Genomic DNA, 57671 nt, shown 5'->3' with positions numbered 1-57671 from the left:
TTTGCAGTCGGTAGAGCGGTTTAAACAAGTAGCCAACATCATAGCCACAGCCGTAGCCCGGCCTTCAGTTATTGTGATTAGTGCCATGGGCAAAACCACCAATGCACTGGAAAAAGTAGCAGCGGCTTTTTTTGAACAGCGCAATGCCGATGCCCTGCAATTGTTTGATCAGGTAAAGCAACAACACCTTACCACAGCCAAGTATTTGCTGGTGCTGCACTACCATGAATGTGTAGCACAGCTCAACGATTTTTTTACCGAAGCAGAATGGCTGCTACACGATAAGCCAGTGCGGGAATTTGATTACTACTACGATCAGCTGGTGTGTATTGGCGAACTGCTGAGCAGCACATTGGTTTCATTTTATCTGAAAGAAAAAAAGATTGCCAATACCTGGATGGATGTGCGGGATGTGTTTCGCACCGACAACAACTTTCGGGAAGCCACACTGGACTGGGATGCCAGCCTGCTGCAAGTACAGCATCAGGTGCAACCCTTATTAAAGAGTAACGGACTTGTAGTGACGCAGGGCTTTATTGGCTGCACTATTGATAATGAGAGCACCACTTTTGGCCGCGAAGGCAGCGATTTTTCTGCTGCCATTTTTGCCCACATGCTCGATGCCGAAAGCCAAACCATTTGGAAAGATGTGCCTTCGGTAATGAACGCCGACCCCAAACAATTTCCGAATGCCATGCCCATACATGAGCTGAGCTATGAAGAAGTGATTGAGATGGCGTACTATGGTGCACAGGTCATTCACCCCAAAACCATTAAGCCGCTGTACGAAAAGAAAATACCGCTACAGGTAAAATGCTTTTTAGATGCCAGCCTGCCCGGCACAGTTATCACCCGCAAAAGAGCCCACGATTTGCCGCCGATTATTGTGAAGAAAACACAGCAGGTATTGCTGGAGTTTATGTCGAGGGATTACTCTTTTATTGGTGAACATTCTGTGGGCCAGTTGTACCAGTTGTTTGAAGAAGAAAAAATAAAACCCAACCTGACGCAAAACGGCGCCATTCGTTTTCTGGCCATTTTCGATCAGAACGACGAAAAACTGCAACGCATAGCTGCAAAGGCTGAGGCATGGCTGAATGTGATGCTGCAAAAAGATTTGACACTGACCACCATTCGTCATTACAACGACAGCATTATTGCCGGTATACTTGGCGAACACCAACCCATACTCATGCAGCAAACCAAAGAAACGGTGCAGTTTGTGTTGTAAAAAAGAAGAATTATTTGCTGCATCAATACCAAACAGTGACTGAAAGAAGAAAATAGTTCAACGCTGGAACTCTGGATCTTGTGAACTCTGGAACTTGTGAACTCTGGAACTTGTGAACACTAGAACCTACAAACCTTCCAACTTACTCTTCCTCTTCCTCTGCTTTCTCAGCAGCTTTGGGCTTGGCTTCTACCATAATGTTTTGTACCAGTTTCATGGGTACAGCCTTATCCTGCCGCAAGGCAGGCGACCATGCTGGCATGGCTTCAAAGCGGTCAATGATGAGGTTGTTCATTTCATTGTTGGCCCGGCTGCCGGGCTTTACATTCACCACGTTGCCCTTGGCATCCACCACAAAATCAACATCAATAAACAAGCGTTTGGCGCCTTCTTCGGGCATGAAGTCGGCCAGCTCAGCAGCCAGCTGATCAATGAACTTTTGAAAGGCCGGTAAGCCGCCTGGAAACTTCGGCTGCGTATTAACGTAGGGATAGAAATCGTTTTCGCCAAACGTAACGGTACGGGCAGCACTGCGGCGGGGTTCGGTGTTTTCTTTAAACTTTGGTGGTATTACTTTTTTCGGAATCGTAAACTCCTGCGCCATCATGTATTCGCCCTTGGCGTTAATCATTATGGTGGGCAGTTGCTTATGCGTGTTGAAGTAGTAATACACTTTTTCCATAATACCCGCCATGGGCTTGTATTCGGGCTGCGCCGCCAGTTGTTTTTCCAGCAGTTCTTTGCTTTTGTCTTTTTTAAAAAGCACCGGCATTACATGGATGGGAATGTAATCCTGCCCTTCATTTTTGGTGAACGCCGCCAGCACATACAACTCTTCAATCAATGCATCGGTGAGTGGAATGCAACCCACGGTTACACAGGAGCCATGCACATAAATATCGCCGCCGGGTTTCACCGGGTCGGCCAAAATGCGGTCGCTGGGGTTGGGATAGTTTACCCCCAATGCCAGGTGGTAGCTACTATTGGGGCGAAACTCATTGACGTAATAAAAACCCTCCGGCACCTGATAATCACCTTCGTAGCGTTTGGGCCCGAGGCCACCCGCCAAGGCGCAAACCTTATAGGTTTTAAACAGCCTGTACTTTTCTTTTTTATCGCCTTTTACCCATACTTCCAGTTGGCTATCGTACTTAAAAGAACGGATGTACATGTATTTGGCGGGCCAGGTCAATCCTTTGGCAGCAAACTCTTTGCGCAGCATTTCCTCTCTCGATTCGAAAGCCAGGCCTACCCGCTTAAACGATTTCTGAAAGCTAAGAAAATCTTTTTGCTGTGGCGGTTGGGCATACAGCAGCGTGACAACGGTGCACAACACTACAGCCATCCATCCCTTACGTCTGTTCAACATTCTTGCACCCTGCATGCGGTTTGCGTTTGACATACCAAAACGAAAATATCGGGGCAAAATTACAGGAATCGCCAACCGGGTAGCAGGCTTTTGCACCGCTTTGGCAACTCGGGGGAAAAATGATACAACCCCCTCTTCCGGCATGCTATCGTAACTTCATGCGATTGTAAAAGTGTTATTGGCATTTTCTCTTGTAAATGATTTTGTTATGCTTACCATCGACAATTACCTCGACAGTCATTATATCCACCGCAGCAATTGGTTGCGGGCAGCAGTGCTCGGCGCCAACGATGGCATCATTTCTATTTCCAGTTTGGCCATTGGTATAGCGGCAGCCAGCAATAGCCGGGAGCCAATTGTGCTGGCAGCTGTGGCCGGCTTGGTGGCGGGTGCTTTATCTATGGCGGCAGGTGAGTATGTATCGGTGAGTTCGCAAACCGACATAGAACACGCCGACATAGAACGGGAGAAAAAAGAACTGGAAGAAATGCCTGAAGAAGAACTACAGATACTGGCACAGATTTATGAAAGGCGGGGTTTGAAAAAAGAAACAGCTCTGCAGGTAGCCAAAGAGCTTACTGAAGCGGATGCTTTGGGGGCACATGTTCGGGATGAGTTGGGCATCAATGAAATCAGCCAGGCCAATCCGTTGCAGGCGGCCTTTGCTTCTGGCGCTGCATTTACAGTTGGTGGTGTAATGCCCATGCTGGTGGCATTGTTTGCCCCGGTAAAAGGCATGGAATACTGGTTGTACGGATTCACCATTGTATTTCTCTTTGTTTTGGGAAGTATAGCTGCCAAAACTGGTGGCTCCGGCATTTTCAAATCGGTATTACGCATTACCATCTGGGGTACCATTGCCATGGTACTGTCGGCCGTAGTGGGTTATTTGTTTGGGGTGAAAGTGTAATTGAAGTGGCGTTTCAAAGAATTGCATCAGCGGTATTCATTTTGCCGCATCGAAAAAAGAAGTAATGGCTTACTAAAAAAAACATCCAAAGTCTTCAACATAAAAAGGCGCCGAGGAATGCTCAGCGCCTTTTGCTTTTCAGTTACACAGGAGTATATTTTCTGGTACCATACCGCCTGATTTTTTCATTGAGGAGTATTTTTTCCATTCTCAATTTTGGCATCGTTCATCACCTGAAATGAATCCACCTTACCATTGTTGTCGGTTACAATTTGCTTGTACCACAATGATACATACTCGTCTTTTTTATCCTTTGAAATAACGGACTCCCAGTCATTCATCACAATTTGAACGGACTTAAACTGGGCTCTTCCGCCGGCGAAAAAGGCTTTTAAACTGTCTTTCCCCATCTTGGCATCTAACCCATCAAATTCGATCATCGCACTGTCGGCAAATTCGGCTACGCAGCCGTCGATATCGTTGTTTTCCCAAGCCTTCAGGCCTTTCATTACGGTCACCACATTGTTCAGATTGCCGGGTACCCAGTTGTCGGGGTGTTCAATGGCATAAGGAAAATCGGGCATGGCAGCAGGCGTAGGTGCGGTAGCCGTTTCGGAGCTGGTGGCTGGTTGCTTACAAGCAACCAATGCCAGCAGGGCCATCCCACAGATGGCAAGCATTTTTTTCTTGTTGTTGTTGGGTTGAGGGTTTAAAAAATGATGTCATGTTTGTACATCAGCAGTTAGATAGATGGTAAAATTGGATAATACAAGCCCTTCTTGTATCATTCGTAGATTAGGCTCGCATCGAATTATTCATGCAAGAAACATTTACCCAAAAGTTTATATTTGATACGTCAGGAGAACTTTTCATTTCATTCAAGTAGTAATACCAAAGTCTCATAAATGTCACCAGAAGAATTAAAAACCAAATACGCTGCACTCAGCACCAAGGAGCTGCTTGAAATAATTGACAATAAGTTTGACTATTCAGATTTAGCTGTCTCCATCGCTTTTCAAGAGCTTTCTTCAAGAAAAATTAGTGAAGAGGATATTAAAGGACATAAAGAAGATTTAGTTGACGAAGCTGTAGGCTACATTCAACGAAACATATCTGATGATTTAACCATTTTACAAAAACACCTTTTTTATTTTATCTGGATTCCATTGATCAATTTTCCTTTCAAACAAAACTTTAGAGATGATGGGTATGTATTAAAACTCCTGCAAGCCAACTATTATTCACTCATTGGTTTCATCGTATTTATGCTTTCAGGATTTGTTGTGCCATGTATGATTTTTCTACACTCTCTTCACTGATCTTTTGGATTATCGGTTTCGTTCCAGCCTATGCACTAGATGAAACTTACAATAGGAAATATCAAATCAGAAAATTGCTTCGTCGTAATAGAAATCCTGAAGAAGAGGAGGAAAAAAGCACCATCGAATAGTCTCACTTTTAATTCCTTTAAATGAAATTTCTGAAATTAATTCCCGTTCTGCTATTTCTAACTCAAAGCAGTACACAAGTTGCGGCTCAGCAGGCCCCGCTCCGCATCACATCCATCACCGGCGATTTTTATAGCTACACCACATACAACCTGTACGAAGGCAAATACATTCCGGCCAATGGCATGTATGTGGTAACCAATAAAGGCGTGGTGCTGCTCGATTCACCTTGGGACAGCACCCAGTGCCAGCCACTGCTGGACAGTATCATGGCCCGGCATCAGCAACCTGTGGTAATATGTATTGCTACGCACTGGCATAGCGATAAAACCGCCGGCCTTAATTACTTCAACAGCAAAGGCATAGCTACCTACACCACTGTGCAAACAGATGGCTGGAGCAGAAAAAACAACAAACCGCAGGCATCGCATCTCATGGCTGGCGATACAGTGTTTACGATTGGGCAACACCGCTTTGAAACCTACTACCCCGGCGAGGGCCACACACCAGATAATATTGTGGTATGGTTTAAAGATGCTCAATTATTGTACGGCGGCTGCCTCATCAAAGGACTCGACAATGAAACTCTGGGCTACATGGGTGATGCCAACGCAGCTGCCTACTACAGTACACTAAAAAATGTGCAGCGTAAATGCAAGGGCGTTCAGTACATTGTTATCACCCATAGCGATGGCACTACCACCCACAGCCTGAAGCATTCATTACGGATGGCAAAACAATTAACTCATTAGCAAATGAGCCAATTAGCTAATGAATACATCAACTAATTGGCTCACACTTTTTGTAAAGTTCATCCGTACAGGCTTACAAGTTCCCTCTCGCCTCTTGCTCTCTTTCAATCGCTTCAAACAAGGCTTTAAAATTGCCTTTGCCAAAGCTCTTGGCACCCTTGCGCTGAATGATTTCGAAGAATAAAGTGGGTCTGTCTTGTACGGGCTTGCTGAAGAGTTGCAACAGGTATCCTTCATCATCGCGGTCTACCAATATGCCGAGTTCCTTGAGTGGCTCGAGGTCTTCATCAATGTGCCCAACACGGCTGAGCAAGTCATCGTAATAGCTGGTGGGCACTTGCAAAAAATCTACCCCACGGCTGCGCAATTCCCGAACCGTAGCTACAATATCGTTGGTAGCGAGTGCCACATGCTGGCAGCCCTCACCATCATAAAATTCGAGGTACTCTTCTACCTGGCTTTTCTTTTTGCCCTCGGCCGGCTCGTTGATGGGAAACTTCACAAAGCCATTTCCGTTGCTCATAACCTTGCTCATCAAGGCAGAGTATTCGGTAGAAATATCGTTGTCATCGAAGCTGAGGATATTGCGAAAACCCATCACATTTTCGTAAAAGCCTACCCACTTGTTCATTTGGTTCCAGCCTACATTGCCCACACAGTGGTCTACGTACAACAGGCCAGTATCGGTGGGGGCAAAATGCGGATTGCTCCAAGCCCGGAAGCCCGGCATGAAAACACCGGCATAATTTTTTCGTTCCACAAATAGATGCACAGTATCGCCATAGGTATGAATGCCGCTGAGCACCACAGTACCCGCATCATCGGTGAGGGTTTGCGGCTCGAGGTAGCTTTGGGCACCGCGGCTGGTAGTTTGCAGCCAGGCATCGGCCGCATCATCTACCCGTAGCGCCAGGGTTTTCACGCCATCGCCGTGCTTGTCCACATGATCGGCAATGGGATTGCCAGCCCGCAATGGCGTGGTGAGCATGAAGGTGAGTTTGTGCTGGCGCACCACATAGCTAACTTTGTCCTTTACACCGGTTTCGGGGCCGGCATAGGCCAAGGCCTGAAAACCAAATGCACTCAAATAATAATGGGCGGCCTGCTTGGCATTGCCCACATAAAACTCAACATAATCGGTGCCCTGCAGGGGCAAAAAATCGTTGATGGCAGCATCCTGCAAACGGCTTTGTACAGCAGTTTCCATATCAATACAGTTTTGAATCAGTCAGTAAAAAAGAGAATACAATAAAACGGCCCACTTCAACGGGGCTGGCAATAGCAGGGTGCTATCGGGCATCCATGGCCAGTGTACTGATGAGGAAAATGTATTCGTGGGCAAGCATGTTGCAAAAATAAAAGCAGAAGAGATTAGCAAACAAGCCCTGTGGGAATTTATAGCGGTTTAGTAAACCACAGAGGCGGAGGAGTACAAACTGAGGAAAACGGAGGATTTTGAACCAAAAAGGCGCAATGGATACACAAAGAAGCACACAGCCTTTAGCTCTAAATGATTTCTTCATTCCGAATTCAACATTCAGCATTCATCATTCCCCCGACTTTCTTAATTCTTATTTTCTGTTTCTTATTCTTTATTTCCTCAATTCAGGCTCCTGAAATCCACCGGCACCAGCTTGCTTACGCCAGCTTCCTGCATGGTTACGCCATAAATCACGTCCACCGCACCCATGGTTTGCTTGTTGTGGGTGACGATGATGAACTGGCTGTTTTCGCTGAATTGGCGGATCATGTTGGTAAACTTACCTACGTTGGCATCGTCCAGCGGGGCGTCCACCTCATCGAGGATACAGAACGGCGCAGGCTTAATGAGGTAAATGGCGAAGAGCAATGCCGTAGCGGTCAGTGTTTTTTCACCACCACTCAGTTGGGTAATAGATGATGGTCGCTTGCCCTTGGGCTTCGCCAAAATGTCGATGCTGGTTTCGGCCAGGTTCTCCGGATTTTCCAGAATCATGTCGCAGGTGTCCTCTTCGGTAAAGAGGGCCTTAAATACCTTCTGGAAGTTTTCCCGCACTTTATTAAAGGTTTCCAGAAACTGCTGATTCGCTGTTGCCTCCACTTCCTGAATGGTTTGCAACAGGCTTTCCTTGGCATCTACCAGGTCGTTCTTCTGTTCCAGAATGAATTCGTAGCGCTTTTTCATTTCCTGGAAGGCTTCTATTGCCGTGGGGTTGACTTCACCCAGGTTCTCGAGGCGTTTCTTCATGCGGTCCACCTGTGCCTGCAGTTCTTCCTGAGGTGTTTCGCTGTTACGAGGCTGGTCTATCACCTCTTCAATGTTGATTTTAAACTCCACATCGAGGCGTTCTTTCATACCGGCTAATTGCAACTTCAGGTTGTTCAGTTGGTCTTTTATTTCGTTGAGCAGATGGTCGATGTGCTCACGGGCTTTGGTTTTGTGGCGCAGTTCACTCTCCCGCTCCTGCAAGTGGTTGCGGTGGTTGTAGTAAGCCTGGTCAGCTTCATTGAGGGCTTTTTCGTCCTCCTCTTTTTTCCGCATCAGCTCTACCAATTCGCCGTTCAGCACTTCGAGGTTGTCGCGGTTGCTTATCATTAGCTCCGCCGCCTGGCTCAGTTGGGCAGTGCTTTCGTCTATCTGCTTTTCGAGGTTGAATACCTGCTGCTGTTTAAAGTTGAGCTCCTGTTCCAGCGAGTTGATTTTGCTTTGCTGGCGGGTAAGGTTGAGGTTGCCCTCATTGTATTGCCCGGCAGCCTGCTGGTATTCGGCTTCAGCCAGTTTGTAAAAGTCTTCCCGTGTTTGAATGGTGGCCAGCAATTGCTGCAGGTCCGCATTCAATCCGGTGAGTTTTTCCCGCACATCGGCAATGGCATCCTGCTGATCAAGCAACTGCAATTGGAAGTTTTCGATACGTCCTGCAGCGCTGCTTTGAGAAGCCAGCAGGTTTTCCCGTTTGTTTTGCGCTGCAAACACCGCATTGGTCAGTTGCAATATTTCCTGCTCTGTCTGGCGGATGGCACTTTCTTTCAGCTGCTCATTAAAGCCCAATACTTCAGCATGTTTTTTGCTAATTCGCTGCTTCAGGTCGTCTACTATTACTGATTGACTTTCAATCTCTTTTTGCAGTTTTTCTAAATTCTTTGCCCGGCCAATTTTCTTTCCTTCAAACAAGCCTACGCTACCACCAGTGAGGGTGTATTTGCCCTTTACATATTTGCCCGATTTTTCGAGCACAATGTGGCCGCTGCTGTTTTCCAACACCGATTCATCTTCGGCAATGAACACATTGCCCAGCAAGTGCAGGGCCAGGTTGCGGTAGCGGGCATCCACTTCTATAACATCCATGGCTGGTATGGCCCCAGGTAAAAACAGGCCATGCGCCGTATTGGTATTGCGGCGGTCGCTTTCTACAAAGGCATTAATCTGGTCGAGCAAAAAGAAGTTGGCCTTTCCTTTCTGGTTGGCATCCAACAGATTAACCGCCTGCATACCTTCCTTCAAATCTCCTACCACATAGTAATTGAGGTAGGGCTCCAGCACATTTTCAACCGCAGCCCTGTACTGTTCCTTCACATAGATAATGTCGCTGAGGATGGGTGAATGGTGGTTCCAGTTGGCATTGTTGTGTAAAAACTTCACCGAATCGGGGTAGCCCTCCATGCTGTCAATCAGGCTTTTCAGCAGGTCGAACTCGTTCTTTTTCTGATCGAATTTGCGGTTTTCTTCAATCAGCTGGCTGCGGAGCTTCTCCATTTCGCCCTGTCCGGCCAAAATTTGCTCTTTGGTTTGCTCATGCTGCTGGCGGAGCTGCTCCAAAAACTGCTTCTTATCTCTTTCGTCGGCTTCCCGCTCTTCTTTTTCCCGTTCAACTTTTTGAATTTCAGACTTCCGCTGCTCTTGTTCATCCTGCAATTGCATGATGCTGCGCTGCAGGTTGGCAATAGAAGTATCGGCCACAGCCACCTGCTTTTCGGCGTCAAACTGCTGGCGCTGCAGGCCCTGGAGTGAGGATCGACTTTCATCGAGTTCGGCCCGGCGGGCATCGTACACCGACCGCTTTTCTTCCAGCACGGCTTTCAATTCATCCAGCTGCTGCTGAATGCCACCCAGCTTTTCCTTTTCGTCTGCCATTTGCTCCTGCGTGTGCAGTACGCCGTCCCGCAGGCTTTCGAGCTGACCTTCACTCCGCTGCAAAAAGTCTTTCAGACTCTCTTCTTTCTCCGACAAAAACTTGAGCTGCTGTTGTGCCAGGTTTTTATCGTTTTCCTTGAGGCGCAGGTTTTGGAGCATCTGGTTGAAAGCCTGCTGCATGCTTTGCAGGGCTTTTTCCTGTTCTATAAAGCCGAGCCGGTCGGCTTCAATTGCAGCTTCTTCGGTGGCAATGGTTGCCTCCAGCTCGGTTCGCTTGTCGGTTTCGGTTGCCTGTTGTTCGTTCAGTTCTTTGTACTGTACATGAAAACCTTCAAGCGCCGCCTTGGCCAGTTCTATGCTTACCTCCCGGTAATCCTTCTTGATTTCATAATACTTTTCTGCCTTTTTAGCCTGATTTTCAAGTGCTTTCAGCTGATTGTTAATTTCGAACAATAAGTCCTCGATGCGAGCCAGATCCTGTTCGGTGGCATCCAGCTTCAATTTGGCTTCCTTTTTACGTGTTTTGTAAATGGAGATACCAGCGGCCTGCTCCAGCATCTTGCGGCGGCTGTTGTCCTTGTCCTTGATGATGTCATCTACCATGCCCAACTCAATGATAGCGTAGCTGTCGGTAGAAACACCGGTATCCAAAAACAAGTTGTGGATGTCTTTGAGTCGACATTGTACATCGTTTAGGCGGTATTCGCTATCACCGTTTTTGTAGAAACGACGGGTGATAGTTACTGTATTAAACTCTGTTGGAAGCAGGTTGCGGGTGTTTTCAAAGGTCAGACTCACCTCTGCCAAACCGCTGGCACTCCGGCTTTTGGAGCCATTGAACACCAAGCTGTCGAGGTTTTCACTACGCAGGTTGCTGATTTTTTGCTCACCAATTACCCAGCGGATGCTGTCTACGATATTGCTTTTGCCACAACCATTGGGCCCGATAATGCCCGTAATCCCCTCATCGAAGTTGACAATGGTTTTATCAGCAAAACTTTTGAACCCTTTGATTTCCAAACTTTTAAGACGCACAGTAACTCCTTTTTTTGAATCAGTATTGTTGGGCAGCTGGCCGCCCAGGCTCCACAAGGGGCAAGTTGCCAAAAATACCCGTTGGCATTAATTTATGCAGGGAAATCTTCCCCCAAAATTTCGATTTTATTCACGACTTATACACAGTAGTTTACCCATGCTTCCAGCTACCTTTGCCCGGCAAAAAATAAAACAATGGCAGAGGATTTAACCATCATAAAAGGAAGCAAAGCCGAACAATACGAGGCGCTGATTCCTCAAATCAAAGGGTTGCTGGAAGGTGAAAACAATCTGGTCGCCAATTTGGCCAATGTAGCCGCCGCCCTCAAGGAGCAATTTGATTGGTGGTGGGTGGGCTTTTACACCGTTGATAGCGAACAGGAACTGGTACTCGGGCCGTTTCAAGGTCCGGTAGCCTGCACCCGCATCCGCAAAGGCCGTGGCGTATGTGGCAGCAGCTGGCAACAGGCCGTGACGCTGATTGTACCCGACGTAGAGCAATTTCCCGGACACATAGCCTGCAGCAGTGCCAGCAAAAGTGAGATTGTGGTGCCAGTCATTAAGCAGGGAGAAGTAGTAGCGGTGCTGGATGTTGACAGTGAATTGCTCAACCATTTTGACGAAACCGACAAACAATACCTGGAGGAAATTGTAACCTATATACCGTGGCCAGAAAATCAATCATCTGGTCTGGTTTCATAGCATCATTTTCATCTACCATCGAATTCGACATGCTTTTTAAAACAATGATTGTCAATAAGATGGATACTGTTTACACAAGTCATGGTTCAAGCATATAATTTTCTGGCTGCGTGGCAACTCTTTCCTGAAAAATGTGATTTCCAGTTTGGCATGGCCCCAAAAAGTGGCAACTACAAAATGGAAACCGACAACAAGCAGCACCAGCTGATTGTGACCACCAACTGGGTGGCGCAGGACAACGGCGCCTTCTATAGCGAATACCGTTTTACGCCGGATGGTGAGTGGCACCCTTTCGACAATCAGGATTTGGCCGACAGTGTACTGGGGCAATTCAAAAATGCCAGCTGTCTGGAAATACAGTTTCAGAAGGCGGAGCAAACTGTACTGACCGTTGTGAAGGAAATTATGCCCAATGGCTACCTGAAAATTACACAAACCGGCATCCAACCAGATGGCACTCCGTTTACCAACGTGGAGATGTACCACAAGCAAATGAGTGTGTTGCCCTATGCTTCCTCCGTGGGCAGTGTCGCCATTAAGCCCACCGAAGAAGGCGTTATCAAACACAAGGCCCTGCTGGCCATGGAGCAGCAAACCGACATGCAGCTGGATCAAATTCGGCAGCAGATTGAACTTTTGGCCAAACAGGCTCAGGAGTTGCGCAAACGCAAAGAACTCTCCCTGATGATTTACGATGCCAGATTGAGTTTTCAGCCGGTGATTGGCCAAACCTATTACATGTACGAAAAGAAGGACGGCAATCACTTGCTTAGTCTGGTCAGTCCGAAAGAATGGGGCGGCAGCGGTCCTTTCAAACAATTCATATCCGCCGTGAAGCTACTGGCTGACCATACCTGGGTGGAAGTGGAAATTTGATGTCAGATGTACGATGTCAGGTTTGGGATGTCTAATTCAACTTCTATTAATTGCAGATTCCAACTAGTGAACGCTGGAACTTGTGAACATTGGAACTTGTGAACTCGAAAACTTGTGGAACTTGTGAACCCAGGAACTTCCGAACTTCGGCCCCATGGAAAAAACGCTCAACGTTGGTATTGTAGGTTTTGGCATGTCGGCGCAGGTATTTCATGCCCCTTTTGTAACTACCCTTCCCGGTTTTCGGCTGCATGCGGTGGTAGAACGCCGGACTGATTTGGCCGCTGCCAAGTATCCCGGCATCATTACCTATCGCAATTTCTACGATTTACTGCAAGACCAAGCCGTGGATGTGGTGGTTGTGACAACGCCCAACGAAACGCATTTTCCCTACAGCTTGCAGGCACTGGCGGCTGGCAAGCATGTGGTGTTGGAAAAACCATTTACCAATACCAGCGATGAAGCCCGCCAGTTGGTAGAAGCGGCTCAACAGGCCGGCACCATACTGAGTGTGTACCACAACCGTCGCTATGTCAGCGATTTCCGCACCATTGTACAATTGCTGCAGCAGCAAACACTTGGGTCGGTGCATGAATACGAATGCCACTTCGACCGGTACCGCCCCGAGGCAAAAGCCAATGCCTGGCGGGAAGAGCCTAAACCCGGCAGCGGCATTCTGTACGACCTCGGCTCCCACCTCATCGATCAGGCGCTGTGCCTGTTTGGCTTGCCGAAAGAAATAACGGCTACTGTAAAAATGCAGCGCCCCCATGCCCGCATCGATGACTACTTCGATATCCGTCTCGATTATGATTTTACCCGTGTCATTCTGAAATCAGGCATGCTGGTTCGGGAAATGGGTCCCCGATATATGTTGCATGGCACCCTTGGCTCTTACATCAAAAGCGGCGACGACCCACAGGAAGCTTTGTTGAAAGAAGGTCATTTGCCTACCGGCGATGATTGGGGGCTTGAGCCTGCCGGCAACGAAGGCCTGCTACATACGGAGCAGAACGGAACAGTTATCCGGCAATTGCTGCCGAGCATGGCCGGCAATTTTGGCGACTATTACCGCAATTTGTACAACAGTATAGTGCATGGTGCCCCCTTACGGGAAAAACCGGCACATGGCTACAATACCATTCGCATCATTGAACTGGCCTTGCAAAGCAGTGCCGAAAAACGGACGCTACCAGTGAGTGGCTTGATGGATGAAACATATCCGTTCGGACTGTAGGAGCTTTTGCCTTCGGCAATTATTTCACACAACTTGTCCCGCAGCAGGCGGGAGAGTTAAGGAGGGCACGGAGAAATCTTTTGATATCTGCGAAAATCCGTTTCATCCTGCCTATCCGCGTCCCATCATTTCAACCCCATGCTGTGGGGAAATGCGGTAACTTACCCCAATGGAAATTTTGGTAACGGGTGCTAACGGCTACATTGCGCAGCGATTAATTCCGGTATTGCTGGAAGCCGGCCACAGCATACATGCCGTGGTAAGAAACGCCGCCCGTTTTGAAGAAGCGAATGCACACGACCGCATGCCTATTTATGAAGCCGACTTGTTGCAACCTGCTTCACTTGCACATTTACCCCACTCCATAGACGTCGCATTTTACCTGGTACACTCCATGAGTGCCAACGGCGATTTTTCGCAGAGCGAAAGTGCTGCTGCGCAACATTTTGTGGATTATATCAATACAACAACGTGTCAGCAAATCATTTACCTGAGCGGCATTGTCAATGAAACGCAGCTGAGTTCCCATCTCGAAAGCCGGCTACGGGTAGAAAAAATCTTGGGCAGCAGCCGTGTACCACTCACCACACTACGGGCAGGCATCATTGTGGGGTCGGGCAGTGCCAGCTTCGAAATCATCCGCGACCTGGTAGAAAAACTACCGGTGATGATTGCTCCCAAATGGCTCAACACGTTGTGCCAACCCATTGCTATTCGCAATGTCATTCATTTTTTGTGTGGCGTAATGTTGCAACCTGTATACTACCATCATCATTATGATATTGGCGGGCCCGACATACTCACCTACAAACAAATGCTGTTGCAATTTGCAGCTGTACGAAAGCTGCACCGAACCATCATTACTGTGCCCATCATGACACCAAGACTATCGAGCAACTGGCTGTATTTTGTGACTGCTACCAGTTACCCGCTGGCTAAAAATCTGGTGGATAGCATGAAGGTGAATGTGATTGCCAGCCCTAATAAACTGGCTGAAGAATTGCAGATTGAACTCATCCCCTATACAACAGCCGTTACCATGGCTTTTCAGCGTATTGAGCAACACATGGTGATTAGTAGTTGGATTGATTCCTTTAGTGCCAGCAATACTTCGCCGCAGCTAATGATGCAGGTGGAAGTGCCCAAGCACGGTTGTTTTCACGACATCAAATGGCGGAAAGTGGGTGATAAAGAAGCACAGGTACTCGACAATATCTGGAGTATTGGCGGCAAAAGGGGCTGGTATTATGGCAATGTGTTGTGGCGCATTCGTGGCTTTATGGATAAGTTGGCGGGTGGTGTGGGCCTTCGCCGGGGTCGCACCCATCCAAATGAAATTAACGCCGGCGATGCACTCGATTTTTGGCGGGTACTCATTGCCGACAAACAAGAAAAGCGGCTCTTGCTTTTTGCAGAAATGAAACTACCCGGCGAAGCATGGCTCGAATTCAAACTCATGAAAAAGAACAACCAGCTTTACCTGCGACAAACCGCCACGTTTCGTCCAAAGGGCGTGTGGGGCAGGTTGTATTGGTACAGCGTATTGCCTTTTCATGTGTTCATTTTTAATGGCATGGCCAACAATTTGATTTCGTTTAAACCATAGGCCCATTACTTTGCAGCATGCAGTACTACAATTCGAAAGACTGGTTGAAACCATTGTTTCAATTTCATAAGGCCGATACATTTCGCAAACTATTGCCCATGCTTATACTGCTGGCCTTGTACACCGGCGGTGTGGCCTGGCTGGAAATGCATTACCTGAAACTGGCGAATCAGGCATATGTAAAAAATATTCCCATCATGCACCAATTGCTGGGCTTTGCTATTTCCATGCTGCTGGTGTTTCGTACCAACAGCGCTTACGACCGTTGGTGGGAAGGCCGCAAACTGTGGGGCAGCTTGGTCAACAATTGTCGCAACCTTGCTATCAAACTGGATAGTATGCTACCTGCCGATGATTTCGACAACCGCAATTACTGCCGCAAAATGCTGGGACTTTTTCCGAAGGAACTGCAATTGCATTTGCAAAAAGACAGTACACGCTATGCGTTGGATGAAACAGAACATCCGGAGCTGGCGGCTTTCGACCGCAACAAGCACATGCCGCTGCAGTTTAGTTTGGCGTTGCAAAAAAGAATTCAGCAGTTGTATCAGCAACAGCGCATTACCGGTGAGCAACTGATAACAATCAATGCAGAGTTGCAATCACTCATGGTGGTTTGTGGTGCTTGCGAACGCATCAAAAACACACCCATACCCTACTCTTACAGCAGCTTTATTAAAAAGTTTATTGCAGTATATGTAGCTACGTTGCCATTGGGTTTTGCCTTTACCCTTGGTTGGATTGCCATACCAGTAGTAGTATTTATTTTTTATGTACTGGCTAGTTTGGAGTTGATTGCTGAAGAAATTGAAGACCCGTTTGGTACCGATACCAACGACCTGCCCATGGACAAGATGGCCGACAACATCCGAAACAATGTGTACGATGTAATTAGCCTGCCTTCAAGTAAATAACGGATTGGGATTGCTGCACAAAATCTGAGCGACATAGTAGCTATAAAAAATCATCCCCGACTATTGCCGGGGATGATGAGAACGATAGATTAGTTAAAATCATCTTCCGACAATTCTTCATTGTCATATAAGTTGCCGCCAAAGTTGAGCATACTGCCCATCAGGTCTTTGAATTCAATTTTGCCATCCAGTGTTTTTTTGCTGATGAGAGAATACGAGGCCAAACCGTGCAATACAAATTCCATGAGCAATGCCGTTTCCATTTCATCGCTTCGGTTAAACAATTTTGTCACCAATGCATGTAGTCCACTCACCTGATAGAGTTGATTCATCTTTTCGCGGTCGCTGGCATCCACTAACAAATCAATTTTATTGCCGGCATCAAACCAGTTCACAATAGCCTTGTACGGATTCTCTTCTTCTTTGCCTTGCTGCGAAGGCTTACCGGTGTTACGGCGTTTTTTTAACGCATCCGGATTGGGGAAGTATTGTACAAACACAGAACGCATAGCTTTTTCCAACAAGTTCACAGCCACCTGATAGGGCCCTTCCTGCTCTCCTTCGTACACCAATTCTATTTTACCGGTGATGGAAGGAATGATACCTACTAAATCGCTGATCCACACTTGTGTGGCAGGTTCATTGTGAATGATGGCCCTACGCTCTGCGGTGCTGTACGCATTTTCCAATGCAGAAATGGTCAAACGTGCAGATACACCACTCTTCTTGTCTACAAACTCGCTGCTGCGGGCTTCGAAAGAAATTTGCTCAATCAATCGTTTCACCAAATCACTCACGGCAACTTTCTCAGCTTGTTGTGGTAAGATGGCTGCTTCTTGTTCGGTAATGGACAAAGCAGTTTCGATACTGCGTGGATAGTGCGTCAGAATCTGGCTTTCGATACGGTCTTTGAGCGGTGTAACAATGCTGCCACGGTTGGTGTAATCTTCTGGGTTGGCGGTAAACACAAACAAAATATCCAGTGGCAACCGTAGTTTGAAACCACGAATCTGTATATCGCCTTCCTGCAAAATATTGAATAACGCTACCTGTATACGGGCTTGCAAATCGGGCAGCTCGTTAATCACGAAAATGCATCGGTTGCTACGTGGAATGATACCGTAGTGCAACACCCGTTCATCAGCAAAACTCAGCTTAAGGTTGGCGGCTTTAATGGGATCGATATCGCCAATCAAATCAGCCACACTTACATCAGGCGTGGCCAGCTTTTCGCCATAGCGTTGGCTGCGGTGAATCCATTCCACCGGTGTATCGTCGCCTTTTTCATAAATGAGGTCACGGGCGTATTTGCTCAGCGGATTCAACGGATCATCGTTGATATCGCTGCCGGCTACAACGGGAATGTATTCATCCAGCAGGTCAATCATTTGGCGTGCCATGCGGGTTTTGGCTTGGCCACGCAAACCGAGAAACAGTATGTTGTGGCGGCTCAGCAAGGCTCTTTCCGTATCCGGAATAACGCTGTCTTCATAGCCCAAAATGCCGGGAAATGTTTCTTGCTTGTTTTGTATTTTCTGAATCAGGTTATCCCTGATTTCTTGCTTGATGCTCTTCGGTTGATAACCGCTGGCTTTGAGTTGGCCAATGGTGGCTATGTTGGGATGGTTACTCATAATGATGTCTGATGTCTGATATACGATGTCTGATGTCTGATATATTCTATTGTTTGTTAATTCCTTTTTTGGTGATTCGTCTTCCTTGTTGCTTGCAAACTGCTAACTGCAAACTTTACTAGTAAAGCGTCTTCCTTCTGCCACTTTCAAAATCGCGGAAGATGAAAGCGCCAAGATTGTCGAGTGATGCAAAGAAGGCTTTGCCATTATTGGTTTCTGTAAACTCTGTTACAAAGCGCTGCAAATAAGGGTCGGTCGCAATCATAAATGTAGTGATCGGTATTTTCAACTTCTTGCATTGGGCGGCCAGATTGAGGCAACGACTGAAAATTTTACGGTCGATGCCGAAACTGTTTTTGTAATACCGCTTCCCGATTTTCAAACAGGTAGGCTTGCCATCGGTTATCATAAATATCTGCTTGTTCGGATTTTTTCTTTTGCGCAGCAGTTCCATGGCCAGCTCTATACCCGCCACCGTGTTGGTGTGGTATGGTCCTACTTGCAGGTAAGGCAGTTCTTTTATTTCTACCGTCCATGCATCGTTGCCAAACACTACAATATCCAATGTGTCTTTCGGATACTTGGTGGTGATGAGTTCACTCAATGCCATGGCTACTTTTTTGGCCGGGGTGATGCGGTCTTCGCCATACAAAATCATGGAGTGGCTGATATCAATCATCAGTACGGTAGATGTTTGCGTTTTAAAATCCGTTTCACGGATGTGCAAATCATCTTCATGCATTTGAAAACGTTCGATGCCGTGGTTGATTTGTGCGTTGCGAATGCTTTCGGTAAAATCGATTTGCTCCAGTGTGTCACCAAACTGGAAGGGTTTGGTTTCCGGATTTATTTCATCACCAACACCAGGCTTAAACGTTTGGTGGTTGCCCGACTTTGTTTTACGGAGCTTACCAAAAATTTCTTCAAGGCTGCGTTTGCGAATGCTTTGTTCTGTTTTTGGTGTAATGCTGATGTTGCCTTTTTCCGGGTCTTCGGAGATGTAGCCCCGTTCTTTCAGGTCATCTATAAAATCGCCCATGCCGTATTCGGAATCGGTGAGCTCAAACTTGCGGTCTATCTCATTCATCCAGTTCAATGCTTCACTCACATCACCATTGGTGTAGGTAAGCATTTGCATAAAAATATCCAGCAGTTGATCGAATTTACTTTTCCCATCTGCGCCTTCTTCAAACTTCAAAAACCGATGCCCCTTCATGGATGAACGCTTTTGCTCTAAATTACCTGAAAATAACACAGCAACGGCGCAATGGTTGTTGCGATAACCGAAAATTGACATGAAAATTAGTCTTCTTTCTACTGTACTCGTGTTGCTGCAATTTAGTTGTATTGGCATACTCATGTACACCGGCCCGCTTATTCCGGCCAATACTGCAGGCATCGTACTTTTTACATTGGCTATGGTTATAGCATTGGCAACAACTTATGCATTCCGCCAATCGAAACTCACCGTATTTCCGGAGCCAAGAAGAAATGCCACCCTCATCAGCAGCGGCATTTTTGCGTACATCCGTCATCCGTATTACAGTTCGGTGTTGCTGTACACAGCAGCTATACTTACCGCTCATTGCAGCTACTGGCGTTTGGCTGTTGCCATCACGTTGCTACTGGTTATTGTACGCAAAATGGTACACGAAGAAAAACTCTTGTGCCAGCATTTTCCTGACTATGCTGCATACAGACAACGAACAAAAAAACTGATACCTTTTGTGTGGTAAATGAAAAGCCCGCAGCTGATGGCTGCGGGCTTTTCATATTCAGTTTGTTCACTGCTTATTGAGCTGGTTGCGCATTGCTGTCGCCACCAATTTTTACAGGACCTTCTACCACGGGTGCCTTGCTACGCTTCAGCACTTCTTCCATTTGGTCGAGCATTTGCAGCATCATTTGCGATCGCTGAAACTCCAACTGCATTCTTTCCAAACGCTTATCGCCAATGGCAGCAAAGTAGGCCATTTCTTCGTTCAGTTCTTTGCGAACAGCATTGCCTATTTTTTGTGCCAATGCTTCATCGCCTGCACGGTAGGCCGCTTCCATGAGCATGAGGCTGGTTTGATTGTGCAGTGCATACCGGCTGATTAAACCATACGGCATGTTGGTGCTGTCCATCATTTTATCTACCCGCTGCAGCAGTTTTTGTGCACTATCCTTTTGACCCTTATTAGAAAGGCTAATGGCCACATCGGCATAAGCCTGACGCAGGTTATTGAGGTGGCGGCGGTTTTCTTCATCAAAATAAACACCCGGTGTTTCCGCATTGCCAAACTTAAATTCCTTCATCATTTTTTCGTAAGCCCACTCGGTATTCACTTCATCACCGGCAACAGGCACCAGGCGGTAGGTCATACCATCGCGGCGCAAATAGTTTTGGAAACCCAACTCATCAAACTTGCTGGTGAAGTAAATAGGACGCTTGAAATTATTAGAAGCAATAACGGCCAACACCGCCAAATCATTTTTAAACATGATTTGCTTGGGCACCTGAAACTGTACCGTATCTACCACCGCATCGGTTGCTTTTACAGTTCCGTTTTTCAATACCAGATTTATATCTACCGGCAGGTAAAAACTATTGGTTGGATAAATTGGCAATGGCTCACCTTGTTCGGTGTACATTTTTTGCATATCTGCTGTACCTACCCAATCTTTCAAAATGCTGTACAGGTTTTGCGGGCCTTCGTAGCCAGGACGTGGCTGGTACAATGCGTAGTTGAGTTTGTCGCCTTCAATTTGCTCGGCACTCCAAATCACATCCATGGCATCACTGGCATTTACCTTGTAGCGCAGCTGGTTGATGTACCAATCTATCCCCAACAGGCTGTAGTTAATCACCCGCACATCGCGGCGAATGCCGAGCACTTCCTGTGCGTACCACAAGGGGTAAGTATCGTTATCGCCGAAGCTGAACAGGATGGCATTGGGAGCACAACTGTTGAGGTAATCCACCGCCAGATCGGGAGCCATGGTTTTGTTGCTACGGTCGTGGTCGTCCCACTCTTGCGTGGCCATCCATGCAGGAGCCGCCAGCAAAGTGATAGCAAAAGCTCCGGTAGCAATGGCTTTTTCCGATTTCAATGCTTTCAGCAAAAAGAAAATACCAGCTACAACAGCCGTACCCACTACACCAAGTAATGCCAGGCCAATAAAGGCTTTGCCATCTTGCGTAGCAATAGAGCCGCTCATGGCTGCCAGCAAATACACCACGCCGGCACCAATCAATATTTTTTGCAACAGCTTCAGCGCATTTTCTTTTGCCAGCAATACAAAGGCCGGCACGGCCAAACCAATCCATACGGCAAACGCGTAGAAGCTACCCACATACGCATAGTCACGTTCACGTGGCTGATTGCCCGCCTGATTGAGGTACACCACAATAGCCATACCGGTAAAGAAGAACAGCAGTCCGTTTACCAGAAAGTCTTTGCGGTGGCGGTAGTATTGGAAGAACAAACCAAACAAACCAAGTATCAATGGAAGCCCCAGCAGTTTGTTGTTGGCCTTGTTGTTTTTAGCCGTTTCGGGCATGGCACTTTGCGGGCCATAAATCAAGTCATCGATAAATGAAATACCGGTAATCCAGTTGCCATCCCGTACGTTGCTGGCATACACGCCCTGCACATCGTTTTGCTTACCGGCAAAGTTCCACATAAAGTAGCGCAGGTACATCCAGTAGGTTTGGTAGCCTACAAAAAAGCGGATGTTATCGGCAAACGTAGGACGACGTTCGTAGGGACCGGTTTCGGGGCTCTGCATTTTGGGGTCGTCGGTGCGGCCAATACCCAGCACATCGGCGTAGTAGTTGGCATGCTGCTGATCGTTGCTGCGGTCCCATACACGGGGGAAGAACATCATATCGGCCGGGTCATACACTTCTTTTACATCATTGCCCAGCTCTATGTAATTCTCTTTGCTTTTCTGATACCGCATGGCACCTTCTTCGCGGCTGGTATTGCGGCTTTGTGCTGTAAACACTTGTCCGTATACCAACGGGAAATCGCCATACTGCTCACGACCGAGATAGCCCACCAAACTCATGGGGTTATCTACGTTATACATATCCACACCGGGGTCGGCGCTGGAGCGAATCATGGTGGTGAGGTAGGTTGAATAACCTATCAGCATGAAAGTGAAACACCAAAGACCAAGCCTTAAAAAGTGTCCTACTTTTTTATGTCCAAAATATGCAGAAATCAAGCCTAATGCTATGATTACAATAAGTCTTAAAACTCGGATTGGCATTTCTCCACCCGTAAAAAAGGGGAAAACAATAAATCCAATAAAAACTATTAGCCAAATTGCAAAATGAGTCGAATCAATTTCAGAATTCCGACTAAGCCTTAAGCCCCAGAAAATCAATCCTGCTAATACCACGAAATAAAATGTGAAGCCACTGAAGAAAGGCAGGCCAAAATCATTGACAAACAAAATATCGAAATGTCCAGCGCCTTTGATGCTGTACTGAATCACAAACTTTTGTACCACACCAGTGATAACGCAACCAATCACAAATGCCCAGAATGTACCCCACTTGGTAACGCTGTACCGCTTGAAGTAATAAATCATTACGATGGCGGGGATGGTCAGCAGGTTGAGCAGGTGCACACCAATGCTAAGGCCCATCATGAAGAAGATGAACACAATCCAGCGGTCGGCATTGCTATGGCCGGTGCCTGCATCGGTTCGGGCATCTTTATCTACCTGATGCTCCCACTTGAGCATGGCCCAAAATACCAGGGCAGTAAAGAAAGAACTTAACGCATATACTTCGCCTTCTACGGCGCTGTACCAAAATGAATCGCTGAATGTATAAGCCAACGCTCCCACTACACCCGCACCCATAATGGTGAGGGCCTGTGTATCGTTGATGGTTTCTACCACGGGGTTTACCAGCTTACGGGCAAAATGCGTAATAGTCCAGAACAGGAACAAAATGGTGAAACTGCTGGCCAGAGCACTCATGATGTTTACCGCCTTAGCGGCGGTAGCCGGATCATCACCAAACAACACGATGAAAAAACGACCAATGAGTACAAACATGGGAGCACCCGGTGGGTGCGGAATTTGCAATTTGAAACAGCTGGCTACAAACTCGCCGCAATCCCAGAGGCTGCCATTTTTTTCGGCCGTCATAATGTAAACGGTGCTGGCAATGAGGAACACGATCCAACCTACAATGTTGTTCAACCGGTTAAACTTCATATACAATTCAGATTAGCATGTACAGCCGGGGCAAACCCCGGGCTGCTCGTTGGTTTTAAAGTGGTGGCGAATATAGTTAATGGCCGCAATGGCAAAACCATATTTACCCACCGATAGTCGTTAAAAGTTGATTACCGCCACCCGCAGGCTTACATAATATCTACCAGCCGGCGTATCACTTCGCTGAAATACGCTCCATTGCCCGGGCCAAACCAGTTCATCACCCTTGTTTCGTAGCCTTCGGCATCGTAGCGGTTGTCGGGGGTAATGTAGCCGCAATAGCCACCGTTAAAACTGGTTACCATCAGGTGTTTGCCCTTTTGCTGTGCATAGGCTTGCAGCGGCGCCATCAGTTCGCCACCAAAATCGCAGGGCATGCCCACCAGTAAGAGGTCGCCAATTTTCAGGGCTTTTACTTCGGCCGGATAATCGCCATACAAACGGCTCCACAACCAATGCCGGAAACACCAGTTTTGCGAAAACCGCCACTGCGGCTCCCGTAGCTCTAGCGGCAGTGTTACCGGCCACAGTACATCGCCGAGTGGTACCGTTTTTTTGAATGCGCCATGTTGCAATGTATCGGCCAAACCATTGGCCATGAATGAGAGTTGCTGCCAATCGCTGCCCGCTGGCTCCACCGGCCCCATGCTGCCCACCGCACCTGCCATGTACATGGCAAATGGTTGCTGCTGCTCCAGCTGTGCCAGCAAAGCACCCGGATAATCGCGGCTGAGTTGCATCACCGAATCACTCAAGGTAGTGGCATGGGCCGCAAAACTGTGTAGTGACACGGTCTCGCCACTATGCAACACGGCTTGCAATGAATGCAACACATGGTACTCGGGCGCCGAATCGCCCAGCACCCGGTTGCGCACCAGCTGTGGTGCCTGCCGTTCTTCGTATACCAGCTGTGCACCCGTGGCATGCCTGGCTGCCAGTGCCATGCTCTGAATGATTTGCGCCGCCAGATTGTTGACCAACTCCTGATTGTAAGTGCCGGCAAACAATTCACCAATGTAGTTTTTGCCCCAGCCACCCATGCTGTTGTGCGTATGCGTGGCACCGATGAATACATTGTTCCACTCGATACCGGCGGCTGACACCTGTGCCTTTACCAGTTGTGAAACCTCGGGTGGAATAATGAGCAAATCGGCACTCACAATAGCGGCCTTGGTATTGCCCTGCTGCAACCACAGGGTGCGTACATACAAACTATCGTGTACCTGCAGCACGGGCCTGCCCTCCCGCTTGCCATAGCCCGCTGTGGGCACGGCATGTTTGGGCGTAATGTTTACCTTGGCATAGCCCACCCGCAGCACGGTATCGGCTACGGGCGGCGGATGCGTAGCCGCCAGGCTATCGAGGCGCTGCATCATCTGCCGGTACCAACCGGTTTGGGCGTACGGTGTACGATCTACCCGCCGCACCACAAAGGGCACCGCCAGCAGCAGCAATACCAACACCGTGATAACGACCCGAAACAGAATTTTGAAGAAGCGACGCATGGGGAGGAATTGGGAAGGATGAAGTTAGGGAAAGGAAGATGTATCAAACCTGCTGCATCATGATTAATCTCGACGAGCCTTCAACCGTTACATGGAATACATTCTATGCGGATTGTTTTAAAAATAGGGTTGATAATGAATGTAGAAAATGTGGCGAGTGTCGGTTATTTTTGAGTTGGGCGCAAGTGTAAGAACCTCCAAACATTGAATAAAATAAAATTAAAATATGAGTTACTACCCACCAATATCAATCAAGCAAGCAATTGACAAAATCGACTATAACCAGTATTTACTTCCAGCCATACAAAGAGAATTTGTGTGGAGTGCAGGACAAATAGAATTACTTTTTGACAGTTTAATGAGAAATTATCCAATTGGATCGTTGCTCATGTGGAAAGTACAAGGGGAAAATAAGACAGACCATAGATATTACAGCGTATTAAAAACTTATCGGGAAAAATACAACACTCATTGCCAAGAAGTAAACACTGCTTCAATTCCTGATTTTGAAGCCGTTCTTGATGGACAACAAAGATTAACAGCTTTGTATATTGGCTTAAAGGGGTCATATGCCTACAAAAAGAAAAATTTCGCTTGGAAAGATAACGAACACTCTATCCCAACAAGAAAACTTTATCTGTGCCTAACAGAAGATTCTATTGACGAAGATGAGAATGAAGATGGTAGAGTATACGATTTTCGATTTTTGACAAAAGAAGAACTACAAAACTCTGATAAAATATGGTTTGAAGTTGGTAAAATCCTAACTCTCAATGGAACCTTTGAATTAAACCAATTCCTTAAGAAAGAGGAATGGGATTCTAACGAATACATAAGCAATACACTATCTAAACTACTTGATGTTATTCACGTAAAGACTTTAATAAATTACTATTTAGAACTTGAGCAAGACTACGACAAGGCCCTAAATATTTTCATTAGAATAAATAGCGGTGGCGAAAAATTATCGTATTCTGACTTGATAATGTCAACTATAATATCAGGCTGGACGTCTCGGACAGTTTCAGCACGGGACGAGTTTAATAATCTAATTGATGAAATTTGGGACTCAACAGAAATAGTAATAGACAAAGATTTAATAATTCGAGCATACTTGTTGATTTTCAGTGATGATATTAAGTTTAGAGTTACAAACTTTTCTATTGCAAATGCTAAAGAGTTCAAAGATAATTGGGATGGGATTAGAGCTGCAATTGTTGAAGCAATCGAACTTGTTCGAGACTTCGGATATGCCGAGAGAACTTTAACTTCAAAAAATGCTTTGTTGCCAATTATTCACTATTTATTTATAAGTAATCGCACAAAACAGTTTACCTCAAAAGTTGCCTACAAAGAAGATAGAGAGCTTATAAAACGTTGGTTTCATACTGTCTTGTTGAAAAGAATCTTTGGTGGTCAAGCAGACACAGTTCTTAAGCAAATAAGGGATGTAGTAAAAGACAAAGTGAAAAAAGGTGCTGAAATTTTCCCTGCACAAGCTATTGCTAAAAAGCTATCGAAGACAAGAAAATCAATTACAATGGATGATGAATCTATTGAAAATCTATTACTCACAACTTATGAAGATAGATACGCCTTCCCTATTCTTGCTTTATTATATCCGCATTTAGATTATAAGAATAACGACTTTAATAAAGACCACATATTTCCCATAAGTCAGTTTTCAGCAAAAAACCTAAAAAAGCAGGGTATTGATTTTACGCAAGAAAACGGTCATTATTACACAGACAATTGGTGCTTTAACGGGATAGTAAATCTTCAAATGCTTGACAGCAACGAAAACAAATCAAAGAGTGACAAAACATTTGAAGAATGGGCGAAAACAACTAAAATCAATTATGAGAAGCAGATATTACCAAAAATAACAGACTTTTCAAGATATATTGAATTTGTTGATGAAAGATGGGATATGTTAAAATCTAAACTTGAAACGGAGTTAAAGTTTTAAATATGAACGGACTGACAAGAACACCAGCACCCAACATGCGTTTGGCGTCATGCGAGGTTAAGTGCTTAAATTCAAGTGCAGTTTTTCAAATCAACTTTAGTGTTGGGTTGACAGTTTTGTGCCCTGAAATCCCTCACGAACGCCAAGCGCAGAAACGTTACCTGCTATTTTTTATCGAACACCAAAACACATTGTAGCTCCTTATGGCGAGACAAGACACTCAAGAGGTTTGTTTAAATGGACATCAGACGACAGACAGGTATTATAGTTCTCCGCAATTCCGTAAAAACTTCTGTACGACCTGTGGTGAAAAAACAATTCACCAATGCCCTTCTTGCGGTAAAGACATTAAGGGTGACATGATTTACGAAAATTTCATCGATTTATCAGGCACGACAACTTCTGTACCTGACATTTGTGACAATTGCGGTGCAAACTTTCCTTGGAGAGAGAAGAAGCGTAAAATAAAAGAGCTATCTAAGCCAACAAACGTTGAAAAAGATGCACTTTTCCTAATTGGCTTACTGTGTGACAGGTTTCATTTAATAGCTAAGCAACTAAGACAGAGGCATGCTGATAGACCGACTTTAGACATAGAGGATGAATACGATGTTCAAGACCTATTACACTCACTTTTAAAAATATATTTCGACGATATTAGACCAGAAGAGTGGAACCCCAGCTATGCAGGTAGTTCTACACGTTCTGACTTCCTTCTAAAAGATGAACAAGTTATTATTGAGATCAAAAAAACAAGAGCAGGTTTAAAGGCGAAACAACTTGGTGAACAACTAATTATTGACATCGCTCATTACAAAAAGCATCCAGATTGCAAATCATTGTATTGCTTTGTTTATGACCCTGAAGGCTACGTAAGCAATCCTAAGGGAATTCAAAATGACCTCTCGAGAAAAGACAAGGATTTCAAAGTAATTGTAAACATTATACCGAAAGGGCATTAAACCTGAAGGCAACAACTCCCCCTCCCCGCCTCGGTTCCTTCCCAGCAACGTCTCCCGCAGGGGACGTTGCGTAAATGATTAACCAGACTCTAGTACAGCATCTGCTATCCAATCGCAACGTCCTTTTCAAGAGACGTTGCTGGCAATAAGAAATACAGCAAAACTGTAAATACTCAATGAAATATTAGTTGACATGAAATTCATCGCTAGCCTATTTATCATTCTTACTACATGCCTTCTGTCGTCAGCACAATCTCCGCTAACCATGCACAGATTACAAGACAGTATCAGAAACAGCGATGGCTTATATTTTGCAAAATCAACTGAAGGACACTTTTCAGTGCTGTTACCCTTCCCTTTTAATGATTTCACTGTTAAGGTCGACGGCGTAACATCTTACTACATTGGCTGCAAAACATCCGACGGATTTACATTTCTAGTGATGGAAGTTGAAAAAGCAATTAAGAATAAAGTCATTGATGAAAATGCATTTATTCAAAAATTAAAGAAGCCAACCAATACTGTACAAACCATCCAAAAAGAAAAAACAGACAACCATGAATCAATTGCATTTTTGGTGGAAGAAAAACAGAAGGGCAGCCTTGTGAAATATATCAACACCTCCTCCCGTCTTTTTACAATGACAATTGAGTTTCCAATTGAATTCAAGGGACTGGTTGAAAAAGAGTTTGCCTTCTTTTTCTCCTCTATTATTATCACAGACTATTGATTTTTCTTCCCAGCAACGACTCCCGCAGGGGACGTTGCGTAAATGATTGACCTAACTTCAGTAATTCATCCAATGCCCAATCGCAACGTCCTTTTCAAAAGATGTTGTTTGTATATAAAGCCCCATTCATGATGCAAACAAGAACTGTTATATATTTCTTCCTATTAGCATCTTATTTGATTGGCACTTCTTGCGAAAGCACTCGAAGAACATCTTCACTGAAGCGTCAATACAAAGAGATTTACATCAACCAGTTCAAGTTGACTTACTTCCGACAACTATTGATAAAGAGCTACAACAATTCAAGTGCTGTCCGTGAAATAATTTATACAGACCATAGTGGGTTCACTGAACCCATATTGAACAAAAATGATTATACACTCATTGATAGTTTAACCACACTCGACAATCAACGTTTGGTTGCAGACTCCATTGAGGGCCATCGAAGAGCCGAAGGTGCTGAAGGTAAAAGACCATTGAGCTTGGTTATGGACAAGCTATCAAGTAAATGGCTGGATAGCCTGGCAAAACGACAATTGAAATTAAATGGCATTCCAAGCCATTGGATTGATTGAAACCCAACTGTCGCAAGCCCTCCGCTGCAGCGGCTCACTTGTGATGAATGAATACTCCCTTCCCAGCAACGTCTCCCGCAGGGGACGTTGCGCAAATGAAAAACACTCCATCATGCGCCTGTCATTACTCTTCGTTTCAATATTTACATTCACTTCTTGTACATCAAAAGCATCTTCTGATATGGGTTTCTTTGATCGTTTATTTGGCAACAAACAAAGCAGCGACCAACCATTGCTTGTCGACACCACCGTACTCAGCAAAACCGCCGACATGCTCGACGAAGAGCTGTATTGGTTAATCATCGACCAATCGCTGCGCAACAGCCACAACCAAGATGAGCAAGCGGCCTATCTGGTGAAAGCCATTGGCCAGCTTACCCCCAAGCAAATGATTGGATTCAGGTTGCGGACCGATAAACTGCTCTACGACACTTACACATCCGACATGTGGTGTGCCGCTTACATCATGAACCAGGGCTGCTCCGATGATAGCTTTGAGTATTTCAGAAACTGGGTAATCTCAAGAGGCAAAGCGGTGTATTATGCCGCCAAAGCCAACCCCGACAGCCTCATTAGTGAAGTAGACGAAGAAGCAGAGATGTACGACTTCGAAGATTTTTGGTATGTGGCTAACGATGCCTTTCAACAGAAAACCGGTAAAGATTTGTATGACTTTATTGATAATGAGCATTTCAAAACCAAAGAAGGTCAGTACCCGGAAATACAATTTACTTGGGAGGAAGATGAGCCGGAAAGCATGCGAAAAATTTGCCCTAAATTGTTTGCACAATGTTGGGAGCAGTAGTGCTCAATCACCAGCAACGTCATTTTTAAAGTGCCCTTGCTAAAAACAACTATCAGCAATCATTTACACTAAGCATCTCCCCTTTTCCTGCTTATGAAAAAACTACTTCTGATTATCACTCTATTGACTTGCATCTCCGGCCATTTGTATGCCAACGATTTACAAACAGCACAGCAATACTACGACCGGGACGACATCACTAATGCAATAAATGCGATTAATGCTGCTGTAAAAGTGAAGTACGCTGATAATGCTGAAGCGTGGATGTTGATGTACAAGATTTATAAAAAAGCACAATACACGAGCCCCTACAGTTCTTTCCCCGATGATTGTATCTCCAATCAGCACAGAGCCATTCGGAAATTGATGGAATTATCAGACGGGAAAACATGGCTGCAGCAGGAATTTGGCCATGAGTATCGCCAGCTTTTCAATAAGTTTTATTCGGAGTTTGTAACCTATGCCAACAGTTCTATGAAGAATAAAAGTTTTGGCAACGCTTTGAAGAACTATAAAAATGCTTTGCAAGTGTATGACGATATCTACAAATATGGTTTAGACCCATCGCCGGTAGACACTGCTGTGATTTTCAGGGCAGGATACTGTGCCCTGAAAAATGAAAAATATGCCGAAACAGAATCCTTTTTCAAAAAGCTGGCAGACATTCCTGTAAAGAACAAACAGTACGCCATGTTATACGCCTGGCTCAGCAAATATTATATGTTGGAAACCAAAGATCTGCCCAAGGCCAAAGCCATGTTTGACAAAGGGTTGGCCTTGTTTCCTGATGACAAAGACCTCAAGGAACTGATATCGTATTTCAATTCGGGAGCCGGGCAATAAAGACATTGAACAGCGGGTAAAAGATGGCTCCTGAGTAATGTTTGCATCTGGCACAAGATTTTTTGATTGTTTATTTGCAGGCATCGTACCCACTACCGCCGCATGAAAGAAACTTCCCCCATTGCAGTAGCAGATCGTTTAGACACCGGCAGCACCGGCATTTACCAGCTCAAAAGACTGTGGGGCAAAGTCATGTTTGGCCTGCAAACGAATTCACACTATGCACAGGAGCAAGAGCTCGACAATACCCTCATCGACTTCCTGGGTTTCTTCCCAGCAACGTCTCCCGCAGGGGACGTTGCGCAAATGGTTACCCCGACGCCAATACAACATCTGCTATCCAAACGCAACGTCCTTTTCAAGAGACCTTGCTGGCAATACGAACTCCTTCCCAGCAACGTCTCCCGCAGGGGACGTTGCGTAAATGAAAAAAGGAACGCTTCTGCACAAAAGAATAGGTTACTTGTATGTGCTTAGTATGGCGGTATTGCTCATCTCCTCTTTTGGCATTTACAGGCTGTTTGGCAAATTCGGGTTGTTTCATTATTTATCGTTGCTGTCTACCTTTTCATTAGTGGCAGGCATGGCACCCATGTTCAAAAAAATAAGAAGCCCCAAAGACTATGAAACACATTTTAAAAGAATGTATTGGTCGGTAGCAGGCTTGTACGCCGCATTTGCAGCTGAGAGTTTTGTACGCATACCCAAGTTTGGCGGTTTTTGGAAAGGAGTAGCATGGAGTTTTGTTTTGGTATTTATTGTTTGTTTCATTTCCTTTTTAAAAATGCGTCCGCCGTGGTCTAAAAAATTTGGAAAAGGAAGGGCAGAAAAAGTGGCGGCATGAGTATGCCAGTAATCAGCCAATTAAAATGAGTTGTCATTTCTACCGGCCAATTGGTTCAACATTTGTTGACGGGTAAAATGTTCGCTTCCTGTTTTTACTCTCTACTAACTGTGGTTGTGCTGATTGTATTTATTCCGTACTTTCAGGCTCACCATCCAATACACCGTATGCCCTTACGCATTGCAATATGCGACGACCATCCGATTATTCTTGAAAGCCTCGGACTACTTATTGCTACCATGAGCAACATGGAAGTAACGGCTACTTTTACCAATGCCAAAGCGATGCAGCAGCACCTGGAAACTCATGCCATTGATGTTTTGATTACAGACCTTTCTATGCCAGATGTAAATGGAATAGAACTCACTACGGCCCTGCGTATGCAAAACAAAAAGCTGGCTATTTTGATGCTGACGGTAGAAGAAAATCACCAGCTCATCAAGTCTGCCTTTCATGCCGGTATATCAGGATACATTTTGAAGAGAGCCGGTAAAACTGAATTGGAAAAAGCCATACGTACTGTAGCCAATGGCGAAAAATACATTAGCAATGTAGTATTGAACGAGTTGGTGAACCCTTCTGATGATGAAGAATCTAAAGTGTTGCCATCGCAGCTTACAGCCCGTGAAATAGAAGTAGTAAAACTGATTGCGCAAGAATTTTCTTCTTCCGAAATAGCACGTTTGTTGTTTTTGAGCCCCGGTACTGTTGAAACACACCGGCACAACATCATCAAAAAATTACAGGTAAAAAATGTAGTCGGTATTACCAAGTTTGCTATTCGTAATGGATTGATTTAGCGCATAGGCATCTCAATGGAAATTATTGTACCCGCAGGCTTACGATCAGCAATATGGAGTACAGCACCAATATCGGCAGCCCGTTGCCTCACATTTTGAATGCCAATACCATCTGAGGTTTGCTGAGCCGGCATGCCTTTGCCATCATCAGCTACAGAAAGCGTAAGTATATTATCGGGGGTTTGTTGTATCGAAATCCATCCATTTGTAGCAGCTGCATGGCGGGCAATATTTGCAGTAAGCTCCAACGCTATACTGTACAATTCTCTAATTACTTTTTCCGGAAGCTGGTCTTGTACATGGTATTGCAATTCGAAATGTGTAGGCTGACTTTCATTCATTCGAACAACAAGTTTTTCAAGGGCGCCCTGCAAATCATCATCTTCAAGTGCTACAGGCGATAAAACGTGAGAAATCATTCGCATGTCGCGGTACAATTCTTCACTTGTTTGCATTACTCGGTTGTGCAAGCTCAAATTATGCCCTTCCATATTACTTAAATCCATTGCCTCCAGGTACCACCTTACAGCAGCCAGTTGGGTATTCAAATGATCATGCAACTCGCCGGCCAGTCTTTTTCGTTCTATTTTTTGGCCGGTGAACAATGCCTTTTCTATTTCGGCCTGCTTCTCAATAAGTGCTTTATTTTTTTTGCGTATCTGACGATAATTCCAAAGCAATAAACCCAAAATAAGCAATAATGCCAGCAGTAAAACCAACAGAAAGTTTCTTGTTTGTCGTACTTTTTCTGCTTTCAGATTTCTGATATCTAATTCGCTGGCCTGCTGCAGTTTTTCAAAATCGTAACTTATTCCTGCTGCCAGCACTTTTTGCTTTGTTTCATCATTTAATAGCGAGTCTGACCATTTTTTATAGTCTTTGTAATAGAAAAGTGCTTTTGAAAAATTACCTTTTGCTTCGTATGCTTTTGCCAATACCTCATTGTACAGAGACAGTTCTTCTGGCAGTAATACCTGTGTGTGCTCAAGGGTATCTCTTCCCATAGTGGCAAAATAAATAGCACTATCATACCGTTGTTGTGCCAAATAAATGCGGGCAAAATTCATATTGGTGTAATGGAAAAATGTTTCTTCAATACCAACATGAGCAAAGTATAAACTATCTGCATATTTATTGAGCTTCAGCGCAGAATCGAGTTTGTTTTGCAAGTAATAAATTTGTGCTACCCGTGCATACACATTGGTTAATACTTGCAACGCCCCCGCTTCCTCAAATAACTTTACTGCTTGCAATGAATACTTCAGCGCATCCGCATACTGTTTTTTTTCTTTGTATAAAAAGCCCTTTTGATAATCAATAAAGGCGAGCACTCTTTTGTCGTTAAGCTGGTGGGCTATCTTGCTGGCTTCGTCGAAAGTAGCCAATGCCTTATCGTACATTTTAAGATTGAGATACATGGTGCCAAGATTGGGAATGGTGGCCCTGAGTGCTTTTATATCTCCTGTACTTTCTTGTAGTTTCTTGCCCTTCAGCATGTAGTCTATAGCTTGTGCATACTTTCCTTCTGCAGCTACAAAAGTTCCGAGTTCTACATATACAGAACCTTCCATGGCTTTATCGCCACTGCTTACAAACAATGCTCTTGCCCTTTCATACAAAATGGGTACTGTATCGTAATGCTCATAAAAACCGGAAGCATACAGTTGTGCTTTTCGAAAACAGGTCATGGCTTCAATCCAATCATTATTGTATTGCTTAGCCAGCATGAGTGTTGTATCCAAATGTTTGTGAGCAGTTGTTACATCTTCCAAATGCTCCATTTCCATACGTACCAGCTGAAAGCGGGCCTTGGCCTCACCCAGATAAAAGCCACTCTTTTTTGCAATGGCAATGGCTTTCCGGTGTTGGATATAGGCAAGAGAATCGTTGCCTGCTTTCCAAAAAGCAGTGCCCAATTCGTTCAGGGTGTTTACCTGAGTAGATTCTGGTAAGTTACGATTACGCAGCACCAGCTGCAATGAATCTACAGCCAGCTGTGCCATACAATGGCTTTGCAAAATAATCGCCGCAATAAGAAAAATGCCTTTCATGAACCGATGGCTTATCAACTAAAAGTAGCAGAATAAAATGCTATTCAAGAAACCCGAAATCAAAATACAGGTTTCCCTATAGACAAAATGTACAAGAACCTGTATTGCAGCAGTCGCAGGTGAGAAACAACTTTGTGCAGTCCTGATTAACCGCAGGATGGCTACTCTTTTATATAGCTGTTATGCACAACATCAAATACCCGCCTTCAAAAACCATCAAAACAATTGCTATGAAATTTTCTTTACCCTTTGGGCTTATCTGTTTTTTTCTGTTGATACAATTTGTACCCATTTCATTGTATGCGCAGCCTTACAATAGTTTTGAAAATGCGAGACCTATTGCGGCATCACAACAAGTAACTGCACAAGTGTGCAAAACGCAGGACGAATACCTGACGACGCTGCTGCCTGCCAATGGCAAAATGCTGGTACAAATGAGCATTACCAATACTAGTAGCAGCAATGGTTACGTGTATGCATATGTATACGATGGCAGAAAAAACAGTGGTTTGCTGTATGCCGGGTATGTTGCGGCTGCTTCTATTGCACCCGGTGAAACCAGCACAGATTCTATAGCAATACCAGGAATGCTTGCAGATTCGGTATTTATCCGGCTTACTACATCTGCTTGCTTTACCGTATCCACTACCTATAGCATGCAGCAAACGCCTGTGAATGATACAGAACCCAACAACAACATCGGGCAAGCTGTGCCAATATCCTTTACCAGTGTAACCACTGGCAATATTGCTTATAAAAAAAGTGGTGTGGAAGATGTTGATGATTTCTTCTACACCATATTGCCCGACAATGGTACGCTTCACATCACAACAACAGGTCAAAACGTTTCTGCCAGTAGTGGCTATTTGTATTTATATGTATACGACAGACCTCAATTAAACAGCCTGATTTTAGCCGATTATGTTCAGGCATCTGCTATCAACGCTGCTGCTACAGCAACCGAAACATTTGTATTGAAAGGAAGAGCAAAAGATACAGTGTACTTACGTCTTATTGCCTCCAGTGCATTCAACTACAATCTCTCCTTTTCGATGAGTGAAACTCCTTCAGCCGATACAGAACCAAACGATAATTTTGAGCAAGCCACCAGTATTACTGCTGCTGCACCCACTTCTGGAATTATCGGTTACTACAGCAATGGCAGTTCAGATGAAAATGACTTTTTTAAAACTAAACTGCCTGAAGATGCTGCAGTACGAATTTATATAAGTGCCACCAACCGCGACTCCAAACTTGGATATATTTATATGTACGGCTATGATAAACGAAAGTCATCAGGACAACAGTTCGGTCGATTCATCAGTAACACATCGAGCATAAATGCCGGAGCAACCATTTTAGATACTATTACCGTAACTGGCCAACTGGCTGATTCATTTTACATAAGGCTGATTTCAACTGCTGCATTTTCTTACAGTTTCAGGTATGAAATGATACAAGAACCCAGCAGTGAAGACCCTGAGCCCAATAATACTTTTGATGAGGCTTTTCCATTGATCTCTGGCCTTTCACAAGTAGGGCGTATCGGTTATACCTCTGGTAGCGTAACCGATGAAAGAGATTACTATCAAACACAGTTGCCTGGCTTTGGTACATTCCGTGTTATTGTACAAGGAACAAATAAGAGTGCCAGCAATGGATACATGTATCTGAGAATATATGACGGCCAAAAAGCCAGTGGGCAATTATTGGCTGATTATGTAAGTTCAACAAGCGTAATGCCTGATGTAAGTGTGTCTGATACTTTTTATGTATATGGCAGGCAGTCGGGTTTGCACTATCTGCAGGTAGAGTCGAGTCGTTCATTCAATTATACCATCCAGTATGACCTGATAAATACTGCGCCAGAAGATGAGGAGCAAAATGCAGACACCAGCACTGCCATACACTTACCTGAGCAAATTACCCTTACAGGCAATATAGGATACCGTAGCAATGGAGCATATGATGCCAGTGATTACTACCGCCTGCAGCTGGCTCAAAATGGCACCTTGCACATTAAGCTGGAAGGCGTCAATACTCAAAATACCAATGGCTACGTTTATGTATACGTATACGATGCCGGAGGTAACGGTGGTCAAATTGCTGCCGACTACATTCAAGGTAGCAGTATAACTGCCAATACAATGATTGCTGATTCTTTTGTACTCAAAGGACGCATGGCAGGCACCTATTTTATTCGTGTCACTTCATCAGGCAGTTTTACCTATAAGTTATCCTACAACCTGAAAGATATGATACCGCAGGATGTAGAAAACAACAATACAATAGACGTTGCACAAAACGTGTTCTATGGGGCTACAATCAGCGGTAATATTGGGTATGTACAGCGTGGCCTCAGTGATAATGATGATTACTTTGCCGGGCAAATACCTGCATATGGCACCGCGAGAATTATAATAAAAGCTACAAATACAGGTAGCACCAATGGGTATGTGTATCACTACGGATACAACGGCAGAAAGCTCAGCGGCCAACTTTTTGCCCGGTATGTAAAAGGCTCAAGCCACACACCTGGTACCAGCATAGCTGATACATTCTTAATACCGTGCAGAGCAGTAGATAGTTTTTATCACCGCATCACATCATCAGGCGCATGGCAATATGAATGGTCGTTCGATTTGGTAAACACCTCTTTGCCTGAAGCTGACACCAACAATACGTTTAATACTGCCACGCTCCTGCCTATTGATAGCATTGTATCAGACAATATTGGATACCTCACCAAAAACCTGGAAGACGGCGACGATTATTTTGTAACAGCTATGCCGGCCCGAGGTACTATACAATACGTGGTTGAAGGCACCAATACTCAAAACAGCAACGGGTATTTATACGTATATATTTACCGAAAAGGCACAACTTCAAATCCTCAACTGACTGCAGCATATGTAAAAAGCTCGACGGTAAGTGCAGGTACAACCATTATCGATACTATAGGGGTAAACTGTGTAACTACTGATTCTGTATTCATTAGAGTAATTAGTTCCGGATGTTTTAAATATAGCATCAAGCCATTGTACGTGAACCGCAACCCTGAAGCGGCCTTCACTCATTTACTAGGTGGTGGTTTATATGAGTTTACTAACCAAAGCCAACGTGCAGACAGTTATGTATGGCAACTGGGTGATGGAACAACAAGTACACAGGTGGCTCCTAATTTAAAAGCATACGCAGCAGGTAGCTATCCCATTCGATTGATTGCTAAAAACAGTACCTGCAACTACGTAGATACGGCAACCATGACACTTGTGGTAAGAGGGCTAGATAGATACAGCCCCAATAATAGCGGTCCTGGCAATGTAGAGTTTTCCGCGTTTGGTGGTGGCTTCTCTCCCAATACCAGGGTTACATTATCGGGTCAGGGCAAAATTTTTACTGATAGTATTCGTGTGGTTGCAACAGAGGGAAACAAATTTTCAGCGGTTATTGATTTGCACGATGCACCATTAGGCCAGTACGACGTTAGTATTACCACAGATGACACCAGCTATACCATACCCAATGGCTATAGAGTGGATGGATTGATAGACCAGTTAAAAACTGAAATCATTGGCCGCGATGTTATACGTGTAAATACTGCCACATCTTACAAAGTGAGAATTCACAATGAAGGCAATACAATGGCTGGCGGAGTAGAGTTGTATGCACTTTTTCCTGCTGGCATGGAAGTTACACTACTAAACAAACTGGTAGACATTGTAACACTGAATGTACCAAATGATACGCTGGCAAATCTTCCTGCATTTAGGAAAGTAACAAAAGCCCAGGGATACCCCACTGATGGAAATTTGTATGCATTATATCTCGCCGGCATACCACAACAGGGCTATCGGGATATCAACTTCAATGTAAAATCAGCCATTTTGCAAGATCGCATTTATACATGGGTAGTAGGCCCGCTTTCGGGATCGGAAGAAAGGAGCTGGGTAAGCGATTGTAATAAAGCAAGATTGAAATTAGCAGGCGATCTGGTTTTTGATGGCGCTTCACTGGTGCCTGGTTTAGATTGTGCGGCCAACGTAATAAGGGCAGGCATAAGTTCGTTGTACGCAGGTGTATCATACTTCTTCACAGGCTCTACCGGCGATGCCACCAATGCCAGTGTAGGAAAATCTGTAGCGGGTGCTTTAAAAAACTGTGCCGGAGAAATTACGGTAAACCCATTAGTAGAAGCAGCAGATGTTTCCACAGATATACTGTTGCTTGAAAGTAACCTTGCCCTTAATGCCCTCGAAATTGTGAATAATTGTCCCGAAAATCAACCGAAGCCAAAAGAGAAACCAATTCAGGTTCGCAATTCATTAGACCCCAATAGCAAAGTTGGCCCTGCCGGTTATGGTACTTCTGGTTACATCAATAATCAAGACAGAATTATGAACTACACCATCTACTTTGAAAATGTAGACAGTGCCACGCTACCGGCGCAAACAGTTGAAATCATTGATACGCTTGATAAAAATGTATTTGATTTACACAGCTTCAGGACACTAAGCTATACCATTGGCGACACCTCTGTGTTCTTGCCTATGAATGCATCTGACTATGTAAATGATATTCCTTATAATAGTTTATACAACATCCGTTTTAGCATTCAATTAGATACTGCAACCGGTGTGTTGAAAGCCCTGATGAAAACCATTGACAAGCAAACGGGTACATTACCAGAAGATCCTCTGGCAGGTTTTTTACCCCCCAATGTAAGCTCCCCCGAAGGCGAAGGCAATATCAGTTTTGCCATCAACTTAAAATCAGGCTTAACAGATGGCACCCACATTCAAAATAAGGCATCCATCATTTTCGATACCAATGAACCAATCATCACCAATACCTGGCTTAATACGATTGATGTAAACAGACCAGCTACACAGGCAGTTTCTGCAAACCGCATTCAAGATACCACTGCCGTAATTCGGGTGAATGGCGCAGATGCATCGAGTGGCATCCGGCATTATTTACTGTATGTTTCAGATAATGGTGGCCCATATCAGTACCTTGGAAAAATTGGTAAGGATAGTGCACTGTTTACAGGTGCAGCCGAACACGTGTACCGGTTTTACAGCTTGGGGGTAGATAGCGTAGGCAATACAGAAATGAAAGGCCCGTCTGCAGAAACAACAGTGAGTTTTGCGGGTTCGCTACCAGTGCTGTTACAATCTTTTACTGGTACCGCTACAAATATGGGCAACAGGTTAGCATGGACTACAAAAACCGAACACAACAACAAGGGCTTTTTTGTAGAAAGAAGTCAGACTGCTACTAACTTTAGTACACTACAATTTGTAAATGGTGTTGGAAACAGCAATCTGGGTTTCAATTATCACATTATAGATGAAAATCCCTGGAACCTTACTTACTACCGTCTCAAACAGGTTGATATTGATGGAAGATTTACCTACTCTTCAATTGTAAGTGTCAATCGTTCCCAGAGTCAACCATTTTCGATATCTCCCAATCCCGTAAGCAGGTCTTTTACTATTTCAAATCATCAACAAGTAACTGGCTTGAGGCTGGTAGACATCCATGGAAAAACGGTACAGGTATTTACGCCATCCGCCAGCGGTCAATATCTAATTAAAACATTGCCTGCCGGAGTATACCTGTTACAAATCATTTCTTCTCAGGGTAATATCACCAAGAAAATTCAGATACTTCAATAGCCATTCTCACCCATTTCTACACAGGCCTGCCCAATTATTTGGGCAGGCCTTTTCCTGAATCTTAGTGTCCATGAATTAAAAAATATATGGCACAAAAAAAACCTCAGATGTACATCCGAGGGGCCAATGTCGTTTTCTTCCCAGCAACGTCTCCCGCAGGGGACGTTGCGTAAATGATTAACCAGACTCTAGTACAGCATCTGCTATCCAATCGCAACGTCCTTTTCAAGAGACGTTGCTGGCAATACGAACTCCTTCCCAGCAACGTCTCCCGCAGGGGACGTTGCGTCATCGGTAGTTCACTGACCGAACTCCATATCTGAAAGTGACAAATAATTGACCACCGGGTATTCACCCTGCTGACCTGTAGCATAGTACAATGCAGAGCTGTGCCGATACTCCACAGGCGCATTAGCCAGCATCCACTTTCCACGGCACGGATTCAAATGATAGTAATCGAGTTTTTGCTTTATCAATGCTGGCGTACTACAATGTTTCCAATCAAACGACGGCACCCAAATGGCATGCTTGTGTTTTGACAATTGGCCGGCTACAGAAACTTGCGCAGCCAATTCACTCATCAATTTTTCTGCATTCATTTGTTGCATGCTTTTCACCAATCCATAGGCCATAAACCGTTTTCCATTGCCTATGATGCTATTGATGGAAGTGGCCGTCTTTTTAAATGCAATCATCACATGCAGATGATTGGGCATGATGACATAGCCTACTACTGCATGGCCTTGCTGACGCAACACATCGAACCATTGATACACAAGTAGATATCCCTGTAATTGTGCTATCAATGGCCGCCATTCGATACAAGTAAATGTGATGGAAAATACACCCCGATCGAAGGGGATGGCTTGGTGTGTGGGCATGCTGCAGTTTCGTTTTGAAGACAGCAACTTAGCTCTTTTCAAGAAGGATTACAAGCGGCTTACTCCAAAACGCAACGTCCCCTGCGGGAGACGTTGCCGGGAATTCTTAACCAGAACGCAACATCCCTTACAGGAGACTTGGCTGGAAAATATGTTGCAGACAAATCAATCACGTCTTCGAGACGCAAGGTCCCTTGCAGGGGACGATGCTGGGAACTTCCACATTCATCATTCCCAATTCATCATTCCTCATTTCCAATTCCGTTTCTTTGCGCCCCGATGGTAAGGCAACACATTTGGCACAATCAACGCTTTTGGCTGCATGGCGATAAAGTGATGTTTTGGGAAGATACCCAAACCCTTATTGCCAGCGATTTGCACCTGGGCAAGAGCGGCCATTTTCGCAAGCATGGCATTGCCGTGCCGCAAGAAGTGCTGAAGCAAGACCTCATGCGGTTGTTTGCCCTGCTGCAACATTTCAAGCCGCAGCGGCTACTGGTGGTGGGCGATTTTTTTCACAGCCATGCCAACAAAGAACATGAATGGTTTGCCCGCTGGCGGCAAGATGTAGCGCAGCTGCACATACTGCTGGTAAAAGGCAACCACGATGTGCTGCCCCAAGACTGGTACACGCAAACCAACATTGACTGCTGTAGCGAGTGGCAGGAAAACGGACTCCGATTTGTGCACGAACCAGCAGACAGACAACAAGAGCTACCCATCATCTGTGGCCACATTCATCCGGGCATTCGGCTGATGGGTACAGGAAGGCAAAGCCTACGGGTGCCTTGTTTTTATTTTGCCCCGCAGCAATGCATCTTGCCCGCCTTTGGTGTGTTTACCGGCACCCACCCCATTCAACCAAAAAAGCAAGACGTTGTTTTTGCCATTGCCAACCAGCAAGTTATTCCCTTGTAGTGCCATGGTACACATTGCTTACGATCCCATTTATGCGCATCCGCTGCCCGAGGGGCACCGGTTTCCCATGCTTAAGTATGAGCTCATACCGGCGCAGCTCTTGCACGAAGGCAGCATTTCGCCGGCACAAATATTTTCGCCGGCAGCTTGTACCGAAGACATCATTTTGCTGACGCATGATGCCGGCTACTGGCACGACCTCCAACAGCTCGCCCTCACACCATCGCATATCCGCCGCATCGGGTTTCCGCTGTCGGCGCAGCTGGTGCTGCGGGAAATCATGATTGCACAAGGCACGATCGATTGTGCGTTGCTGGCCATGCAGCATGGCGTGGCGCTCAATGTAGCCGGTGGCACCCACCATGCATTTGCCAACCGTGGCGAAGGCTTTTGCCTGCTCAACGATATGGCCATTGCGGCCAATTATTTACTGCATCACCAACTGGCAAAACAAATACTCATTGTAGATCTGGATGTACACCAAGGCAATGGTACGGCCAGCATTTTTGCACAAGAGCCACGGGTGTTTACGTTTAGCATGCACGGCGGTCACAACTATCCTTTTATCAAAGAACAAAGCGATTTGGATGTGCCCCTGCCCGATGGCATTGGCGATGAGGATTACCTGCAACTGTTGCAGCAACATTTGCAAGCATTGCTGCACCGCCTACAACCCGATTTTATTTTTTACCTGAGCGGTGTAGATGTATTGAGCACCGATAAGTTTGGCAAGCTCAACCTGAGCATGGCCGGCTGCCAACAGCGGGATACCATTGTGTTGCAAGCCTGCAAGCAGCACAGCATTCCCTGTTGCATTGCCATGGGTGGCGGCTATAGCCCCGATATCAAACACATTGTAGAAGCACATTGCAACACCTTCCGCACGGCCATCGATTTGTTTGGATAGCGGCGCCGTTTGTTCATAAAAATTTATTTATTGGCGGCTGTTGTGGGGCTGTACATTTGCCCTTCTTAAAACAGCAAGGTCATGACGAAACGTTTTTCCCTTTTTGCATTGGTATCGCTGCTGGCACTGGCCGGCATAACACAAGCGCCCAAAAAAGCTGCGGCTCCCAAAAAGCCCAAGCTGGTAGTAGGCATGGTGGTAGACCAAATGCGTTGGGACTTTTTGTACCGCTACGCCAACCGCTACGGCGATGGTGGTTTTAAGCGTTTGTTGCAGCAAGGCTTTTCTGCTGAAAACACCATGATTCCTTATGCACTTACTGTAACGGCTGCGGGCCACGCCAGTGTGTACACCGGTTCGGTGCCTGCCATCAACGGCATTGTGAGCAATGAATGGTTCGATCCGCAGACAGGCAAGGAAGTGTATTGCGTGGAAGATGACAATGTGAAAATTGTAGGCGGCGTAGAAAAATCGGAGCCCATGTCGCCCCGCAATCTGTGGGTCACCACCATCAGCGATGAGCTGCGTTTGGCGACCAACTTTCAATCGAAAGTGGTGGGCATCGCCATCAAAGACCGCGGTGCTATTTTGCCTGCCGGCCACACCGGTACTGCTTATTGGTACGAAGGTGCCAATGGTGCTTTTGTCAGCAGTACTTACTACATGAATACCTTGCCTGATTGGGTGCAACAGTTCAACAACAAAAAACTGGTAGACAGCTTGTACAGCAACGATTGGAAAACGCTGTACCCCATTGACACCTACAAACTCAGCGACGACGACAACGTGCCTTACGAAGGCAAAAATGCGGGTGAAGCTGCACCGGTTTTTCCGCACAGCCTGCGCCAGCACATTGGTAAAAACTATGGCGCCGTTCGGGGCACACCTTATGGCAATACCCTCACTTTGGAATTTGCCAAAACAGCATTGAAAGCAGAACAGTTGGGCAAAGATGACATCACTGATTTGCTGGCCGTAAGTTTATCGAGCCCCGATTATGTAGGCCACCAATACGGTCCTAACTCTGTAGAAATTGAAGATACTTACCTGCGCCTCGACCATGAACTGGCGGCCTTCTTCGCCTTTTTAGATAAAGAAGTAGGTGCCGGCAATTACACCTTCTTCATTACGGCGGATCATGGTGTGGCTCATGTGCCTGCCTTTTTGGCGAAGCATAAAATTGATGTAAAGACTTTGTCGAGCAACACAGCTGACATCAATAAAAAAGTGGCAGAGAAATTTGGCATTAACGGGGCCATCCGCAATTTCAGCAATTACCAAATTTACCTCAACCACAACCGCATCGATTCTGCAGGAAAAGATGCAGAAGAAATCAGCGACTTCATCATTGCCGAGTTGAAAAAATTGCCGCATGTGCTCAATGCATTTTCTTTTAAGGAAATGGATGAAGCGGTGATGCCTGCCCAAATGAAAGAACGTTTTGCCAACGTGTACAACCCCAAGCTGAGTGGCGATATTGAAGTGGTGTTGAAAGCCGGCTTCTTTTATGGTGGTGCTACAGGCACTACGCACGGCAGCTGGAATCCATACGATGCTCATATCCCTTGCGTATTTATGGGCTGGGGCGTAACGCCAGGCCGCACCAACCGCACCACGCACATGACCGACATCAGCGCTACTGTAGCGGCCATGCTGCAAATACAAATGCCGAGCGGCTGCATTGGCGAACCCATTGTAGAAATGCTGCAACCCAAATAAGCATTCGGGCTAAATGCAGCCCATGTGTAAAAACAGATTTGGACTGCCGCTGGCTGGCGGGCAATTTTAAACTGCCAAACGCTTACCAACCTGCGACAGTATGTATTCTGCCCGTGAACGTGAAATAAATGCGCTGCTCCAACTGCTGGATGATACGGATACGGAAGTATTGGTATCGGTAGAAGAAAAGCTGTTGAGCTACGGGCAAAGTGTGATTCCGAATCTGGAAACGTATTGGGAGCAATCGCCGGATGATGCATTGCAGGAGCGGATTGAACTTATCATTCACCGTATTCATTACAGCAACCTCGTACAAGAGTTTACCAATTGGGCCAATGGCGAAAGCGATTTGCTCTATGGCGCTTTTTTGGTAGCCAAATATCAATACCCCGAGTTGCAAAGTGTGCAAACCATTCAGGAAATTGAACGGATGCGCCGCAACATTTGGCTGGAAATGAACAGCTACCTCACCCCGCTGGAGCAAATCAAAATTGTGGAGAGCATTCTCTACAATTTCTACAAAATGAAAGGCGGCGAACTGGTGTACACGCAGCCCAACGATTACATGATACATAAAGTAGTGGAGAGCAAAAAAGGCAATTCCATTACCAACGGCATCTTGTATCTCATATTAGCCGAGCAATTGGATTTGCCCGTTCGGGCCATCAATATCCCCCGCCAATTTGTGCTGGGCTGGTTTTCGCACCAGGTGTTGTTTGAAAATGATTTTGAACTCACCCATCCTGCCGATACCATTAAGTTCTACATCGACCCAAACAGTGGCATTGGCTTTCAGCTAAAAGACATTGAGTTGTACTTCAAACGCATTGGCGTTACATCTACACCTTCTTACTTTAAGCCCCGTAGCAATCGCCAAATCATACAGCTGTTGCTGGAGCAGTTTGCCAATTGTTTCGACAACGAAGCAGAAGGTTACAAACGCAAAGAATTGCTGGCACTGGCAGCCATTGCTGCACAAGCAGATGCTGCTGCCCAACAGCGCAACGATGTGGAGGAAGAAGATTAACGCAGTATACCGGCGGCCCATTCTACCGCATACAAACTCTTGAAGTATTTTGCTTTTAATTCCGCTACTTTTTGGCGGCTTTCCAGCACTTTGTTTTCGCGGCTGTTGAGTAAAAACAAGGTGCTTTCTCCCAACTCAAATTTCATTAGTTCTACCTCAAACACTTTTTGATACGCCTGTAATGCCTGTTCCTGCAAACGCAGTTGTTGCAGCATGTTCAGCATTTCGTTGTAGTACTGTTTTACCTTGTTGGCAATAGCCAATTGCGTAGCACTGCGGTCTACTTCAGTCGCTTGTATTTTTAATTTGGCAGAACGGTAATCTCCCCTGCCCTGCCGTAGAAATAATGGGATGCCCACTTCCAAACCAAACTTGTAATTGTTTTGCAAAGTGGCCGCATCAAAACTATCCCACACCTGATAGCCTTTCGATAAGATGTTATACTTCAGGTTTACCGCTGGCAACAAGCTTTGGAACTTCAGCTGCCGTTCTATTTCCAATGCATCCAGTTTAAATTGAAAGGTTTGCAGTTTCGGATGGTTTGTACCAGCCACATCCAGCAATTCATTCAGCGGTTTGAACTGCATTTTGTACGGATCGGTTTCATCAGTATTTACCGCAGGTACAACTGATGCTGGCAACACGGCCGGTTGCATGTCCTGCGTCCACAGGTAATTGCTGAGTTCAAAACCGGCTTTCAAAAATTCGTTGAACGCATTGGCTTGTGCTGCCTGAAAAGTAAGCAGTTGTGTGAGTGCTTCAGTGCTATCAATGCCGGGCCTGTCGCCTTGCTCCACGGTAATGCGCAATGTTTCGTAGCGTTTGGTATTGATGGTAACAGCGTTGGTCAAAATGCGGTACACCTGATATTGCGCTACCCAATACCAATAAGCATCCATGGCTTCAAAAAGTACATCGTTCACCATGAGCAATTGTTCGGCCTTGCTTTGCTGCACAAACAATTTGGCTTGCGCCAGGCCGGCTCTGCGGCGGTCCATCAGCAGGTTTTTGGCCAGCGGTATGCTGATGCCTGCATAGCTCGTTTGCCCCAGCGATACTTCACGGTTCGTAAATTCGCCACCGTTATTTTCCAATCCCGCCATCAGCTCAATGCCCATCCAAGTGGGCACTTTCAGTGTGGTGTGGTTGTAGTTGTAATAGTTTTTACCATCAAAGGTTTTCTGATCGTTGGTAAAATAAACCGCCGGATCAAAGAGGCCACGGCTGGCCAATAGCTGCGCTTCGGCATTGTTTACCATCAGGCCGGCCTGCTTTACCACGGGGTGATATTGCCGCACCAAATCGAGGTATTGCACAGGCCCCAGTATGGCCAGCGAATCTTGCGCTGCCACTGGTGCTACCATGCTGATACATACAGCCAATATCCAACCAAATCTTTTCATGCAGTGTGCTTGTGCGTAATTCACCAATCTGTATTCGTTATTCTTTTTTATCGCCTTTGGCAGCGGGCTTATCCAGCTTGTAAAATTCTGGCGGGAAGCCGTTGATGTTTCGCCATAACTCGTACCAAACGGGCACATCTTTCAGCAAAGCAAACCCCGATGCACCTGAGCCCAACCGCAAGCCCGGCGGCCAGTGGCGGTCAGTGCTGTCTTCGGCAACCAATACACGGAATTTGCCGTTGATGCTGCGGTTGCTTTCTACCGCAATCACTTTACCGCCATAAGTACCATAGCTGGCAGCAGGCCATCCACTAAATACAATGGCCGGAAAACCATCGAACATAAAACGAACTTTCTGACCAACGTCTACCAGTGGCAAATCCATGGGGCTCACAAACAATTCAACAGCATAATCAATATCCTGCGGTACAATCTCTACAATCTTCTCGCCTTCTTTTACAATCTCATTGATACCTGCTTTCATGGCTTTGATGACCTGTCCGCTTTGTGGCGCCACCAAAAAGTAATAACCAGAACGCTGCTCAATGTTTTGCTTTTTGATGCTGAGCGAAGCCACTTTTTCTTTGGCTTCTGCCACCGCACCACTGCTGGCAAACTGATCGCCTTGTGCCTTGGCTATTTTTTCTGCATACTCCTGTGTAGCGTTACTGATGTCGAGCTTGTTGATCAGCAAATCTTGCCGCAGGTTATCGAGTTCATTTTGCTTATCGGTAACCGCCGCCAAGGCTTTTTGAAAAGTGGCATTGCGTCTTTCAAAATCGAACTTGCTGATGGCTTCTTTTTCCAGCATGGTTTTGGCACGTTCGAGCTGTTCTCTGGCTTGTTGCTCATCTACTTTCGCCGCTTGCACTTCCAACTGCTTTGCCTGAATCTTGCGTTCTATCTGAATGCGTTTGTTGTCCAGTGATGCCAACTTCAAATCCCGTTGTTCCAGCAGGTACTGCATTTGCTGCTGTGAGGTTACAGCCTTGCCTTCGTAAAAACGGGCCTTGTTTTCGTTCTGTACAATTTGCTCCTGCGTTTTCGGAATCAAATTCGGATCGAGGTAATCATCTTTGATTTCACCAAGCTGTACAATGGTGTCGCCGGCTTGTACAAAGTCGCCTTCTTTTACATACCACTTAATGATTTTGCCGGGAATCTGACTATTGAGTTCCTGCGGCCTGTCGTCTTGATTGACCGTGGTTACAAAACCTGTAGAACGGATATTTTGCGTCCAAGGAAGAAACAGGAATATCACAATAACGCCCAGCAACACCCACACCCATTTCTGCATGTAGCGTTTACGGTCTTTTTCATACACCATATCAAGGGCCTTTACTTCTACCGGAAGTCTTTCGCCAATGGTGCCTGTTAAGTGTTCGATGCGCATAACTATTACAAGTGAGGATTTACCGGTTGAATATTGTATACGATGTCTGCAACTTGCATCAATTCAGGGTCCGATGCAGCTACCACAATGGTGCATTCTTTGAGGTCTTGTTGTAAAAAACGAATCATGGAAATTTTGGAACTATCATCCATACCTTCCCAGGGTTCTTCCAGCAACAGCAATTTGGGCTTGCCCGCCAATGCCCGCAAAAACAGAATGCGCTGTGTGGTGGTTTTGCTCAATCTGCGGCCTGTGGGATCGATATGCGTTTCAAAACCTTTGGGCTGCTCCGCAATGAAATTGCCAAGGCCAATTTTTTCTGCCAACCGAACCATCTCCTGTGCTGTATAGGCGCAATTCCCCAGCGAAATATTTTCCCACAACGTGCCTTCAAATATTTCCTGCTGGCTAAAGTAAATGCCTGTGGCATTGCGCAGCGAATCGAGACTGTAATTGCCAATCGGCAATCCGTTGATGAGAATTTTACCATCAAAGTCTGCAAAAGATCCCGTCAGCAATCTGAGCAACGTGCTTTTACCGGAGCCCTCAGGACCGGCAATACACACCAGCTTGCCGGCAGGTATGCGCATGTCCACATTGTCCAGAATCAGCTGATCTTCATTGAAGGCAAAAGACAAGTCTCTTGTTTCGATGCTAATGCCTTCTGATGTATCCAATTCCATATTACCGGACATTTCCAGCGGCTTGTCAATCACCTTTCCCAGCTTTTCTACTGAGGTCAGTACATCATACACTTTATCGAGGCTGATGATGAATTTTTCGATACTGGCCAACACGGTGATGATTACGATTTCTGCCGCCACAAATTGGCCTACGTTCAATTCCTGATCGATGAGCAAAAAGCCACCCACCACCAGCATGGCCAATGTGATGAGCACTTTAAACAAAATGAGTGACCAGTATTGCACCAGTAATATTTTGAAGTGGCTGGTACGGGCTTGCAAATAGCCACTTACCAGTTCATCTGTTTTGCTGATGTGAATGCCGGTATTGCGGGAAAATTTGATGGACTTCATTGCCCTTGCTATTTCCTGCAACCATCCGGCCACGCCGTATTTATAATCGCTTTCTTCCAGGCTGGTAGCCAGGCCACGGGCACTGGTATAGCGGATAATGAGAAACAGAATCAGGATGAGAAACAAGCCGAACACAATGAAGACAGCGTTGTACAAGGAAAGCAGGATTAAGCCAAACACGATTTGAATGGTAGCTACCGGCAAATCGAGCAAGAGTTTGCTCAATCCTTTTTGTAACGACACCACATCAAAAAATCGGTTCACCAGTTCAGGCATGTAATAGCCGTCTACGCTTTTCATGTCCACCTTGGGTATGCGATGCGCAAACTCAAAAGTGTACTGCACAAAAATGTTTTGCTGAATTTTCTCATTCAGTTTCATTTGGCTGACCTGCAGCATACCTGTAAACAATACGCCGGTAACCACTGCTGCAATCAAAATGATCATGGAAGTACTGAAACTGCCGGCCAATACAAAGTTGATGATGCTTTGAATGCCCAGTGGCAACGTAAGCTGCAGCAAGCCAAACAAAATGGCGTAGAAATAAATGGCCGAAATTTCGCGACGCTCCAGCCGGATAATCCGGAAAAGCCGGAAAATGGAACGTTGCAACACAGCTTGTTGGGTATCAATGGCCATAGTAAGTTTTGTTCAGTTTTTGTGTGATTTGCAAATAAAACCCTTGCACAGATAAAAGGTTGGAAGGCGGCAAAGATATTTGTCAGCTTTCCCCATCACCATGAGCATCATGCTTTTAGCCAATGATTAAGGTTATATAACCATATGTTATGCAACCCCCTGTGGCTCATGGCATTTCGTTAAAATTATGGCATCTGTTTGGCGTAAATGGCCGCAACTTATCTTCGGCACATGGCTGTGCTCAAAAAACTATGGTTGCAGGTAATGTTGTTGCTGTTTTCGGCGGCAGCTATAGGCCAGCAACTCATGGAAATAAAGGGCACCGTGTACGACATCAGCCGCCGCAACCCCATGGAATCGGTTACTGTAATGGCTACCAACGGCCAGGCCACCATGACAGACACTTTGGGCCATTACAAAATTCTGGTTCGCATTACAGACTCCGTTTTCTTTTCTTACCAAAACAAGGTAACCGGCAAGTACCCGGTAGCCAGCATGCAAGACCCCAACCAGTTTAACATGGCGCTGCATGTGCAAACCAACAACCTGCCGCCTGTAACAGTGTATGCCAAAAATTACAAAATGGATTCCATGGCCAACCGCCGTGATTACGCCAAATATTTCAATTACCAAAAGCCCAACCCGCTGCGCAACATCAATGTGGCCAATGGCGGTGTAGGTATGGACCCCAATGATATCATTAATCTGTTTCGGTTTCGGCGTAACCGTCAATTGCTGAGCCTGCAAACCCGCCTGATACAAGAAGAGCAGGATAAGTACATCGACTACCGCTTCAACAAGACTTTTGTAAAAAAAGTAACCGGCATGACGGATGATGTAGCCATCAAAAAGTTCATGTTCAAGTACCGGCCACCCTACGATTTTCTGGCCATTGTAAACGAACTGGAGCTGGGCTACTACATACAGCAGTGCTACAAAAAAGACCTGGGCCTACTGCCACCGGGCGTAGAAATTTACCTGCTGGGTGTGCAGGATCCTTCGCTGGAAGGAAAAAGGAACTGATGTTGGGAGGTTGGTAAGTTTGCAGGTTTACAAGTTTGGAAGTGCCTTGTTTGTTGTTTTGGGTTTGTGGTTAATGCTACTTCCTTTTTTCTTATTCCTTATTCCACATTATACAGTAAAAGAACACCCTCCCCAACAGTTACCATCCATTGCCTGTTATTTATGATGCCTTCACTCATTCCATGACGTGCCTCTGCCCGCATCCCTTACCTTTGCCACTCTCAATAAAAAACAACGATTATGCCGCAGCAAGACCTCTTTCAAAGTCCGGATTATTACCTGCTGGATGAACTGCTGACTGAAGAACACCTGATGATCCGCGACACCGTGCGGACCTATGTAAAAAAAGAAATTTCACCCATCATTGAAGAGTATGCACAGCGGTCAGCATTTCCGCAGCAGATTGTGCGTCAGCTGGGCGAACTGGGTTGCTTTGGCCCAACCGTTCCTGAGCAATATGGCGGCGGCGGCCTCGATTATATCAGTTACGGATTGATGATGCAGGAGCTGGAACGTGGCGACAGTGGCGTACGCAGCACCGCATCTGTACAAGGTTCGTTGGTCATGTATCCTATTCATGCATTTGGCAGCGAAGAACAGCGCATGAAATATCTGCCCAAACTGGCCTGTGGCGAATGGCTGGGTTGCTTCGGCCTTACCGAACCCAACCACGGCAGCAACCCTGCTGGCATGCTTACCAATATCAAAGATGCCGGCGATCATGTGATTTTGAATGGTGCCAAAATGTGGATCAGCAATGCCCCCTTTGCACAGGTAGCTGTGGTATGGGCCAAAGATGAAGCCGGCATTGTGCGTGGCGTCATTGTGGAGCGTGGCATGGAAGGCTTTACCACCCCGACTACGCACAACAAATGGAGCCTGCGGGCCAGTGCCACTGGTGAGCTGGTATTCGATAATGTAAAAGTGCCGAAGGAAAATATTTTGCCCAATGTACAAGGCATGAAAGGACCGTTGAGCTGCCTCAACAAAGCCCGTTACGGCATTGCATGGGGCACCATTGGCGCCGCCATGGATTGCTACGATACAGCGCTGCGCTACAGCAAAGAACGCATTCAGTTCGACCGCCCCATTGGTGGTTTTCAGTTACAGCAAAAGAAGCTGGCCGAAATGATTACCGAAATCACCAAGGCACAATTGCTGGTGTGGCGCTTGGGTGTGCTCATGAATGAAAACCGTGCAACACCTGCCCAAATAAGTATGGCTAAGCGCAACAGTTGCGAAATAGCCAAGCAGGTGGCCAGCGATGCCCGCCAAATGTTGGGCGGCATGGGCATTACCGGCGAGTACCCAATCATGCGCCACATTATGAACCTCGAAAGTGTCATCACTTACGAAGGCACCCACGACATTCACCTGCTCATCACTGGCTTGGATGTAACCGGGCTCAACGCTTTCAACTAATCGTTCATTCCATTTTTTCATAAAGGCTGTACCACTGGTGCAGCCTTTTTTGTGCCCGTTATTTCCCTGTTTTGGGGGATGCTTTCCGACCGTTTTCTGTTGCTTATTTGTAGGGAAAAATGGATACCATTTTCAACCCTTCAATGTCAACACATGAAAAAAACACTGCTCATTGTGGCCGGATTTTTACTGGCACAGGCCGTATCTGCACAGCTCATTAAAAAGCTGGGCGATAAAGTGAAAAAAGAAGTAGATAAAACCGCTGATAAAATCATCAACGGTGACAAGCCTGCAGGCAATACCCCTACGGCCGAAACACCTGCTGGAGGTAATGGCAAAGCTGCCAACCTTGGTGCGTATGCGGCGTACGATTTTGTACCCGGCGATTCTGTGCTCTTTAGCGATGACCTGAGCAATGAAGAAGCCAACGAAATACCCAGCCGTTGGATACTCGACAAGGGCCGTGCAGAAATAACCGATGCTGATGGCGAAATGATGATTGCTGCCCGGCAGGGCACCACGCTCCGCCCCCGCATGAAACTGCCCAGCTACCTGCCCAAACGTTTTACCATAGAGTTCGATATCAAGTATGTGAATTATGCCTGGCAATATGGCCGTGCAGTTACGTTGTTTTTATCCAACACATCTATGGATAAAAACCAAGACGGTGGCCAGTTTGAACAATATCCCATTAAAATTTGGGCCAATGCCGAAGCCTCTTTCAATCAGGCACAAGGCCAGTGGCCATACGACTTTCGGGCCGATAAAGAAAACGCCGTGCTCAAAGACTGGAAGCACATTGCCATCAGCGTAAATGAAAAGAGCGTTAAAGTGTACATCAATCAATACCGCATTTTAAATGCACAAATTGAATTTGCCAATCCGTCATCGCTGCGCTTCAATATTGATGGCGATTACGATGCACCGGTGCTCATCAAAAACTTCCGCATTTTGGCCGGTGGCAAAAGCCCCGCCAAGCAAATCACTACCAACAATGTGTACATTGCCAGAGGCATTTTGTTTGAAAGAGCCTCTCCTGTTTTACTGCCCGAAAGTATGGGTGAAATCAACAGTCTGGTAAAGCTGATGAAAGACGACCCTGCCATAAAATTTGAAATAGCCGGTCACACCAGTGCTGAAGCTGGCAGCAGCGCCGAAGCAAACATGCAACTGAGTGAAGCCCGGGCCAATACGGTTCGTGAAAAAATGATTGAGATGGGCATTGATGCCGCAAGACTTACCGCCAAAGGTTACGGCCAAACCAACCCTATTGGCAGCAACGATACCCCAGAAGGCAGAGCCACTAACCGCAGGGTAGCGTTTGTGAAACAATAAAGGTTTTTGAGTTAGCAAAATGCCTGCGGCTGTAACGGCCGCAGGCATTTTTTATACAGCATACGTGTATCTACGCTTGCAGGGCCCAAAGCATCGTTGTACATTAACGAAAACGAAATCCTCATTTGCTCACATCAAAATCGTTGCACACATGTATTACAAAGTAAAATCCGGCGACACCTTGTCGAAAATTGCCAAGCAATTTGGCCTGCCAACAGCATTGCTGCTCTCGTTCAATCCCAGTATCATTAATCCTTCTAAAATTTTTGTGGGGCAGCTCATTCACATACCCAATATTGACGATGTGCCCGAGCCCGACATTGAAGTGGTGAGTACAAAACAATCCGAGCTGATTGCACGGGCCAAAACGGCGATCAACAAAGGGATACGATACAAACTTGGCGCCGGTGGCATGAACCCCAACGCAGCTCTGCCCAGCAATGCCAATAAGCAATGCGATTGCAGTGGTTTTGTGTGTTGGGTTTTGGGCCTTTCCCGCAAAACAAACATTCCGTTTTATGGCCGCTATGGCGGTTGGATTTATACCGACAGTATGGTAGCGGATGTAAACAGCAGTGCCGGTATTTTTGAACGCATTACTACCCCCGAACCCGGCTGTATTGTAGTTTTTGGTGCAGGCAACGCTATTGGTCACGTTGGTCTTGTATCGAAAGTGAGCAACGGTCAAATGGACAAAGTGATTCATTGCAGCTCGGACAATGATCGAAATTTCAACGACTCCATTCAGGAGACAGGGCCGCAGGTATTCAACCGCCCCGATACAGTTTGGGGCCGTTTTGTTGGCTAAATGAAAAGAGCCGCCCCGGTTGGGAGCGGCTCTTTTGTTGTACGAACCTGCGTTGTGTATCAGGCATTCCACAGTGGATTGCGTTTCATGTTTTGCATGTAGCGCCGCATGTTCATCCAAAATACCAGAAAGAAATAAAAGATGACGGGGCTGCCAAACGTGAGAAACGACAGGTAAATAAAATACAACCGGATTTTGGAAGAGGCGATATTGAATTTTTCACCCAGATAACTGCACACCCCAAACAAGTTGTACTCCACCAACGAACGAAGCTTGTTCATATCGTTATGATTTTTGCGTAGGGGCAAGGTAGTGCAAATGTGTTTAACCTAACCCATAATTAACGCTGAGTTTATACAACAAACCGATGGAGCAAAAAGGAGGAGCAGCCGCTATTTTTTACTTATACCAAAGCGGATTTCGCTTGCTGTAAAAAATGTAGCGCTTCACATTCATCCAAAAAGCCACAAACAGATAAATAATCAGCGGGCTGCCGAATGTGAGAAAAGAGAGGTAAATGAAATACAGGCGAATGCGGGAAGTGGCTATGTTGAAGCGTTCGCCCAAATAAGTACAAACCCCGAATACATTGTATTCAATGGTTTGGCGTACGTTTTCCATTTGCGCTTTCATAGAGGTTAGTTTTGAAGTTGCCTTTGTAAGGTAAGTGAAATAAAGTGCTGGTATGGGGCCGCAAAAATGCAGGTTTTCTGCATTTTACAACCATATGTTATAGAATATGCATCTCATTAACAATGTAACCCACAAAAGGTTGAAAAAGCTTGCAAAGCCTTGATTTTCGTATCGGGCGGTATGCCTTCGCTTCGTAAATTCGCAGCACTTTTACAAAAGAGTAAATCATCAAACTTTCAATTAATACGCTATGTTCGATCTCTCCATGATCAAAGCGGTGTACGAACGGTTCCCCGGTCGTGTGGCCGCAGCCCGCAAAGCCGTTGGCCGTCCGCTTACGCTGACTGAAAAGATTTTGTATGCCCACCTGACGCAGGGCGATGCTACCACTGCTTTTGCCCGTGGCAAAGACTACGTAGATTTTGCTCCTGACCGTGTAGCCATGCAGGATGCCACCGCCCAAATGGCGCTGCTCCAGTTTATGCAGGCGGGTCGTGCCAAGGTAGCCGTGCCCAGCACCGTACACTGCGACCACCTGATTGTGGCCAAAGACAACAGCAAGGTAGACCTCGAACGTGCTGTAAACGAAAGCAAAGAAGTGTACGATTTTCTCGCTTCTGTTTCTAACAAATATGGCATTGGCTTCTGGAAGCCCGGCGCCGGTATCATTCACCAGGTGGTGTTGGAAAACTACGCTTTCCCCGGTGGTATGATGATTGGTACCGATAGCCACACTGTGAATGCTGGTGGCCTTGGTATGATTGCCATTGGTGTAGGCGGAGCCGATGCCTGCGACGTGATGGCCGGCCTGCCCTGGGAACTGAAAATGCCTAAGCTCATTGGTGTAAAACTGACAGGCAAGCTCAACGGTTGGACCGCTCCTAAAGATGTGATTTTGAAAGTAGCCGGTATCCTTACCGTAAAAGGTGGTACTGGTGCTGTGGTAGAATATTTTGGTGAAGGCGCCGTGGCCATGAGCTGTACCGGCAAAGGCACCATTTGTAACATGGGTGCCGAAATTGGTGCCACTACTTCAACTTTCGGCTACGACGAAAGCATGAGCCGCTACCTGAAAGCTACTGGCCGCGAAGCAGTAGCCGAACTGGCGGATGGCATTGCCGAACACCTGACTGCCGACCCCGAAGTGTATGCCAATCCTGAGCAATATTTCGATCAGGTAATTGAAATTAACCTGAGCGAACTGGAGCCGCACCTGAACGGACCTTTTACACCCGATTTGGCTACGCCTATCAGCAAAATGAAAGAAGCCGCGGCCGCCAACAATTGGCCTACCAAAGTAGAAGTAGGTCTCATTGGTAGCTGTACCAACTCCTCTTACGAAGACATTAGCCGTGCAGTAAGCCTGGCCAAGCAGGTAGCTGAAAAAGGCCTGAAAACAAAAGCAGAATTTACCATTACTCCCGGTTCCGAACAGGTTCGTTATACCATCGAAAGAGATGGCTTCCTCGATACTTTTGCCCAAATTGGTGCTACGGTATTTGCCAACGCCTGCGGTCCCTGCATTGGTATGTGGGAACGCATGGGCGCCGAAAAGCAGGAGCGCAACACCATTGTGCATAGCTTCAACCGCAACTTTGCCAAACGTGCCGATGGCAACCCCAACACCATGGCGTTTGTGGCCAGTCCAGAGTTGGTAACTGCCCTCGCTATTGCCGGCGACCTTACTTTCAACCCTATTACTGATACCCTCACCAACGAAAAAGGCGAGCAGGTAAAACTCGACCCGCCCAGTGGCGATGAGTTGCCTGTACGTGGATTTGCAGTGGAAGATGCCGGTTATCAGGCACCTGCCGAAGATGGCAGCGGTGTAAACGTAATTGTAGAACCCACCAGCAAGCGTTTGCAACTGCTCGATCCATTCCCAGCTTGGGAAGGTACCGACCTGAAAGGACTGAAGCTCCTCATCAAAGCCAAAGGCAAATGTACCACCGACCACATCAGTATGGCCGGCCCATGGCTGAAGTTCCGCGGTCACCTCGACAACATCAGCAACAACATGCTGATTGGTGCGGTCAACTTCTTCAATGAAAAAACAGACAACATTAAAAACCAACTGACAGGCGAATACGGCCCGGTACCTGCTACACAACGTGCTTACAAAGCCGCCGGTATTGGCAGTATTGTAGTGGGCGACGAAAACTATGGCGAAGGTTCTTCTCGTGAACATGCCGCTATGGAGCCTCGTCACCTCGGTGTACGTGCCGTGTTGGTAAAGAGCTTTGCCCGAATTCACGAAACAAACCTGAAAAAGCAGGGTATGCTGGCTCTCACTTTTGCCGACAAAGCAGACTACGAGAAAATTCAGGAAGACGACAGCATTGACATTGTTGGCCTCACTGAATTTGCGCCCGGCAAGCCATTGACATTGGTATTGAACCACGCCGATGGCAGCAAAGATGAAATCAGTGTAAACCACACTTACAACGACCAACAGATTGAGTGGTTTAAGGCAGGTGCAGCGCTGAACATCATCCGTAAGCAGTTTGGTGCGTAAGAAAAGTCGGGAAGTCTGAAGACCGGAGTCTGGAGATTTATTCCAGTTTTGGTGAAATGCTCTATAGGGCAGGCTGGGTTTGAAGACAGAAAGACAGGAAGTGTATAAAAGAAAAGCCCGCTACCAATATGGTGGCGGGATTTTTTTTATTGAGACTGTAAAATATTTTGTGTAAACGATTTCAGCTAGCTGTTATTCAGAGTC

General features: G+C 45.9%; 44 protein-coding genes (1 of these 44 running past the window's edge). 29 read left to right on the top strand and 15 right to left on the bottom strand.

All coding sequences use genetic code 11. The features are described 5' to 3' along the window. Nucleotides 1-1231, top strand: the 3' portion of a protein-coding gene (locus V7Q13_RS11230) for an aspartate kinase (protein ID WP_333800777.1). It extends 29 nt beyond the left edge of the window; only the last 1231 of its 1260 coding nucleotides appear in the window; its start codon lies beyond the left edge, outside the window; the stop codon is at nucleotides 1229-1231. Nucleotides 1232-1373: 142 nt separating this feature from the next. On the opposite strand, the gene V7Q13_RS11225 is transcribed toward V7Q13_RS11230, so the two are convergent. Further along, nucleotides 1374-2633 carry a L,D-transpeptidase family protein gene (locus tag V7Q13_RS11225; protein ID WP_333800776.1) on the bottom strand — a complete coding sequence of 420 codons (1260 nt, stop codon included), beginning with the start codon at nucleotides 2631-2633 and terminating at the stop codon, nucleotides 1374-1376. Between the two features lie 175 nt (nucleotides 2634-2808). On the opposite strand from V7Q13_RS11225, the gene V7Q13_RS11220 reads away from it, so the two are divergent. Then, nucleotides 2809-3510: a VIT1/CCC1 transporter family protein gene (locus V7Q13_RS11220; protein WP_333800775.1), complete on the top strand. Its 702-nt coding sequence runs from the start codon at nucleotides 2809-2811 to the stop codon at nucleotides 3508-3510. Nucleotides 3511-3695: 185 nt separating this feature from the next. Here V7Q13_RS11220 and V7Q13_RS11215 read toward each other — a convergent pair whose 3' ends face one another. After that, on the bottom strand, nucleotides 3696-4190 hold the full coding sequence (locus V7Q13_RS11215; RefSeq protein ID WP_333800774.1) for a hypothetical protein: 495 nt from the start codon (nucleotides 4188-4190) through the stop codon (nucleotides 3696-3698). A gap of 225 nt (nucleotides 4191-4415) precedes the next feature. On the opposite strand from V7Q13_RS11215, the gene V7Q13_RS11210 reads away from it, so the two are divergent. Together V7Q13_RS11210 and bla are read left to right on the top strand one after the other, a co-directional pair. Further along, nucleotides 4416-4829: a hypothetical protein gene (locus V7Q13_RS11210; protein WP_333800773.1), complete on the top strand. Its 414-nt coding sequence runs from the start codon at nucleotides 4416-4418 to the stop codon at nucleotides 4827-4829. Nucleotides 4830-4981: 152 nt separating this feature from the next. Continuing rightward, nucleotides 4982-5710: a subclass B1 metallo-beta-lactamase gene (gene bla, locus V7Q13_RS11205; protein ID WP_333800772.1), complete on the top strand. Its 729-nt coding sequence runs from the start codon at nucleotides 4982-4984 to the stop codon at nucleotides 5708-5710. 73 nt (nucleotides 5711-5783) lie between these two features. On the opposite strand, the gene hppD is transcribed toward bla, so the two are convergent. Together hppD and smc are read right to left on the bottom strand one after the other, a co-directional pair. Beyond that, nucleotides 5784-6917 carry a 4-hydroxyphenylpyruvate dioxygenase gene (hppD, locus tag V7Q13_RS11200; RefSeq protein ID WP_333800771.1) on the bottom strand — a complete coding sequence of 378 codons (1134 nt, stop codon included), beginning with the start codon at nucleotides 6915-6917 and terminating at the stop codon, nucleotides 5784-5786. Between the two features lie 393 nt (nucleotides 6918-7310). Further along, on the bottom strand, nucleotides 7311-10856 hold the full coding sequence (gene smc / locus V7Q13_RS11195; RefSeq protein WP_333800770.1) for a chromosome segregation protein SMC: 3546 nt from the start codon (nucleotides 10854-10856) through the stop codon (nucleotides 7311-7313). A 195-nt stretch (nucleotides 10857-11051) separates the two neighbouring features. Between smc and V7Q13_RS11190 the strand changes: the two genes are divergently transcribed. From V7Q13_RS11190 to V7Q13_RS11170, 5 genes are all read left to right on the top strand, one after another. Continuing rightward, on the top strand, nucleotides 11052-11558 hold the full coding sequence (locus V7Q13_RS11190) for a GAF domain-containing protein (RefSeq protein WP_333800769.1): 507 nt from the start codon (nucleotides 11052-11054) through the stop codon (nucleotides 11556-11558). A gap of 81 nt (nucleotides 11559-11639) precedes the next feature. After that, nucleotides 11640-12434 (top strand): DUF2452 domain-containing protein, encoded by a 795-nt coding sequence (locus V7Q13_RS11185; protein ID WP_333800768.1) that lies wholly within the window; start codon nucleotides 11640-11642, stop codon nucleotides 12432-12434. Nucleotides 12435-12588: 154 nt separating this feature from the next. After that, nucleotides 12589-13671, top strand: a complete 1083-nt coding sequence (locus V7Q13_RS11180; RefSeq protein ID WP_333800767.1) for a Gfo/Idh/MocA family oxidoreductase — start codon at nucleotides 12589-12591, stop codon at nucleotides 13669-13671. A gap of 169 nt (nucleotides 13672-13840) precedes the next feature. Continuing rightward, the gene (locus V7Q13_RS11175) at nucleotides 13841-15277 is read left to right on the top strand and encodes an SDR family oxidoreductase (protein WP_333800766.1); all 1437 of its coding nucleotides are present in this window, start codon (nucleotides 13841-13843) and stop codon (nucleotides 15275-15277) included. Nucleotides 15278-15294: 17 nt separating this feature from the next. Continuing rightward, entirely contained in the window at nucleotides 15295-16191 is an 897-nt protein-coding gene (locus V7Q13_RS11170) for a bestrophin family protein (RefSeq protein WP_333800765.1), read from the top strand. A gap of 89 nt (nucleotides 16192-16280) precedes the next feature. Here V7Q13_RS11170 and V7Q13_RS11165 read toward each other — a convergent pair whose 3' ends face one another. Then, a complete protein-coding gene (locus V7Q13_RS11165) occupies nucleotides 16281-17825 on the bottom strand; it encodes a magnesium chelatase (protein ID WP_333800764.1) in 1545 nt (514 codons plus the stop codon). A gap of 118 nt (nucleotides 17826-17943) precedes the next feature. Further along, on the bottom strand, nucleotides 17944-19041 hold the full coding sequence (locus tag V7Q13_RS11160) for a vWA domain-containing protein (protein ID WP_333800763.1): 1098 nt from the start codon (nucleotides 19039-19041) through the stop codon (nucleotides 17944-17946). Nucleotides 19042-19120: 79 nt separating this feature from the next. Between V7Q13_RS11160 and V7Q13_RS11155 the strand changes: the two genes are divergently transcribed. Beyond that, nucleotides 19121-19561 carry a methyltransferase family protein gene (locus V7Q13_RS11155; protein ID WP_333800762.1) on the top strand — a complete coding sequence of 147 codons (441 nt, stop codon included), beginning with the start codon at nucleotides 19121-19123 and terminating at the stop codon, nucleotides 19559-19561. Nucleotides 19562-19616: 55 nt separating this feature from the next. On the opposite strand, the gene V7Q13_RS11150 is transcribed toward V7Q13_RS11155, so the two are convergent. Both V7Q13_RS11150 and V7Q13_RS11145 read right to left on the bottom strand, forming a co-directional pair. Then, nucleotides 19617-23042, bottom strand: a complete 3426-nt coding sequence (locus tag V7Q13_RS11150) for a DUF2723 domain-containing protein (RefSeq protein ID WP_333800761.1) — start codon at nucleotides 23040-23042, stop codon at nucleotides 19617-19619. Nucleotides 23043-23191: 149 nt separating this feature from the next. Continuing rightward, nucleotides 23192-24547, bottom strand: a complete 1356-nt coding sequence (locus V7Q13_RS11145; protein ID WP_333800760.1) for a neutral/alkaline non-lysosomal ceramidase N-terminal domain-containing protein — start codon at nucleotides 24545-24547, stop codon at nucleotides 23192-23194. Nucleotides 24548-24773: 226 nt separating this feature from the next. On the opposite strand from V7Q13_RS11145, the gene V7Q13_RS11140 reads away from it, so the two are divergent. From V7Q13_RS11140 to V7Q13_RS11100, 9 genes are all read left to right on the top strand, one after another. Then, nucleotides 24774-26516, top strand: coding sequence for a DUF262 domain-containing protein (locus V7Q13_RS11140; protein WP_333800759.1), 1743 nt, complete (start codon nucleotides 24774-24776; stop codon nucleotides 26514-26516). A gap of 203 nt (nucleotides 26517-26719) precedes the next feature. Next, nucleotides 26720-27478: a DUF2321 domain-containing protein gene (locus V7Q13_RS11135; protein ID WP_333800758.1), complete on the top strand. Its 759-nt coding sequence runs from the start codon at nucleotides 26720-26722 to the stop codon at nucleotides 27476-27478. A 265-nt stretch (nucleotides 27479-27743) separates the two neighbouring features. After that, a complete protein-coding gene (locus V7Q13_RS11130; RefSeq protein ID WP_333800757.1) occupies nucleotides 27744-28208 on the top strand; it encodes a hypothetical protein in 465 nt (154 codons plus the stop codon). Nucleotides 28209-28336: 128 nt separating this feature from the next. Beyond that, nucleotides 28337-28783 (top strand): hypothetical protein, encoded by a 447-nt coding sequence (locus V7Q13_RS11125; protein ID WP_333800756.1) that lies wholly within the window; start codon nucleotides 28337-28339, stop codon nucleotides 28781-28783. 112 nt (nucleotides 28784-28895) lie between these two features. Next, entirely contained in the window at nucleotides 28896-29588 is a 693-nt protein-coding gene (locus V7Q13_RS11120) for a DUF4240 domain-containing protein (RefSeq protein WP_333800755.1), read from the top strand. Between the two features lie 93 nt (nucleotides 29589-29681). Next, nucleotides 29682-30431: a tetratricopeptide repeat protein gene (locus V7Q13_RS11115; protein WP_333800754.1), complete on the top strand. Its 750-nt coding sequence runs from the start codon at nucleotides 29682-29684 to the stop codon at nucleotides 30429-30431. A 102-nt stretch (nucleotides 30432-30533) separates the two neighbouring features. Next, nucleotides 30534-30908 carry a hypothetical protein gene (locus tag V7Q13_RS11110; protein WP_333800753.1) on the top strand — a complete coding sequence of 125 codons (375 nt, stop codon included), beginning with the start codon at nucleotides 30534-30536 and terminating at the stop codon, nucleotides 30906-30908. 1 nt (nucleotide 30909) lies between these two features. After that, nucleotides 30910-31275 carry a hypothetical protein gene (locus V7Q13_RS11105; protein WP_333800752.1) on the top strand — a complete coding sequence of 122 codons (366 nt, stop codon included), beginning with the start codon at nucleotides 30910-30912 and terminating at the stop codon, nucleotides 31273-31275. A gap of 167 nt (nucleotides 31276-31442) precedes the next feature. After that, nucleotides 31443-32075 carry a response regulator transcription factor gene (locus tag V7Q13_RS11100; protein WP_333800751.1) on the top strand — a complete coding sequence of 211 codons (633 nt, stop codon included), beginning with the start codon at nucleotides 31443-31445 and terminating at the stop codon, nucleotides 32073-32075. Here the strand turns inward: V7Q13_RS11100 and V7Q13_RS11095 are convergent. Beyond that, a complete protein-coding gene (locus tag V7Q13_RS11095) occupies nucleotides 32072-34126 on the bottom strand; it encodes an ATP-binding protein (protein WP_333800750.1) in 2055 nt (684 codons plus the stop codon). The genes V7Q13_RS11100 and V7Q13_RS11095 overlap by 4 nt on opposite strands. 230 nt (nucleotides 34127-34356) lie before the next feature. Here V7Q13_RS11095 and V7Q13_RS11090 point away from each other — a divergent pair, with 230 nt between their 5' ends. Further along, entirely contained in the window at nucleotides 34357-39807 is a 5451-nt protein-coding gene (locus tag V7Q13_RS11090; protein WP_333800749.1) for a DUF7619 domain-containing protein, read from the top strand. A 299-nt stretch (nucleotides 39808-40106) separates the two neighbouring features. Here the strand turns inward: V7Q13_RS11090 and V7Q13_RS11085 are convergent, their stop codons facing one another. Continuing rightward, nucleotides 40107-40688 (bottom strand): hypothetical protein, encoded by a 582-nt coding sequence (locus V7Q13_RS11085; RefSeq protein WP_333800748.1) that lies wholly within the window; start codon nucleotides 40686-40688, stop codon nucleotides 40107-40109. Between the two features lie 279 nt (nucleotides 40689-40967). Here V7Q13_RS11085 and pdeM point away from each other — a divergent pair, with 279 nt between their 5' ends. The 4 genes from pdeM (at nucleotide 40968) to V7Q13_RS11065 (ending at nucleotide 45259) form a co-directional block, all read left to right on the top strand. After that, on the top strand, nucleotides 40968-41606 hold the full coding sequence (pdeM, locus tag V7Q13_RS11080; protein ID WP_333800747.1) for a ligase-associated DNA damage response endonuclease PdeM: 639 nt from the start codon (nucleotides 40968-40970) through the stop codon (nucleotides 41604-41606). A gap of 4 nt (nucleotides 41607-41610) precedes the next feature. Next, nucleotides 41611-42513 (top strand): histone deacetylase family protein, encoded by a 903-nt coding sequence (locus tag V7Q13_RS11075; protein ID WP_333800746.1) that lies wholly within the window; start codon nucleotides 41611-41613, stop codon nucleotides 42511-42513. Nucleotides 42514-42594: 81 nt separating this feature from the next. Then, on the top strand, nucleotides 42595-44232 hold the full coding sequence (gene pafA / locus V7Q13_RS11070; protein ID WP_333800745.1) for an alkaline phosphatase PafA: 1638 nt from the start codon (nucleotides 42595-42597) through the stop codon (nucleotides 44230-44232). Between the two features lie 100 nt (nucleotides 44233-44332). Continuing rightward, the gene (locus tag V7Q13_RS11065) at nucleotides 44333-45259 is read left to right on the top strand and encodes a transglutaminase family protein (RefSeq protein ID WP_333800744.1); all 927 of its coding nucleotides are present in this window, start codon (nucleotides 44333-44335) and stop codon (nucleotides 45257-45259) included. Here the strand turns inward: V7Q13_RS11065 and V7Q13_RS11060 are convergent. From V7Q13_RS11060 to V7Q13_RS11050, 3 genes are read right to left on the bottom strand one after another with little or no spacing between them, the layout of a single operon-like run. Further along, nucleotides 45256-46662, bottom strand: a complete 1407-nt coding sequence (locus V7Q13_RS11060; RefSeq protein WP_333800743.1) for a TolC family protein — start codon at nucleotides 46660-46662, stop codon at nucleotides 45256-45258. The genes V7Q13_RS11065 and V7Q13_RS11060 overlap by 4 nt on opposite strands. 37 nt (nucleotides 46663-46699) lie before the next feature. Beyond that, the gene (locus tag V7Q13_RS11055) at nucleotides 46700-48055 is read right to left on the bottom strand and encodes an HlyD family secretion protein (RefSeq protein ID WP_333800742.1); all 1356 of its coding nucleotides are present in this window, start codon (nucleotides 48053-48055) and stop codon (nucleotides 46700-46702) included. Between the two features lie 5 nt (nucleotides 48056-48060). Next, nucleotides 48061-49731: a peptidase domain-containing ABC transporter gene (locus V7Q13_RS11050; RefSeq protein WP_333800741.1), complete on the bottom strand. Its 1671-nt coding sequence runs from the start codon at nucleotides 49729-49731 to the stop codon at nucleotides 48061-48063. 231 nt (nucleotides 49732-49962) lie between these two features. On the opposite strand from V7Q13_RS11050, the gene V7Q13_RS11045 reads away from it, so the two are divergent. The 4 genes from V7Q13_RS11045 (at nucleotide 49963) to V7Q13_RS11030 (ending at nucleotide 54319) form a co-directional block, all read left to right on the top strand. Continuing rightward, nucleotides 49963-50754 carry a hypothetical protein gene (locus V7Q13_RS11045; protein ID WP_333800740.1) on the top strand — a complete coding sequence of 264 codons (792 nt, stop codon included), beginning with the start codon at nucleotides 49963-49965 and terminating at the stop codon, nucleotides 50752-50754. Between the two features lie 240 nt (nucleotides 50755-50994). Beyond that, nucleotides 50995-52176 (top strand): acyl-CoA dehydrogenase family protein, encoded by a 1182-nt coding sequence (locus V7Q13_RS11040; RefSeq protein WP_333800739.1) that lies wholly within the window; start codon nucleotides 50995-50997, stop codon nucleotides 52174-52176. A gap of 153 nt (nucleotides 52177-52329) precedes the next feature. Further along, nucleotides 52330-53511 carry an OmpA family protein gene (locus V7Q13_RS11035; protein WP_333800738.1) on the top strand — a complete coding sequence of 394 codons (1182 nt, stop codon included), beginning with the start codon at nucleotides 52330-52332 and terminating at the stop codon, nucleotides 53509-53511. Nucleotides 53512-53662: 151 nt separating this feature from the next. Beyond that, the gene (locus V7Q13_RS11030) at nucleotides 53663-54319 is read left to right on the top strand and encodes a LysM peptidoglycan-binding domain-containing protein (RefSeq protein WP_333800737.1); all 657 of its coding nucleotides are present in this window, start codon (nucleotides 53663-53665) and stop codon (nucleotides 54317-54319) included. A 59-nt stretch (nucleotides 54320-54378) separates the two neighbouring features. Here V7Q13_RS11030 and V7Q13_RS11025 read toward each other — a convergent pair whose 3' ends face one another. Continuing rightward, nucleotides 54379-54600, bottom strand: a complete 222-nt coding sequence (locus tag V7Q13_RS11025; RefSeq protein WP_157477736.1) for a PspC domain-containing protein — start codon at nucleotides 54598-54600, stop codon at nucleotides 54379-54381. A 118-nt stretch (nucleotides 54601-54718) separates the two neighbouring features. Then, nucleotides 54719-54952: a PspC domain-containing protein gene (locus tag V7Q13_RS11020; RefSeq protein ID WP_246186279.1), complete on the bottom strand. Its 234-nt coding sequence runs from the start codon at nucleotides 54950-54952 to the stop codon at nucleotides 54719-54721. 250 nt (nucleotides 54953-55202) lie between these two features. On the opposite strand from V7Q13_RS11020, the gene V7Q13_RS11015 reads away from it, so the two are divergent. Next, the gene (locus V7Q13_RS11015; protein WP_333800736.1) at nucleotides 55203-57467 is read left to right on the top strand and encodes an aconitate hydratase; all 2265 of its coding nucleotides are present in this window, start codon (nucleotides 55203-55205) and stop codon (nucleotides 57465-57467) included. The last annotated feature ends 204 nt before the right edge of the window (nucleotides 57468-57671 follow it).

The sequence above is a fragment of the Phnomibacter sp. genome, assembly GCF_036803085.1.
Classification (GTDB): Bacteria; Bacteroidota; Bacteroidia; order Chitinophagales; family Chitinophagaceae; genus Phnomibacter.
Note: the sequence above shows the minus strand (reverse complement) of the source record. Positions and strands in the feature narration are given on the sequence as shown.

Bases quoted from the DNA above. Each gene is read 5' to 3' on its own strand.
- V7Q13_RS11225 (WP_333800776.1), bottom strand. From the start codon at position 2,633: ATGTCAAACGCAAACCGCATGCAGGGTGCAAGAATGTTGAACAGACGT.
- V7Q13_RS11220 (WP_333800775.1), top strand. From the start codon at position 2,809: ATGCTTACCATCGACAATTACCTCGACAGTCATTATATCCACCGCAGC.
- V7Q13_RS11215 (WP_333800774.1), bottom strand. From the start codon at position 4,190: ATGCTTGCCATCTGTGGGATGGCCCTGCTGGCATTGGTTGCTTGTAAG.
- V7Q13_RS11210 (WP_333800773.1), top strand. From the start codon at position 4,416: ATGTCACCAGAAGAATTAAAAACCAAATACGCTGCACTCAGCACCAAG.
- bla (WP_333800772.1), top strand. From the start codon at position 4,982: ATGAAATTTCTGAAATTAATTCCCGTTCTGCTATTTCTAACTCAAAGC.
- hppD (WP_333800771.1), bottom strand. From the start codon at position 6,917: ATGGAAACTGCTGTACAAAGCCGTTTGCAGGATGCTGCCATCAACGAT.
- V7Q13_RS11190 (WP_333800769.1), top strand. From the start codon at position 11,052: ATGGCAGAGGATTTAACCATCATAAAAGGAAGCAAAGCCGAACAATAC.
- V7Q13_RS11185 (WP_333800768.1), top strand. From the start codon at position 11,640: ATGGTTCAAGCATATAATTTTCTGGCTGCGTGGCAACTCTTTCCTGAA.
- V7Q13_RS11180 (WP_333800767.1), top strand. From the start codon at position 12,589: ATGGAAAAAACGCTCAACGTTGGTATTGTAGGTTTTGGCATGTCGGCG.
- V7Q13_RS11175 (WP_333800766.1), top strand. From the start codon at position 13,841: ATGGAAATTTTGGTAACGGGTGCTAACGGCTACATTGCGCAGCGATTA.
- V7Q13_RS11170 (WP_333800765.1), top strand. From the start codon at position 15,295: ATGCAGTACTACAATTCGAAAGACTGGTTGAAACCATTGTTTCAATTT.
- V7Q13_RS11165 (WP_333800764.1), bottom strand. From the start codon at position 17,825: ATGAGTAACCATCCCAACATAGCCACCATTGGCCAACTCAAAGCCAGC.
- V7Q13_RS11160 (WP_333800763.1), bottom strand. From the start codon at position 19,041: ATGAAGGGGCATCGGTTTTTGAAGTTTGAAGAAGGCGCAGATGGGAAA.
- V7Q13_RS11155 (WP_333800762.1), top strand. From the start codon at position 19,121: ATGAAAATTAGTCTTCTTTCTACTGTACTCGTGTTGCTGCAATTTAGT.
- V7Q13_RS11150 (WP_333800761.1), bottom strand. From the start codon at position 23,042: ATGAAGTTTAACCGGTTGAACAACATTGTAGGTTGGATCGTGTTCCTC.
- V7Q13_RS11145 (WP_333800760.1), bottom strand. From the start codon at position 24,547: ATGCGTCGCTTCTTCAAAATTCTGTTTCGGGTCGTTATCACGGTGTTG.
- V7Q13_RS11140 (WP_333800759.1), top strand. From the start codon at position 24,774: ATGAGTTACTACCCACCAATATCAATCAAGCAAGCAATTGACAAAATC.
- V7Q13_RS11135 (WP_333800758.1), top strand. From the start codon at position 26,720: ATGGCGAGACAAGACACTCAAGAGGTTTGTTTAAATGGACATCAGACG.
- V7Q13_RS11130 (WP_333800757.1), top strand. From the start codon at position 27,744: ATGCACAGATTACAAGACAGTATCAGAAACAGCGATGGCTTATATTTT.
- V7Q13_RS11125 (WP_333800756.1), top strand. From the start codon at position 28,337: ATGATGCAAACAAGAACTGTTATATATTTCTTCCTATTAGCATCTTAT.
- V7Q13_RS11120 (WP_333800755.1), top strand. From the start codon at position 28,896: ATGCGCCTGTCATTACTCTTCGTTTCAATATTTACATTCACTTCTTGT.
- V7Q13_RS11115 (WP_333800754.1), top strand. From the start codon at position 29,682: ATGAAAAAACTACTTCTGATTATCACTCTATTGACTTGCATCTCCGGC.
- V7Q13_RS11110 (WP_333800753.1), top strand. From the start codon at position 30,534: ATGAAAGAAACTTCCCCCATTGCAGTAGCAGATCGTTTAGACACCGGC.
- V7Q13_RS11105 (WP_333800752.1), top strand. From the start codon at position 30,910: ATGGCGGTATTGCTCATCTCCTCTTTTGGCATTTACAGGCTGTTTGGC.
- V7Q13_RS11100 (WP_333800751.1), top strand. From the start codon at position 31,443: ATGCCCTTACGCATTGCAATATGCGACGACCATCCGATTATTCTTGAA.
- V7Q13_RS11095 (WP_333800750.1), bottom strand. From the start codon at position 34,126: ATGAAAGGCATTTTTCTTATTGCGGCGATTATTTTGCAAAGCCATTGT.
- V7Q13_RS11090 (WP_333800749.1), top strand. From the start codon at position 34,357: ATGAAATTTTCTTTACCCTTTGGGCTTATCTGTTTTTTTCTGTTGATA.
- V7Q13_RS11085 (WP_333800748.1), bottom strand. From the start codon at position 40,688: ATGCCCACACACCAAGCCATCCCCTTCGATCGGGGTGTATTTTCCATC.
- pdeM (WP_333800747.1), top strand. From the start codon at position 40,968: ATGGTAAGGCAACACATTTGGCACAATCAACGCTTTTGGCTGCATGGC.
- V7Q13_RS11075 (WP_333800746.1), top strand. From the start codon at position 41,611: ATGGTACACATTGCTTACGATCCCATTTATGCGCATCCGCTGCCCGAG.
- pafA (WP_333800745.1), top strand. From the start codon at position 42,595: ATGACGAAACGTTTTTCCCTTTTTGCATTGGTATCGCTGCTGGCACTG.
- V7Q13_RS11065 (WP_333800744.1), top strand. From the start codon at position 44,333: ATGTATTCTGCCCGTGAACGTGAAATAAATGCGCTGCTCCAACTGCTG.
- V7Q13_RS11060 (WP_333800743.1), bottom strand. From the start codon at position 46,662: ATGAAAAGATTTGGTTGGATATTGGCTGTATGTATCAGCATGGTAGCA.
- V7Q13_RS11055 (WP_333800742.1), bottom strand. From the start codon at position 48,055: ATGCGCATCGAACACTTAACAGGCACCATTGGCGAAAGACTTCCGGTA.
- V7Q13_RS11050 (WP_333800741.1), bottom strand. From the start codon at position 49,731: ATGGCCATTGATACCCAACAAGCTGTGTTGCAACGTTCCATTTTCCGG.
- V7Q13_RS11045 (WP_333800740.1), top strand. From the start codon at position 49,963: ATGGCTGTGCTCAAAAAACTATGGTTGCAGGTAATGTTGTTGCTGTTT.
- V7Q13_RS11040 (WP_333800739.1), top strand. From the start codon at position 50,995: ATGCCGCAGCAAGACCTCTTTCAAAGTCCGGATTATTACCTGCTGGAT.
- V7Q13_RS11035 (WP_333800738.1), top strand. From the start codon at position 52,330: ATGAAAAAAACACTGCTCATTGTGGCCGGATTTTTACTGGCACAGGCC.
- V7Q13_RS11030 (WP_333800737.1), top strand. From the start codon at position 53,663: ATGTATTACAAAGTAAAATCCGGCGACACCTTGTCGAAAATTGCCAAG.
- V7Q13_RS11025 (WP_157477736.1), bottom strand. From the start codon at position 54,600: ATGAACAAGCTTCGTTCGTTGGTGGAGTACAACTTGTTTGGGGTGTGC.
- V7Q13_RS11020 (WP_246186279.1), bottom strand. From the start codon at position 54,952: ATGAAAGCGCAAATGGAAAACGTACGCCAAACCATTGAATACAATGTA.
- V7Q13_RS11015 (WP_333800736.1), top strand. From the start codon at position 55,203: ATGTTCGATCTCTCCATGATCAAAGCGGTGTACGAACGGTTCCCCGGT.